The organism is Merdibacter massiliensis (assembly GCF_900155395.1).
In the GTDB taxonomy this organism is placed as follows: Bacteria; Bacillota_I; Bacilli_A; order Erysipelotrichales; family Erysipelotrichaceae; genus Merdibacter; species Merdibacter massiliensis.
Window position 1 is genome coordinate 83742 of record NZ_LT699725.1, and the last position, 57671, is coordinate 141412.

The window sequence follows — 57671 nt, forward strand, 5'->3', positions numbered from 1 at the left end:
AGAAAAATATCTGAACGCCATGCACGAGCTTTACTGGCATTGCCAAAAGAAAAACAGGAAGCAGCAATGGAGACGATCGTAAAAAAAGGAATGACGGTTGCTCAAAGCGAAAAGATGATCCAAAAAGAAAAAGAGGAAAAAACTGTAAAGCATAAAAAAGTGTTGAAAGGATTGACTCGCAATATCAAGATTGGTTTGAACACAATTGAACAGGCTGTGTCTATGATCGAAAAAAGCGGGATCGAGATTCATCATGAGGTAATTGAAAAGGAAGAGGAAGTTATTGTTACGCTTCATTTTCCAAAATAGTTAGAAGGACGTGAAGAAATGGGAAAAATCATTGCGATTTCAAACCAAAAAGGTGGAGTTGGAAAAACGACAACAGCTATCAATTTAGCTGCTGGTTTAGGATACTTGCGAAATAAGGTATTATTGGTCGATTTTGACCCGCAGGGAAATGCTTCACAGGGAGTTGGAGCTGCAAAGGCTGAAAATCAGCTGACTGTATACAACATGCTGATGGAAGATTATACACCGGATGCTGTGATCGAACATTTGCGTAAACCGCCGATCGATATCATTCCGGCTAATATTTCTTTAGCTGGTGCGGATCTGGAGATGGTGCAATTTGAAGCTGGAAAAGAAGAATTATTAAAAAAGAAATTAGAGCTGGTAAGAGATCGATATGATTATATTATCATTGATTGTCCGCCGTCTCTTGGTTTATTGAATACAAACGCACTGACTGCAGCTGACTCTGTCATCATTCCTGTACAATGCGAATATTATGCATTGGAAGGTGTAACTCAGCTGTTGTTGACGATTCGTTTGGTGCAGCAGTTGTTTAATCCGCATTTGATGATCGAAGGCGTATTATTAACGATGTTTGATGCACGAACGAAGCTTTCCGTTGAGGTACAACAGGAAGTGCGCCAGCATTTTAAAGACCGTGTATATCATCATTACATTCCGCGGAATGTCAAACTGAGTGAATCACCTTCCCGTGGAAAATCTATATTTGAATATGATGTACGGTGTGAAGGGGCGAAGGCATACGCTGGATTAGCGAATGAAGTAGTCAAACAGAATAAGAAGTAGGGAGGTGGCAGCATGGCAAAAAAAAGTGAGGCACGTCTGGGGAAAGGACTTGCAGCAATTTTTGGTGAAGATGTCAGTGAAGTGTTGGAAGATATTCAACAAGGCAAATCAGATACACATGTCAGCGGACGTTTTGAAGTAGCAGTAGATCAAGTGCGTCCCAATCCTTATCAGCCGCGGAAGAGCTTTGATGAGGCGCGTTTAAAAGAACTGGCACAATCCATTCAGCAACATGGTGTTTTTACTCCGATCTTGGTAAAAAAATCAGTAGGCGGCTATGAATTGATTGCTGGTGAACGCCGTTTGCGTGCCAGTAAGATGGCCGGCTTGGAGAAGATCCCTGCTATAGAAATGGAATTTAATGATCAGCAGATGATGGAGATTGCCTTGTTGGAAAATATCCAGCGTGAAGATCTGAACGTAATCGAAGAAGCACAGGCATATGAAAAGATGATTCAGCGTTTAGGTTATACACAAGAAGAACTGGCATCTCATATCGGAAAATCGCGTGAACATGTAACAAATACTTTACGCTTGTTGAAGCTTCCTGTTAATTTGCAAGGATATGTGATCAATCATCAGCTTAGCATGGGACATGCTCGGGCATTGTTATCAATCAGTGATCCTCAGAAGATGGAAACACTGGCAAAAAAGATCATTCAGGAACAATTAAGCGTAAGAGCAGTTGAAAAATTAGTAAAAGAATTACAAAAGCCGAAAGAAAAGAAAAAAGAAAAAGAACGCGATATTCATATGGAAGCTGTCTGTCATCGATTGGAGGATCGTTTTCAGACAAATGTTACGATTGACAAACATCATATATCGATACGTTATGAGGATGTCAATGATCTCAATCGAATACTGGAAATACTGGGCGGACTGGAAGAGTAATATCATGAAAAACAAAGTCAGATTTTACAATTTGACTTTTTTCTTTTGCGGATATTGTATAGTATGATATTCTAAAATGGGTGATAGGATGAAACGATGGTATTTATGGATCCTGTTTTCTAGTCTGCTGGTTATTTCTTTGACGCTTTTGGATTTATTTGGAACATGGCAAGTAAGCAAGAGTGCGGCAGATTTTGGAATAGAGGAGTATCACAGCAGTCAAGACAAGAATAATAACGGCATCGATGATGTACATGACTTTGTTCTCGGGGCAAGAGCCTATATTCAAACAAATCCGCGATATGGGAGCCGTTATTATGCAGGAGGAACTCCCAATGACGGGTATGGTGTTTGTACCGATGTGATCAGCTATGCATTTGCTGCAGCTGGTTATTCTTTAAAAGATATGGTGAATGATGATATCATACAAAACCAGGAATTGTATGGAATTGATATTCCGGATGCCAATATTGATTATCGACGTGTGGATAATTTGCAAATTTATTTTCAACGTCATGCAACAGAATTGTCGTCCCTTTGTGAAGATCCCAAAGAATGGCAGCCAGGAGACATTGTCGTTTATCGACAGCATATCGGGATTTGCAGTGACCGCCGTAATTCACAAGGTTATCCTTTGTTGATTCATTTTGACGCATGGGGTCCCAGAGAAAGAGATGAACTGCATAATTCTACCATCATTGCACATTATCGCTGGCAATAAAAAAAGCGCCTTATGCGCTCAAGTATTTTTTAATATATCTTTGCGTATGTGCTGAATCGTGTCAGAAAGGCCATGTTCGCTTAAATATGTGAGCATGTGCAAGATAAGCTTATCCGTGTTGGGATGGATCATGATATGTCCTCTGCCGTTTAAATAATAGTTTAGAGCACTTTGATCAGTATATTGATCTTTCATATAAATTTGTGAAGCAGCAACACGGTCGCAGAACATCTCAACGACATAATTCGTAGGCATTTCCAAAGCCTGTACGCCATTTTTTCCGTTGTCTAGCCAGTATTCCCAATGATGTTTGTTTCTTCCTTTGTGGTGTAACCATCCTAAAGAATATCCCTTTACTTCTTTTTCGCGGTCAATTGGACTGCGATTTCCTTGAAAATAGCGAACACCGGCACAAAATTCAACAGGAGAATATTTGGAAAGATCATGTTTGATTCCTTGCGAATAGAGGCCGCATCGAAAACACAACCGCGTTACTTTTATTTTATGTTTTGTAATTGTCGTTAGATGACCTAAGAATCGATTCATATTTCCTCCTTGTATCGTCCTCATTTTATCACAAATATGGATCGATCCATCATTTTATTCTCATGAAAATAATATTTCTTGAAAAATCCGGTTGCGTATTTACGAATGCCTTGCTATAATATATAAGCACTTACTTTGGACCCACCTGAGGTCTAAGGCGGAAGGAGAGTATGAAAATGAAACAAGGCATTCATCCAGAGTACCATCGTGTTGTGGTAAAATGTACTTCCTGCGGTGCTGAATTTGAAACCGGATCAACAAAGAAGGAATTGCGTGTTGATACTTGCTCAAACTGCCATCCATTCTTTACTGGTCGTCAGCGTTTTGCTGCAGCACAGGGACGTATCGAGAAGTTCAATAAAAAATACGGACTTAAATAAAAAAATGGCGAATACTTCGCTGTTTTTTTTATGCCGAATAGGGAGTTTTTCTATTTAAAAATTGAGTTTGTGCTATAATGGGTGAGAAAAAAGGAGAATTGTTATGTATCAGCAATATCATGAAGGTTGGATCGAAGTTATTTGCGGATGCATGTTTGCAGGAAAAAGTGAAGAATTGATTCGCCGCATTCATGTATTGAGTTATGCAAAAAAGAAGATTCAAGTATTTAAACCGCGTATGGATGATCGTTATGCAATAGATGCTGTCGCCTCCCATAATGGTACAAGAATTCCCTGTCACGCAGTGAGAGATACAAATGAATTGGCTTCATTAGTAGAAAAAGACAGTGATGTCATTGCCATTGATGAAGTACAGTTTTTTGATGAAGCAATCGTCGGATTATGCGAACGCTATGCGAATGAAGGAAAGCGGGTAATGGTTGCAGGGCTTGATCTGGATTTTCGCGGAGAACCATTCGGCATCATGGGAGAATTATTAGCCAAAAGTGAATTTGTGACCAAATTAACGGCTGTATGTACTTGCTGCGGTGCACCGGCGACACGTTCGCAGCGATTGATCAATGGACATCCTGCTGCTTATGATGAAAAGGTTGTTCTGGTAGGAGCTAAGGAATGCTATGAAGCTCGTTGCCGGCATCACCATGTCGTAATACAGACGAGTCAAAAAAGAGAAGGGTAGGTAATGATGAATGAAACGTGCAAAACGAATGGAGTGTTTTCATCCTTCTATTTTTACAAAATTAGATGAAGAGAAGCAAAAACAGCAGGCAATGGGCAGGCAGATGCTTGATTTTTCAATTGGTTCACCGGATATTGCACCTGCAGAACATATCATTGCTGCATTGACAAAAGAAGTGGCCAAACCGGAAAATTATCGTTATGCCATTCATGATCTGCCGGCGCTGCAGGAAGCAATTGCCGCATGGTACCAACGGCGTTATGGCGTACAGTTAGATACGAACGGTGAAATTCTGACTTTGCAAGGTTCACAAGAAGCTTTGGCCAACATTGCATTAACCATCTGTGATCCAGGCGATTATGTACTGGTGCCGGATCCTTATTATCCGATCTTTGCGGATGGACCACGATTGGCAGGTGCCAATATTTGGTTCATGCCTATGCGTGAAGAAAACGATTATCTGATTCAATTTGATGACATCCCAGAAGAAATAGCTGAAAAAGCAACTTTGATGATCGTTTCTTATCCGAATAATCCGACCGGAGCAACGGCAAATGATGATTTTTACAATCAATTGATTGCTTTTGCAAAACGCTGGGGAATTGCTGTTTTACATGATAATGCATATAGCGAACTTGTTTTTGACGGAACATTAGGGAAAAGCTTTCTGTCATATGAAGGGGCAAAGGATGTTGGGGTCGAACTGAATTCTTTTTCCAAGACATATGGCATGGCTGGGGCGCGTTTAGGCGTTCTTGTGGGGAATGCACAAATCATCGATGGATATAAGATACTAAAATCGAATATGGATTATGGCATCTTCTTGCCTGTTCAAAAAGCAGGGATCGTTGCTTTGAATGCAAACCAGAATTGCGTAGCAGTTACACGAGATGCATATGAGCATCGAAGGAACCTGATGGTCAAGTGTTTTAGAGAAGCCGGCTGGATGTTGAATCCAAGCAAAGCTACCATGTTTGAGTGGGCAAGGATCCCGCAAGAATTTGAGGATAGTGAAACTTTTGCAGTTGAGCTTTTGAAACAATGCGGGATCATCGTTACACCAGGAACAGCATTCGGTCCTGAAGGAAAACGCTATGTGCGTTTGGCTTTGGTAGTGGAGGATGATCAAATTATTGAGGCAGGAAAACGATTAAAAGATTGTACATTCTTTCAGAGAAACCATGTACAATGAGAAGGAGCAGATGCATTTTGCTATATAGAATGCTATAATGCAAGAGTGAATAAAAATAGGCTGCTATTTTTAGAGAGGATGTAAGGTATGGAAATTCTAGTTAGTGGTGGAACGGGTTTTATTGGTTCGCATACATGCGTGGAGCTGTTAAATGCAGGTTATGAAGTTGTGATCATCGATAATCTATACAATTCACAGCGGGATGTCATCGATAAAATTGAGAGCATAACAAATAAAAAAGTTACTTTTTATGAAAAAGATTGTAAAGATGAAGATGCGTTAGAAGCGATTTTTGATAAACATGATATTGCGGCAGTTATTCACTTTGCTGGATATAAGGCAGTGGGAGAATCTGTTGCCAAACCATTGATGTACTATGAGAATAATATCATGACGACATTGGCGCTTTGCAAAGCAATGCGCAAGCATAATTGTAAATGTTTGGTTTTTTCTTCCAGTGCTACTGTCTACGGAGATCCGCAGCGAATTCCGATCGATGAAGAATGTCGACTGGGGCCTACGACAAATCCTTATGGAACGACTAAATTGATGATCGAACAGATTTTACGCGATCTTTACCGTTCAGATGATGAATGGAATATTGCATTGTTGCGTTATTTTAATCCAATCGGAGCACATAAAAGCGGTCTTTTAGGAGAAAGCCCAAATGATATTCCGAATAATTTGATGCCTTATATCGTAAAAGTGGCAAATAAAGAGCTGCCGTTGTTGCATGTGTTTGGAAATGATTATGATACACCAGACGGTACCGGAGTACGTGATTATATCCACGTAGTGGATCTTGCCAAGGGACATGTAAATGCAGTACATAAGCTCTTGCATGAACATATAGGTGTAGATGCCTATAATCTGGGGACAGGAAAGGGATACAGTGTATTGGACGTCGTTCACGCATTTGCGAAAGTAAATGAGGTAGATGTTCCATATCAAATTGATCCCCGCCGTCCTGGGGATATTGCAACCTGCTATGCTCAACCGGATAAAGCATGGAAAGAACTTGGCTGGAAAGCAGAGATGGGACTGGAAGAAATGTGCAGAGATGCATGGAATTTTGTCAAAAAAGCATAGATAATGAAAAGCTATCTAATCCTGAAATTAGATAGCTTTTTCATTGTTAGATCAAACATTGTGATGGTTGATCTTTTCAGTTCTGGAAGGCGCAGTTATCGTGCTGATGTTTATTGTGTGAGAACAGCGGATATAAGCGGGTTGAATTTCGGAGGTAAATAAAGATCCTAAAGTGAGAATCATCTGAAAAATATAAATGAAACCGCAGAAAAAAGTGATAAAAAGAACAGCAGGCTGAATGCTTATCTGCAAGATCATTTGTGAGTAGACGATATAGATCATGCCAGCCATTAAAACAGGCGGCAATAAACAATAAGTGATCGCAAAGAGAGAAGATCGAATCAATAATTGCATGAAAGATGGAGCATGATTCTTATCATTCATTAATTGCAGATGTACGAGCAGTTTTCCGATTGTCTTTCCTTTCGTTATCCAAGGAATGATCAGGAAGAATAAGCAATAGGTGATCGCACAGTATAAGATGCCCCAACGGATACGAAATGCTAGAATCCCATAGTGACTGCATACTTTCGCTATTAAGAAAGCACAGAAGAAAGTGAATGCAAGATCAATACCAGTTGCAATTCCTCTTCGCAATGGGGAAACCTGTCTTCCTCTGTGATAGGCTACTTCATCCAATCGTTCTCTTTTTGGCAAGAAAAAAGTGAATAAGGGTGTCAATAAAAAGCCCAATAAGCCGCCGGTAGTATTCCAAATCAGATCATCTACTTCAAAAAGACGGTAAGGACGAGGATAAATTCCAAATAAAGCACTTCTCTGTATCAACTCAAAAGACAAAGATAACAAGAAAGAGAGAAGGATGGTTTGCCACCAGCTTCTTTTAAAATAGTAATGCAGATAGACACCAAAAGGGAATACGAGTAGGATATTGAAAAAGACCTGAAGAAAATTAGGAGAGAACAATGTGGCAAGATAAGTAGATGGATCACTGATGATGAGCGGACTTTCATGCAAGATCAGCCCAATACTGTGAAATGGACGTAATTCATAAATTGGCTGGGTGCTGTTTAGCACTTCTTCGAAAGTAGGCAAAGGCAAGATGGTTAAAAAATAAGCGCACATGAGATAAAAGATGAAAGAATAGATGATCAGTGTACGCAGAATGAGGATAGCACCATATTTATGATATTCCCAGATCATATATGGTATGGTCAATAATAAAGCGATAACAGGAAACAGCAGGATGGCTGTTCGTATTGTTTGTATGTAAATCATTTAAAATCACCCCTATAAAGTGATACAAGCGTATCACTTTTTCTATAGAAATGGCAAGTAGGAATAATTAAAAATTTAGAGCACACGAGTTAGCGAAAAAGCAGATAAATACGTATAGAAATATTGAAAGGAGAAGATATGAAACAAGTCATGTGTTGTCAGCGTTGTGGTAACACAAATAAAGAGCTTTTTTTCAATGATCGTGGCATTTGGTATTGCCGCCGTTGTATTGCTTTCGGAAGGATCAATGTAAATGAGAGGCCGGTTTCACTAAAATGGAAAGCGAAAACAATAGCATGTTCTTATCAGCTGCCTTATGAATTGACAAATTTGCAGAAACAAGTGGTTCAGCAAGTATGTCATTATTTAGAGAATAAAGAGAACGTATTGATTTATGCAGCAACAGGTGCAGGGAAAACGGAACTTACAATGGAAGCAATTTGCCGCTATATTCAAGAAGGAAAGAAGGTGGGATTTGCCATATCGCGCAGACAGGTCGTGTTAGAGATTGCACAAAGAATGCAAGAAGCATTTCCTATGTTAAATGTAATTGCTGTCTGTGAAGGATATACTTCTGTTATCCAAGGAGATCTGATCGTATGCACAATGCATCAATTGTATCGTTATTATGGAGTGTTTGATTTATTGATCATGGATGAAGTGGATGCATTTCCTTACAGAGGCAATGCTTTGTTAAAAACGATAGCAATGAATGCTTGTATCGGGGAGATCCTTTATTTGACTGCAACACCGGATCAAGAAATGATCGAAGAAGTAAAAGAAGGTAAATTAAAAGAAGTAACTTTATTTGAGAGGCCGCATGCCCATCCGTTAGTGATTCCGAAGCTGCTGCATGCACCAACGGGGATCCTTCACCTTTTTCTAATTCAGTTTTTGTTTGATAATCATCATAAACAGAAACAAACGATTGTTTTTGTGCCTACCATTCGTATGTCCCTTTGGCTGTCATTTGTATATCGTCTTTTATTTTCCTGTGCTTCGCTTTCTTCCAAAAGCAAAGATAGAGATACCATATTGGAAATGTTTAGAGAAAGAAAAGTGGAAATTCTTTTCGCAACGACTGTATTGGAAAGAGGAATTACGATTCCCGATGTACAGATTGTGGTGTTTCATAGCGAACACCCTGTTTTCTCGACAGCAAGTTTGATCCAAATGATTGGCAGAGCAGGCAGGAAGAAAGAATATCCGGATGGGAAAGGATTATTTTTATGTACCTATATCACAGAAGCTCAAACAAAGTGCATATCGGAACTAAAACGAATGAATGCTTCTTTGGAAAAAAGGGTGAATGAAATCGGATGAAATACTGTTTGATATGTTTATGCGAGCTGCAAGATCATCAAACGTTACAGCAGTGGTTATTCATGGAGGATCCTTTATGCAAAGAATGCAGAGCACAATTTTGCCCAGTCAACAGAAAAGTGCAGATCAACGGATTAAATATATTTGCTTTTTATCTGTATGATTCATTTATGGAAGCCTTGTTGTTTCAAATGAAAGAAGGGAGAGATATTGCATTAGCACCTCTATTCTTTCTGCCGTTTTCCAGATGGTTTCACCAGCATCGGCATCTAAAATGGATTTTGATGCCAAGCAGTGAGCATAAATTCATAGAAAGAGGTTTTTCACCATTAAGGGAGATGCTGAAAAATATTCCAGGATTGCTTTATGAGCCATTATACAAAAAAACAGATTTCAAACAATCCAAACGTTCAAAAGTAGAAAGAGCACAAGTATCGCAAGAAATCTTTTTAAAAGAAGAATATCCGATTCCACAGGGTCATCTGTTATTAATAGATGATGTCTGTACGACAGGAGCTACGTTGCAGCGTGCATATCAGTTGTTAAAAACGCATAATAATGAGATAGAGGCAGTCGTACTTTGTATACATCCATTGTTGTTGGAACAAAATAAGAAACGGTCTCGATGAAAAAGGAGGGGAGATTTTGGAAGGTAAAGTAAAATGGTTTAATTCAGAAAAAGGCTATGGTTTCATTAGTAATCAGGATAACCAGGATGTGTTTGTTCATTACACACAAATACAGATGGAAGGTTTTAAAGTATTAGAAGAAGGAGATATCGTTTGTTTTGAAATATTTGACAGTCCGAAGGGGCCACAGGCACAAAATGTTAGAAAAATAGGATGCGAGAAATAGAAAACTCGCATTTTTTATATAGTGTAAACCCACTGCTTATGATAGAATATGTATATCTCTTAAGGAGGTTTTTAGATGAAAAAGGAAGAGCAAAATAAGCAGATGCAAGATACATCTGATCAGGAGTTAGATGCTTTGTTAAAAGATTTTCATGAACAGGATGATCTTCATGAGAAAATCCAGCAGTTTAAAAAGAAAAAAGCAGCGGCAAATATTCGACAGGAAACAGAAATGTATCAACGACCAGAAACCGAGATAGAATCTGTTCAACATACTTCCACATCGGCATTGGATCAACTGAAGTCAATAAAAAATGAGGAGTCATTAGAAAAAACTACAGTAATATCTGTTGCGGAAGAACAGCCGGAAGAGCAGACAAAAGAGTTAGAAGTTGAAAGTGAAGATACAAACGCAACCGTGATCATCAGCGAAGATGATATGCGTCATCTTGTAGAAGAAGAGGAAAGAAAAAAACAACAGAAGAAAAATGATAAGCAAGCAAATGCAAAAAAATATAATACAGATAACAGTTCATTGCGTTCTGTGAAAGAGGATGAAGAAAAAGATCATCGTCTGAACAAGATCATTACATATATTGTAATTGGAATCATTTCTATTGCAATTTTAGTTGGGATCTTTTTTGCTGTAAGAGCAATTATTGGTTCAGATGCAAAACCAACACAAGATCAACAACAGGAAAGCGAGTCTACAACGGATAGCGAACAGGATTCTTCCATCAGTGATAGCCAGATCGAAACAAATCATGATAAAGAAATATCAGAGATCAATGGACAGATCCAATCATATCAAGATGAAATTTCTTATTACCAGTCATTGATCAGCGATGAAAATACAAAGTTGGAAAATGCGAAAAGTACCTTATCGAAAGCCGAAACAGCTTATCAAAATGCAAAGGCAAAATTAAATTCTTCTGAATTTACGAATGCAGAATCAGAATTAGCACGTTTGAAAGCACAGCAAGAGAGTGAAACAGACGAATCAAAACGAGCAGAGCTGCAAACACAGATCGATGCAGTTAATAAGCAAATTGAAAGCATCAATAGTGAGTATCAGCAAGCAGGCATTACCTATGAGAGCGCACAAAGAGAATATGAGTCTTTACAAGGTACGACAAGTGCCAATATAGAAGATTACAATTCTAAGATTTCAGACTTAAATAATAAGATCACGGATCTACAAAATCAATTAGCAAAACTGCAGTAAGAATGACTGAACCACAGTCATTCTTTTTTTATGAAAAGAAAGTGCGTAGTGAACAAATAATATAATGAGAAAAAAGAACGAGATATGGAAAAAATAGGTTTTTTTTCATTCTACATTGGATTTTACCGGAGTTTACCTTTTTTTTGCCTATATTTTTTGTTAAAATATACAATGAGATGATAATGGAGGTAATAGAAATGCGTTCAGCAATCGTACTTGCCGCAGGCAAGGGAACTAGAATGAAATCTTCTCTGAACAAAGTCATGCACCCCATATCCAATAAACCGATGATCGGACATATCGTATCCAGCTTAAAAAAAGCAGGAGTAGAGAACATTGTCGTTGTTGTCGGTCATGGGGCAGAGAGTGTAAAAGACTATCTAGGAGAGAGCGTTCAGTATGCTTTGCAAGAGCCTCAGCTTGGAACAGGGCATGCCGTTATGCAGGCACAAAGTTTAAAAGATGTGGATGGAGATACATTGATCCTATGTGGGGATGGACCATGTATTCAAAGCGAGACGATCGAGGCTGCATTTGCGGCAAATGAAAATAGTGAAATGACCGTATTGACTGCACTGCTTCCAAATGGGGAACATTATGGACGAATCGTACGCGGAAACGATGGAAGTGTAGAAAAAATTGTAGAAGCGAAAGACTGTACGAAAGAACAGTTGGAGATCAAAGAAATCAATACGGGTATTTTTTGTTTCAAGAATAAATTATTATTTGAAAATCTAAAAGAAATTGGAAACGAGAATGTACAGAATGAATATTATTTGACAGATTTGGTTGAGATATTCAATCGTAAACAATTGCGTGTCAATGCAATGATCGTAAAAGACCCGCAAGAAACGATGGGAGTAAATGATCGAATTGACCTGGCAAAGGCACAGAAATGGATGACACGGCATGAATGTGAAAAACATATGCGCAATGGGGTGACGATCATTGATCCGGATACTACATATATCGATGTAGATGTAGAAATTGGACAAGACAGCATCATCTACCCAAATGTGATCATTCAAGGTGAAACAAAAATCGGGGCAAATGTAACAATATTATCTAATTCGTTCTTGCGCAATGCTGTTATTGCAGATAATGTGACTATTGATTCTAGCAAGATCGTTGAAAGCAGTGTAGGTGCACATACAACGATCGGACCAATGAGCCATTTGCGCAACCACACAGAAATTGGTGAAAATTGCCGTATCGGTAATTTTGTCGAATTTAAGAATTCTCATTTTGGCAATGGAAGTAAATGTGCACATTTAACTTATGTTGGAGACGCTGATGTAGGCAGCGGTGTGAATTTTGGTTGTGGTGTCGTTACTGTAAATTATGATGGCAAACATAAATATCGCACGACGATCAAAGACGGTGCATTCATTGGAAGCAATTGTAATTTGATTGCGCCAGTAACAATTGGAGAGAATGCACTTTTGGCAGCAGGCTCAACAATAACGGATTCTGTAAACGATGGAGATATGGGCATTGCCCGCAGCCGTCAACAAATTAAAGTTGGTTATGGAACAAAATATAAAAATAAATAAAGAGAGGATCGTAAAAAATGGAGAAAACACTGGTATTTGCATTAAGTTCAAGTGTCGAATTGGCAAATGAAATCGTAGCTGAATTAGGGTTACCTTTGGCTAAATGTGAAGTAAAACATTTTGCGGATGGAGAAATCATGGTAGAACTTGGACAGTCTGTTCGTGGAAAACACGTTTACATCGTTCAATCTACTTGTAATCCGGTTTCTACGAATTTGATGGAAGTTCTGATTGCAATTGATGCATGCAAGCGGGCAAGTGCAGCACACATTACGGTGATCATGCCGTATTTTGGATATGCACGTCAGGATCGTAAAGCGAGACCGCGTCAGCCAATTACATCTAAATTAGTTGCTTCTTTATTGGAAACAGCAGGAGCAAATCGCGTGATTACAATGGAACTGCATGCAACACAGATTCAAGGATTCTTCGATATTCCCGCAGATGATATCAGTGCCATGAGCATCATTGGCAACTATTTCCGTTCTATCAATCTGGATAATGTGGTTGTTGTATCTCCGGATCATGGAGGTGTCACACGTGCACGCAGACTTGCAGAGATGTTGCATGCACCTTTAGCTATCATTGATAAACGACGTCCAAAACCAAATGTTGCAGAAGCAATGAACCTGATTGGTGATGTCGATGGGAAAACAGCCATCCTTGTAGATGATATTGTGGATACTGCAGGAACTTTGGTATCTGGAATCCAGATGCTTCGTGATAAGGGAGCAAAAGCAATTTACGCAAGTTGTGTACATGCTGTATTGAGCGAGCCTGCAATCGAACGCTTGCAAGCTGCTGACCTTGCCGGATTTGTTTGTACGAATACAATCGATCAGAGCGAGAAAGTAAAACGATATGACCGTATGAAGGTCCTGTCTGTTGGACCAGTGCTTGGCGGAGTGATCCGTGCGATGGAACACGATCGTCCAGTTAGTGAAGTACTCTCTGTCTTTGCTAAATAAATCAGTTTATTCATACCTGACTTTATTTACATAAGGAATATTATGAAAAAGCCATTCATCTTCACATCGAATGGCTTTTTATATGTGTGCCGGGCATGGCACGAATTCAGTTGGAGATAAGCCAACCACAGGTAGTTACCGCCAAGTGTAGCGAACCACAAGTCGTTAACAGTGATGTTGAGGATGGAGGAAGTGGTGTAGCGATTCTTTCGAGCGTACGAACAGAAACCGGATATAAGGCTAAATGGTGGATAAGGTTGCATATCAAACCGAAGTCCAAAAGGTAAACGTAAAACCAAGACAGTAAATCAGGACGTTGTGAAAGAAACAGGATTCGTGAATTACCCCGGGAGGTCTTGTGGACGATGAAATCCAATATCTTTAAAATCAGTGATGGTAACATCGGTCGAAAAAGGTTTACCACAAGAAGTCAGCTGAGGTCGTAGTAGGTAGAGACATCTATACCCAAGGACCTAATGTTTATATGGTGCAGCTCACCATGCGCAATGTTTGGATAGTTCGAAATCGAGGATAGTTCCATAAGTGGGAATCGTAATCCCATGGGAATGAAGGTAGAGGGAATGGTTCCAAATATATTTACAAAAGGAAGGAGAAGCAACAACATGAAATTGATCGAAGTGATCTTAAGAGATGAAAATCTCGAAGAGGCAATCAAAAGAGTCAAAAGTAATAAAGGTGTACCTGGCATTGATAAGATGACAGTGGATGAAATTGACGAGTATTTCAAGGCCTATAGGGAACAGATAAAGAAACAGATACTGGCGAAGAAATACAAACCTCAACCTGTAAGAAGAGTCTATATTCCTAAATCAAATGGAAAGAAAAGACCCCTGGGAATTCCAACAGTAGTAGACAGGGTCATCCAACAGGCGATAGCTCAAGTGTTATCAGATATTTATGATAGTAAATTCAGTGAGAATAGTTTTGGATTTCGACCAAACAGGAGTGCACATGATGCCATCCTGCGAACACTGGACTACTTAAATGAAGGATACGAATGGGTCATCGATTTAGATATAGAAGCATACTTCGATACAGTAAATCACGATAAATTAATTTCAATACTTAGAGAGCATGTGAATGATTCGACAACATTGCATTTGATTCGTAAATTCCTGCAGGCAGGAATCATGGAAAATGGTTTTGTCAAAGCAAATGCCATAGGAATGCCACAAGGAGGACCTCTAAGTCCAATTCTATCAAATATTTACTTAGATAAATTTGATAAGGAACTGGAAGAAAGGGGACTATGCTTTGTGAGATATGCAGATGACAGTAATATCTTCGTTAAAAGCGAGATGGCAGCAAATCGAGTGATGAAGTCCGTCACATCATGGCTGGAGAGAAAATTATTCCTAAAAGTCAGTGCAACCAAAACAAAGGTAGTACGACCAACGAATAGTAATTTTCTAGGTTTTACATACTGGAAGAACTCATCAAAATGGGAATGTATTCCTACAAAGAAGAGTAAGAAAAGCCTGTATGATAAATGTCGAAAGGAACTCATTCGAAAGAAATGTGTAGCACAGACCAACGCTAAAACATTCACCAGGACAAACCAAATCGTCAAAGGATGGATAAACTACTTTCGAATCGGAAGGATGAAGAACTTCATCGATGAATTTGGACAATGGTTAAGGCACAAAATAAGGGTCATCATCTTAAAACAGTGGAAAGTACCACCGAGGATATATAAAAATCTACAAAAGTTGAATGAGAAATTGCCATATCACTTCAGTGATGAACAACTCTACTCGGTAGCGAATACAAGGCTTGGCCTATATAAACAAGCAAATGGGAATGTAATTAATTTCTTACTTAATGCGGATATTCTAGCCATAAGAAAAGAGGAAAGACCTGGATTGGTCAATCCTCTAGCATACTATCTAAGATAGGTTGTATTAACATATAAATGTAGCGCCGTATACGAGACCCGTACGTACGGTGCAATGAGAGGGGCGAAGATTAATTTCTTCCCTCTACTCTATTGTTTATCTGCTTGTTGCATCTTATACAGGCAATGCAAAGATGGTTTCTATCCATTGTGACCAGCCTTCTTGATAGAGACGATGTAAACCGTCTTTTCCATGTTCCCGATAAATGTCATCAATGTAGAATAAAGCGGAAATGGTGGTAAATTGATCCCAAAAAGAGAGCTTGGACAAAGAGTGAAGAATCGTTTGCTGGATGTTTGGGGAATCTATAAAATAAGTTTCGTACAAAGTTCCAAATGCCTTTTCTCTAGCCTGATCATAGTGGTCAGTATAAAGATGATAATCATCTGCTTGTTCGTTCCATGATAAATAAGTAGCAAATCCTTCAATAAAAGAATGATAATTTAAGAAAGCCTTATAAGATGGTGCATGAAAAGGGTGAACGTGTTTTAAATAAGAACAAGTCGTTTCATAATGCAGGGTATGTAAGATCAAATACATCATTTGCGACACGATTGAGGTCATATTAGCACATTGGATCAGATCTATCACATAATATTGTTTTTGGTCCATTACAAATTTACTAAAAAAATGTTTGGATCCTACAAGCAGGATAATCCTAGTATTTTCCAAATATTTGGATAATGCAGGAAACAATGTTGTATAAAGATCTTTATTAAAATTAGGAAAATCAGTTAAGGATCGTTTTGTTCTGTTTTTTAATTCCAGTACGACTTCTTTACGATGAGGATCAAGAGGACATCGGTCGATAGGGAAAGGAAAGCTTTCCAGATTCAAAGGCTTATCTGTTAGATATTGGTCAATGATATGGGTATCTATTTGCATAAAATCACCTAACACTTATTATACGTTGCCTATTCTAAAAAGAAAAGCGATAGGAACTGCAATACATAAAAATGATGTAGCAGGGCAGATTATGTTTGAGGTGAAACTGTGAAAATAACGACAAAAAAATATATCTCTATTGGAATGGCAGGCGTGTTGATCTTGGCATGCTGGATGGGAATGAAAACAAAAGAAGAAACAGTTTATCTGGAAGCGCAGCCTGTATTGGCGCAAGAAGACGAAGGAAAAAAGATCATCTATTTGACTTTTGATGATGGTCCTAGTCAAAACACAGAAGCAGTATTACAAATGTTAGCAGAAGCTGATGCAAAAGCTACTTTTTTTGTTACAAATGAATTTCCCGCATATATCAATTTGATTCGTGAAGAAGAACAACAAGGGCATACAATCGGTATCCACACGTATTCTCATAAATATGAAGAGATCTATCAAAACAGTGATGCTTATTTTAGTGATATTGAAAAAATGCAAGAGATCCTATATGAACAAACGGGGAAAAAGAGCAAGGTACTGCGTTTCCCCGGGGGAAGCAGCAATACGATATCAAGAAATTATTGCAATGGCATCATGAGCCAGCTGACAAAAGAGGTCATGGAAAAAGGTTATGCTTATTATGATTGGAATGCAACAAATGGAGATGGGGACACAAGTTTAGATGCATCTGCATTGATAGAAAAAGCAAAAAAAGAGATTGGATCACAGGATGTTGTCATGTTATTAATGCATGATGGTGCAGGCAATGAGGAAACAGTAAAAGCCTTGCCCCAAATTTTGCAGTATTGCAAAGAGCAAGGCTATGAATTTCGTGCAATAGATGAGACGACTCCTGTATTCCATCACCATGTTAATAATTAAAGGAACACTCAGGTGTTCCTTGATCATTTTATTGCTTTTTCCACTCGAATGTGTTTCTTTTTGATCGTTTGGGTTTGAAAGGCTTGCAAGACATGTTCGCCTTTTCCATTTAAGATTTCTACATACGAGTTGTGTTCCTGTACCTTTATGACTCCGATATCTTCACTTGTCACACCATCGATGGCGCATATTGCGCCAACAAGATCTCCAGGGCGGATCTTTTTGCTTTTGCCGGCAAAAATACAAAGCTTCATGACATCTTGATAGATGAGATCTTCTTTTTGTACTTTTGGTTTAATAGGGCTCCGCAGCTGATCAAACGAAAATTGTCTGTTCAGCTCAAGGGATTGAATGGAAAAATACGGATAGATTTCTTGCAGCTGTTGAAAAATTGACAAAGAGGATGGTCCTACCAAAGAAACAGCTAATCCTGCTTTTTTCATACGTGCGCTTCGTCCTACACGATGAATATAAGATTGTGCTGTAAGCGGGAAGTCATAGTTGATAATGAGGGAAATATCATCAATATCTAGACCGCGGGCGGCTACATTGCTTGCAATCAATATACGTGTCTGACCATCACGAAAAGCCTGCAAAGAAGCAAAACGATCTTCTTGTGTCTGTTTGCCATGCAATGTAGAGATAAGCAGATCCAGTTTGGACAGCTGCATGCTCAGCTGTTGTGCGGCTTCGATCGTATTCATGAATATGATACAGCGTGTAATGGAAAAAGATTGCAGTATGTCTAGTAAACCAGAAAACTTTTCTTCATCTTTGATTGCATAAAACAACTGTGTTAATTGTCTGGGAAATATATCGGCATCTTCTTGGATCCAGTTGGCGGATGTAATATGCTTTTGGATAAACTGTCGAATTTCATCTGGAAATGTAGCTGAGAAACAGGCGGTCTGTTTCTGCTTAGGCAAATAAGAGATGATTTTTTCTAAGATAGGACGAAAACCTAAATGAAACATTTCATCTGCTTCATCGCTGATCAACATAGAAATATTATGGAGATCTACTGTTTTTTCTTGTATATGTTGGTAAAGTCTTCCAGGAGTAGCGACAATCACATGTGTGCGCTGTTTCATATCTTCTTTTTGATCATGAAACGATTGTTTGCCAACTAGCATTTGATGATGTGTGTGCAGATACAAACCGACTGCGTCCAGTGTCCGTTTTACTTGTTGTGCTAATTCTCTGGTTGGAACAAGGATCAATGCCTGCGGAAAAAAAGAATCAAAAGAAATACACTGTAAGATGGGGATAACATAAGCCAGTGTCTTCCCGCTGCCAGTCATTGATTGAACGACCATATCTTCTTTTTCTAGCATCTTAGGAATTACTTTTTCTTGTATGGGTGTCAATGTTTCATAGTGCATCGAAGATAATGCTTTTTGTAAAGGCGCGGAAAGTTTCAACTGTTTAAATTCCATTTATATCCCTCCTGTGGTGGATAGTATATCACAAAATGACCTATGAAAAAAGAAAGAGAGAGTAGATTGTTCGCTACTTTTTCCTTGTTATGGTAAAATACGGGCAGAGGTGAATGAAATGACAATATTGATATGGTATCCGAAATGTTCTACATGCCAAAAAGCAAAGAAGAAATTAGAAGAGTTAAAAGTTCCTTTTACGCTTCGTCATATTGTGGATGAAACGCCCAGTATGAAGGAATTGCAAAATTGGATGAAACTAGGCGGATTGGAATTAAAACAATTGTATAATACATCAGGAAATCTTTACAAAGCATTGAATATGAAAGAAAAACGAAAAGAAATGAGTGAAGAAGAACAACTGCAATTATTAAGCGAGAATGGCATGCTGCTCAAAAGACCAATCCTGGTTGGAGAACACCAAGTGCTTGTTGGCTATCGCGAAAATGCGTATGAAGAATTTGCCAAAATAAATTAAGTATAAAAGGATGCTTTCAAATCGGGTGAAGGCATCCTTTTTCAGCTGTATATAACAATTCTTCTTATTTGTTTAGTATGGTATCGTTCATTTGAATGAAGTTCTGATAGTTTTCTTTTATTTGTTCGCTTAGTATTGCCGGATCGGTATTTCTGCATTCACAAATTTTTTCAAAGGTGTATCGTACATACATCGGTTCATTTTCTTTTCCCCGAAATGGAACAGGCGTGAGATAAGGGCTGTCTGTCTCTGTTAGAATCCGTTCAACAGGAACAGATTGTGCAACAGCTGGCAGATTTCTTGCGTTTTTAAAGGTCAGGGGACCTGCAAAAGAAATATAGCCGCCCAATCGTATGGCCTCCATGGCTGTTTCTATGCTGCCGCTGAAGCAATGCAACACGAAGGGTGTTTCAGCGTATTTCTTTATTAAGGTCATGCCATCTAGTGTAGCATCTCTCATATGTACGCTAAAAGGCAACTGATATTTAACGGCTAATTGTATTTGACGAATAAAGGCTTGTTGTTGAATTTCTTTTACTGTATCTTCATAGTGGTAATCTAGACCAATTTCACCGATGACATCGATCTTGTTTTGCTTACATAAATTTTCAAGGTCTTCATAATCCTGTTCCGTAAGTTCATAAGTGTCACATGGATAAAAACCATAGGCAATTTTTATAAAATCATATTGTTGTTTTAGTTGCCATGCACGGTCGAATTCTTCACGCTTGCAACAAACGACCAATAATTGAGAAACATGGTTCTGTCGGCAGTTTTGCAGGATTTCTTCCACTCTTCCATATAAGCGATCACAGGTGATATGGCAATGTGAATCTATGTATTGAATCATATAGCTACCTTCCTTATTTTCCTAAACAAAAGTTTGTAAATAGTGTATCAAGCAAATCTTCTCGATGTACTTCTCCTAAAATTTCTTTTAATGCAGTATACGCTTCTTGTAAATCAATGTCAGCTAGTTCGAGTTCAAGACCAGATTGCATAGCATCAATGGCATGCTGCATACAACTATAGGCTTTTCGCATGAGCGCAATTTGTCTTTCATTTGCTAAACTAGGTTCTTTTGCGGCAATGCGATGTTCATCAAACAAGCGGTGAATCTCATCTAGCAACGGCTGTATTTCCTGGTTCGCTGCACTGATCTGAATTCCTTCCAGATGTTTATCGGTAATATCGCTTTTATTATAAACAATGATTCTTGTTTTATTTTCACTATCTTTCAGAAGACGAAGATCTTCCTCTTGTAAAGGAGCGCTGCCGTCTAAAACTAAGATGACCAGTTGCGCATCTTCCATGATCTGATAACTTTTTTCTATTCCTTTTTGTTCGATGATATCCTGAGTATCGCGAATACCGGCTGTATCGATCAGATTGAGCTGTAATCCGCCTTCTAAACGAATGTGCCCTTCGACAATGTCGCGTGTAGTACCGGCAATATCTGTAACGATGGCTTTCTCTTCTTCCAGCAATGCGTTTAATAAAGAGCTTTTACCTACATTCGGTCTGCCGATGATCGCCGTCTTGATTCCTTCACGAATGATTTGACCGCTGTTTGCTTTTTTCAGGATGTTTTCTATTTCTAAAAGCCAGTGGTTTGCTTTTGGAAGCAGTTTTTCTTGGGTGATTTCTTCAATATCTTCATACTCCGGATAGTCAATATTCACTTCAATATTTGCAATCATATCAAGCAGTTCTTTGATGAGAGGATCCAATAATTTTTTGACGCTGCCGCGGATCCCATACATGGCTAAGCGCGCATTTTCTCTAGTATCGGCTTGAATCATATCATTTACAGCTTCTGCTTGCGTCAGATCGATCCTTCCATTAAGGAATGCACGCTGTGTAAATTCACCCGGTCTAGCCAAGCGTGCACCTTGGGATAGCACTAATTGCAAGATCAACCGTGTGATATATCTGCCTCCATGGCAGCTGATTTCTACGATATCTTCTTTTGTATATGTACGGGGAGCACGAAAAAGAGAAACAAGAACTTCGTCTACTCGTTCTTTTGTTATAGGGTCAAGTATATAACCATAAGTAACGGTATGGGAGTCCTTATCGTGTAAAGAACGGCTAAAAAGTTTTTCAGCAATCGAAATTGCTTCATCTCCGCTCATCCGCACGATAGAAATAGCACCATCCTGCGCTGCTGTAGAAATTGCTGCAATTGTATCTTGTAACATAGTGCATCCTCCTTTATATTCGTAATTATTATTTTATCACAATTCGTTGCAAAAGGCAGGTTATCTATTTTATCAAAAAAGAAATCAATTGAATAGCAAGAAGCAGAAGTCAGGAATCTTTCATTGTTCCTTTTTGAGATGCGTGCTATAGTAGAACAGTAAGCAGGAGGAGAATCGGGATATGACGATCATTTATGAGAAAGAACAATTAGCGGAAGTTGTAAAAGCAATTCAGCAAGGCAAAGTAATTGCATTTCCTACAGATACCGTCTATGGATTAGGAGTTCGTTATTTTGATGAAGCAGCTCTTGAACAGTTAAAAAAAGCAAAAGGACGACCAGAGAATAAACCAATTCCAACGATGGTGGCGAATCAAGAGCAATTAGAAATGGTTGCGGAAATGACACCTACTATTCAAAAAATCGCAAAAGCCTTTTTGCCGGGGGCTTTGACTTTAGTTATGAAGAAGAAAAAAGAAGTTCCATCTTATGTAACGAATGGGTTAGAAACGATTGGTGTCCGCATGCCGGATGATCCTTTTGTATTGAAATTGATCGAACAAAGCGGAGGACCTATGCTAGTCACCAGCGCAAACTTGAGCGGAGAGCCGACAGGAACGACATTTGAACAAGTAATGCAGCAGCTGGATGGCCGTATTGATGGCATTGTAAAAGGCAGCTGCGGTTGTTTAAGCGCAAGTACGATCATTGATGTAACTGCGGATACAGTCAAAGTTCTGAGAGAAGGCCCGATTTTAAAAGAAGAGATAGAAAAAGTAATTGCATAAGTGTTTTTAGTTGACAGAGTGCATGAAAAGAGATAGGATGTACATGAACAAAAAACTTCAGGGTAGGGTGCAATTCCCAATCGGCGGTAAAACTCCGCGAGCCGTTATTGGCAGGAACCGGTGTAATTCCGGTAGCGACAGTCATAGTCTGGATGGAAGAAGATTTTTGAATTTCTTTTTATCGTAGTATCCTGAGAGGTTTTGTGATGATCCTCTCTTTTTTATTGAAAAGAGAGCGCTGATGATAAGGAGGAAGAAATATGTCAGCAAACACAATGATCTCAACGAAAACATCTCGTGTACAGTGGATTGCCAAAGTATCCGTTCTTTCTGCAATTGCTTTTATTCTCATGATGTTTGAAATTCCATTGCCATTTGCACCATCCTTTTATAAATTAGGATTTGATGAAGTAATCGTTTTACTGGGCGGTTTTTCTTTAGGTCCGCTTGCAGGTGCCGCAATCGAAACGATGAAGATCATCCTAAATTTATTGTTTCAAGGCAGTGATACTGCTTTTGTAGGCGAAATTTCAAATTTACTGGTAGGATTGTCTCTTGTACTTCCAAGCGCATTTTTCTATAAAAATCATAAAACGATGAAAGGTGCTTTTATCTCTATGGGGGTTGGTGTCCTTTCTATGGCTTTCGTAGGATGTCTAGCAAACTACTTTATTGCATTACCGGCATATTCGTATTTTTATGGTCTTCAGATGTCGGTGATCGTAGGAATGGGAAGCGCAATCTTTCCTTTGGTAAAGGATACATTTACTTTTGTCATTTTTATGACATTGCCGTTCAATATCGTAAAAGGCCTCGTTGTTTCGTTTGTAACGGCTCTGCTCTATAAACGTGTATCGCCATTGTTGCATCGATAAGATAATATTTTCTTATTCAAATGCTTTTCCTATTAGGTAAATAGTTGACAAAACCTTTAAAAATCGGTAAAATTGTGTCGCAATAAATAAGAGATGTTGAAGGATATAGTAGCGGATGCAGAAGTGTAAAGAGAGTTTTCGATAGCTGAGAAGAAAGCCATGGAGCATTGTCAAGCAAATAAAAGGTCTGGAGTCAAAACGTGAAGCTCGCGGCATAAGAGCGACTATGTTATAGTCACTAAGATGGATAGAGCAATCTATTCATGAATTAGGGTGGTACCACGATGATACTCTCTCGTCCCTATCGGATGAGAGTTTTTTTATATTAGAAAAGGAGATATATATGGAAAAGTTGACCGAACAGGAAGTCATTCGCCGTCAGAAGATGGAAGAGTTACGTGCTCATGGAATTGATCCCTTTGGACATGCATATCAAAGAACCCATCGCTCTGGTGACATTCGCAAAGAATTTGGCGAATACACAAAAGAAGAATTAGAAGAAAAAAATGCGATCGTAAAAATTGCCGGCCGTATCATGACCAAACGCCGTCAGGGGAAAGCAGGATTCATGCATATTCAGGATCTGGATGGACGCATACAGATCTATGTACGCAAAGATGAAGTTGGTGAAGATGCATACGAATTATTTAAGAAAAGCGATATTGGGGATATCGTCGGTATTGAAGGTGTCGTCATGCGTACCAATCATGGTGAACTGACAGTACGTGCAAAAGTTTATACACATCTAACAAAAGCTTTGCGCCCGCTGCCTGAAAAGTTCCATGGATTAACAGATAAGGAAGAGCGTTTCCGTCGCCGCTATGTGGATTTGATCATGAATGAAGAGTCAAAGCGTATCGCATTAACTCGTCCAAAGATCATTCGCGCAATTCAGCGTTATTTAGACGGAAAAGGATTAATTGAAGTAGAAACACCTGTGTTGCAGCCAATTTTAGGCGGAGCAGCTGCACGTCCATTTATCACGCATCATAATACTTTAAATATGCCGTTTTATTTACGAATTGCGACAGAGCTGCCGTTAAAGAGACTGATTGTCGGTGGTTTGGAAGGCGTATACGAGATTGGTCGTTTGTTCCGTAATGAAGGAATGGATGCTACACATAATCCGGAATTTACTACCTTTGAAGCATATGTTGCCTATTCGGATCTTCATGGAATGATGGATCTGATCGAAGGATTGATGGAGTATGTTGCTACTGAAGTTTGTGGAACAACTGAAATTGAATATCAAGGGAAAAAGATCTCATTGAAAGCACCGTTCAAACGTCTGCATATGGTAGATGCAATCAAAGAAGCTTGCGGTGTTGATTTCTGGAAAGAAATGAGCTATGAGGAAGCTTGTGCGTTAGCAAAAGAACATGGAATTGAAGTAGAGAAGAAACATAACAGCGTCGGTCATATCATTAATTTGTTCTTCGAAAAGTATGTAGAAGAAACATTGATCCAGCCAACGTATTTATATGGACATCCGGTTTCTATTTCTCCTTTAGCTAAGAAAAATGCAGAGGATCCTCGTTTTGCAGATCGTTATGAATTATTTATCAATGGAAAAGAATATGCGAATGCTTTCTCTGAATTGAACGATCCAATTGATCAGCGCGAACGTTTTGAAAATCAGTTAAAGCTTCGTGATCTTGGTGATGATGAAGCCAATGAGATGGATGTAGACTATGTAGAAGCGTTGGAATATGGTCTTCCTCCTACAGGCGGTGTTGGTATGGGAGTCGACCGTTTAGTAATGCTGTTAACCAACCAGGATACTATCCGTGAAGTATTGTTATTCCCGCATATGAAGTTGATTGGGGGTTCCAAAGGTGCTCAAAAGGCAGTGAAAGCACAGGAAAATACACCAGTGGCATCTGCAAAAAAAATTGATTTTTCTAAAGTAGAAATTGAACCGCTATTCAAAGATATGGTTGATTTTGAGACGTTCTCCAAGTCCGATTTTAGAGCCGTAAAAGTTAAAGAATGCACAGCTGTAGAGAAGAGCAAAAAGCTGTTGAAATTTGTTCTGGATGATGGAACGGGAGAAGATCGTGTCATCTTAAGCGGTATCCATGAGTACTATGAGCCAGAGGAGTTAGTGGGCAAAACCCTGATAGCTATCGTGAATTTGCCGCCTCGCAAGATGATGGGCATCGATTCCTGCGGTATGATCATCTCTGCAGTTCATCAGGAAGATGGTCATGAAGGATTGAACCTGTTGATGGTTGATGATGCCATTCCGGCAGGTGCAAAGCTGTACTAAGATTGAAACAAGTAAGAGAGAAAATAATCTCTACAATTACTAAGAATAGATAAGAAAAAACGCTCAGAAATGCATGCATTTTTGGGCGTTTTTACTTATCAGGCAGGTATGGCAAAAAGGATAGAAAGAAGGCTGTAAGTACACCTTTTTCCGTGAAAATATAAAGGCAGATAACAAATTACGTAATGAAGTATCTTCGGTTCTATTTGCTTTTTTATAAATGGTTTTATAATGAGCGAATGTGACAAAAGAGTTAAAGAAAGGGAGTTAGTGAAGTGTGAAAACTATGTAAATCAGTTAAGCAGTTGATGGAATAAAAAATACGAATAGAATATAAATGAGGATAGGAAACAATTTTCTACTTCAAATATTATCCGCTAGCTGGTATGCGGGATATAAATGGCTAGCGCTTAAATGTTAACCGTTAATTCGTGTACGGGATATAAAAGACGAATGGTTAAAGAATGCTTCGCCGATAAAGTGGAGCATTTTTCATAGGTGATCAGAATAAATATAGACATAGGATATTTGTATTTTATTGATCATAAATTCCTTGGGTTGGTAGACAATAATATATTGAAAGAATAAAACTTCTGATCAAAAAGGATACCATAACAGACCGGCAATTAAGGTTTCTGAAGAAAAGGTAAGCTACGGATGAAGCAAATTCAATAAGATAAACATTCAAACTAGGTGGTTTGCTTCGGGATGTAGTTGCTTTTTCAGTTTCTGCACTTGCTGAAATAGGACGTAAAAAGCGTTCAAAATAGCTACATTTTAAACGCTTTTTATTTTTCCTATCTTCATATTTTTAGTACCGTTTTGCACACTAACACCTTAATACATAGTGCCTACGAACATCGACTCATTCTTTATGTGTCATCTGTCACGTATCGATTTATTCCTGTGTGACTATTCGTTTACATAATGAAATATCGAAAACAAGCACATTTTGACATGAAAAAGTAACTCCTTTTTTTGTGATTAGTATAGTAACAACAGGTAGCAAACTGCTTTTATTCAAAAGCAGTCCTTAAAGAAGATGTAAAAAGTACAATTATTTTTCCATTAAATGAAAAGATAGTTGCTATTCTATAATTTTTTGACTTTTTGTGACTTGTTGAGGTTTGATAAACTCGATGACTTGATTATTTGCATTTGTAATAATCAGCATAGTAGACATCTCATATGATTTCTTTAATTCTTTGATATTCACTTTGACGATTGGTTCTCCTGCCTTTACCCGATCTCCTTGTTTTTTTGAAAAAAGCGTAAATCCTTTTCCATTTGCATTAACTGTATTGACACCGATATGAACTAAGATTTCTACCCCATTATTCATCGTCAATCCAAAAGCATGTCCTGTTGGATATAATACGGATAATTCACCATTGCAAGGTGCGCAAAGTGTCACAATATCTTGATCATATATAAAAGCAACACTATCACCAAGCATTTTTTGAGCAAACATTTCATCCTGAACTTCTCTGACGTCAATTAATTTACCATCTGCCATAGCTACGATTTCATCATCACGAACAGTAATTGTTTCTAAGTGTTCTTCCTTTTTAAAAATATTAAATAAACGCATTATTTCCCCCATTCTAGATGCATTCCATTGCTTTTGATGACTTGACGATACCAATAGAAGCTCTCTTTTGGAATTCGATTAAATGTTCCATGGCCAAAATCATCTGCATCAACATAAATAAATCCGTAACGTTTTTTCATTTCACCAGTTCCTGCCGATACAATATCAATAGCGCTCCATGGGCAATAACCAATGATATCGCAACCATCCTGGATAGCCATTGTTAAGGCTTTGATGTGTTCACGTAAATAATCAATATGTCCTATATCTTTGATAGATGATCCATCCGCTTCTAAAACATCAATTTCTCCAATACCATTTTCTACGATCATCAAAGGTAACTCATAGCGTGAATATAAATCGTTACACAGCCATCTTAAACCTAAGGGGTCAATCGACCACCCCCAGTCGTTTTTTTTCAAAAGTGGATTTTCGGCACCATATGCCCAATCATTCGGATTTCCTTTAACAGTTGCACTTGAACAATCTGTTTTGTAATAGCTGAAAGAAATGAAATCAACCGTTCCCTTTCTTAAAATTTCGAGATCTCCGTCACAGATGTTTAAAGAAATGTTTCTTGAATCAAAATATCGTTTTACCCAATATGGGTACTTGCCCTTGCATTGAATATCTAAACAATAATACATCCAGATTTCCATATCCCTTTGTTGTGCTTCTGCATCCTCGGGAGCAGATGTTAACGGATAAAAAGTAAAGCCTGTCTGCATACATCCAATCTGCATATTTGGATCAATTTCATGTGCCAACTGTACTGCAATTGCACTTGCGAGCAATTCATGATGCAATGCTTGAAAACGACGATTGATGACTTCAGTAGAAGCATTGGGATCATCCATCACAACCTTTCCGCTTTCAGGCAATATCCCACTTGTTACACATTCTCCATAGGAAACTGTTGAAAAGTTTATTTCGTTAAAAGTTAACCATCGATTTACCAGACCATGATATTCAGTGAATAATGTTCGTGCATAGTTTGTGAAGAAATCAATAACCAAGCGATTGCTCCAGCCTCCATATTTTACACATAAATTCCAGGGAATATCATAATGAGTCATTGTGACCGTAGGTTCAATATGATACTTTTTCAAACATTGAAACAACTTACGATAATGATCTAACCCTGCCTGATTTGGTACAGCATCATCCCCATTAGGATAAATCCTTGCCCAATTGATGCTCATACGATAGGTCTTTAATCCCAATTGAGAAAATAGCTTGATATCTTCTTCAAATCGCTCATATTGTTTGCAACCCCAGTGCGAAGGATAGGTTACATCTGGTTGAATTTTATTTGTGATACGGCGAGGATGATCATGATCTCCATTAGTCATATGATCAAGAATGGTCTCTCCCTTACCATCTATATTCCAGGCTCCTTCACATTGGGAAGCTGCTGTTGACGCTCCCCACAAAAAATCAGCAGGAAAAATTTTTTGATTCATAATAGTACCTCTTCATTATTGATACAGGAACATTAAGCCGTCTCTTTTTCAAAATAACGTTTTCCAAGAATATAGGTTACGACAAAAGAAACTGCAACAGCCAAACCCATTACAAATAACATACCGAATAAGTTTCCCATAGAGCCATCCGGATTGATATATGCAGCAAATGAAATGAATCCTGGAGTTGACACCACATATTGTGTCCATCCAAATGCACCAGCAATTGCTCCGCCAAGGCCACCACCGATCATAGCAGCAATCAACGGATAACGTTTTGTAAATAATACACCATAAACACCTGGTTCAGTAATGCCACATAAAGCTGTAACACCAGCACCAACAGCGATTGATTTTTCTTCCGCTTTTTTCGCAATTAATGCAACAGCTAGACAAGCCCCACCTACAGCCACATTTGCTGGTGCCATACCAGTACAGATCAATGGATCCGAACCAACTTCTGCTAACAATGTAAATAAAATTGGATATGTTGCATTGTTCATGCCAAAGAATACTAACCAAGGTGTCGTTGCGCCAATGATCGCAACGGCAATAATCGGAGCACTTTGATAGATTGCATAAACACCATTTGACAGCCATGTACCAACCGTATTACCGATAGGCCCCAAGAACAACAAAGTAACAGGAACAGTTACCAGCATCGTAATTAAAGGAACAAAGATTGTTCGTAATGTAACTGGCATATGCTTCTGTAAGAATCTATAAATCACACTCATGAACAATACACCCAAAATAACAGGGAATACCGTTGAGTTATAAGCAATCGGCTGAACATCTAACCCTAAGAAATTTAAGGTAATCGGCTCTGCGATACCGCTGAAATTATTTGTAAAGAACAGCAATACAGCTGCTAAGAAGGCTCCCAGATATCCGTTGGATTTCAAACGCTGAGCAGATGAAAAGCCAATAAAGATAGGTAAGAACCAAAAAGTAGCCTGATTTAGACAATAAAATACTTGATATACGCCTGAATCCGTTCCTACTCCAGCAAAAGTTGTTAACAGGGTTAATACGGCTCCAGTCAAACCTCCTGCGACCAATACTGGAATTACTGGTGAGAAAGTACCGCCAATAAAGCTCATGATCGCTTCTAAGACATTCCGGGAATGTGACCAATCATGTGTAAGTAATATTCGACAGGTTTTGACCCGTGAAAGTCGAATGGTGTCACCTGACCTTTGTCCTCGTCCCTTAAGCCGGTATGATCATTGAGTTGATTTCATGCCGGCTTTTTTTCGTTTTTTATTACATATCATTCTTCACTGCTGTCCATGATCCTGAGCTGATTGATGATCAGGTCCCAGTTCCTGCACCTCTGTGTCCATCTGCTGCTCAGATTCTGAATAGCCAGATACAGCATCTTCCTCAAGCTGTCATCATTAGGGAATACATTCTTTGTCTTTGTCACTTTTCTGAATTGTCGGTTTAGTCCTTCGATCGCATTTGTCGTATAGATGATCTTTCGGATTTCCACGGGATAATCGAAATACGTGCTTAGTATGTCCCAATTTTCTTCCCAGCTATGCACCGCTGTTGGATATTGTTTCTCCCATTTTTCACTGAATGTCGCCAGCTGGCTCATGGCCTGTTCTTCTGTATTTGCCTGATATACCTGCTTGAGATCTTTCATAAATTCCTTGATGTGTTTATAGCTCACAAAACGTGTGCTGCTGCGGATCTGGTGAATGATGCATCTCTGTATCCTTGCTTTGGGATAAACAGCCGTGATTGCTTCTTTGAAGCCGGTAAGGCCGTCTACGCAGAACAAAGAAACGTTCTGTACCCCTCTGCTTTTCAGCTCATTCAATACGCCCATCCAGTATTTGGCCGATTCGCTGGCACCTACCCATAAGCCAAGGACCTCTTTGATTCCGTCCTCATTGATTCCCAGGATCACATAGGCAGCCTTTGTCACCACTTGATGATCTTCACGGATCTTGTAATGGATGGCATCCATGAATACGAAGGGATAGCAGGCTTCTAAAGGGCGATCCTGCCATTGTTTCACCTCAGGAAGGATACGCTCACTGATCTTGCTTACAAGTCCTTCCGATATCTCCACGTCATATAGACCTTTGATCTGCTCCTTGATCTCACGGGTAGACATGCCAGCAGCATAAAGGGACAGGATACGTTCCTCGATACCATCTGCATTGCGCTGATACTTTGAGATGATCTTTGGTTCGAATTCTCCGTTGCGGTCTCTGGGGACATTGACCTCCACTTCACCCAGCTGTGTTTTCATCGTCCTTTTAACGGAACCGTTGCGATAATTCTTTTTAGCATCATCATTTCTTCTTTCCGCATGTTCATAACCGAGATGCTGATCCATTTCAGCTTGTAATGTTTGTTCGAGGACATCGGCGAACATGCTCTTCATGCAGTCCATGATATCCTTGGTAGATGTAAACTTTTGTTCATTGATCAGATCCTTGATCTGTTGTGTCGAAATAAAAGATGTGTTCATGTCGAATTCCTCCTGATAAGATCGTTATTCATCTTCATTCTTACCTGTTTTCAACTATTTACACATCTTTTTCTACATTCTCGACATTCCCTTTCATTTTGCTGTCCTGTTTCAATGCTTCTGCATCTTCAACAGAACCTCCAGCTTTGATTCCTTCGATCTTGATGATTTCTTCATATGCACTAGGTACATCTTGACCAATCACAAATTGATATTCACCATTTTGTACAATAACATTGATCACTCCTGGAATCGTTTTTGCCTTTTCCATATCCAGTTTGGAACCATCGCTTAATTGCAGACGTAATCTTGTCATACAGTGACTGACATTCAATATATTTGTTGCACCGCCACTTACTTCAACAATTGATTTGGCGATATTTGCATAATCTTTTTTTGCCATTTTTCTCTCTCCTTCATTAATTATTATTTAGCGTCTTTGATATCTGAAGCAATTTGACTCACTTTAGAAAATTCTCTCCATTCGCTCATATCTTTACCCCATTCTTGACCATTGGACTTGATTAATTTACTGTACCAATAGAAACTATCTTTTTTATAACGCTTAAGATCTCTTACATCATCATCTGTTGTATTGACAAACACAAGCCCATATCGTTTTGCCATTCCATTTCCTGTAGACAACAGATCTGTAAAGCTCCAAGGGTTAAATCCTATTACTTCTACACCATCCTGAATTGCTAATCCTAAATTATAGATATAATCTCTTAAATAATCGATTCGATAATCATCATGGATTTCTCCATTTTCATCTAAGTCTTCGTGTGCACCAAATCCTGCTTCTGTTATAATCATAGGCAAATGATAATGATCCCACATATAACGCATCGTATATCTCATGCAGACACCATCGATATGCCAATCCCAATCGGTTGTTTCCACATATGGGTTACGATCAAGTGCATATTCACCTGGAATGTTCGTATAAATAAATTCGCCTTTGCGTCCATATTTATTCAAGCCAATTTCTTGCAAGAAGGTCGGATCAGGTGCCATACCAACATCACTCCTGTAGCAGTTAATGGCAAAGAAATCTATCTTCGCAGATTTGATTAATTCCATGTCTCCTGGTTCAATTTTTGGATCGATTGCATTTTCTTTCCAATAATTTTTGATAAATGTATTGTATTCTCCAAAATAATAGAGATCATCCCAAACTTTTTGGGTCAGTTCTTCTGCATTCATCGCTGCAATCTGATCTTCAGGTCTGCAACTTTTTGGATAGATCGGTACATATCCAGGAACAGGACCAATCTTACCACCTTCAACTAATTCATGGCAGGCAATGACAGCTTTTGCATGGCAAAGATTCATGATGTGATTAATCTGCCATTTTTCTTTATCCCAATCGGTACAACCTTTAGAGACTCCTAACCATTTTCCGTATACAATCTGCATATTTTGTTCGTTGATCGATAGCCAGTATTTCACTCGATCACCAAATGCATTCAAACATGTTCTTACGTAAAAATCAAATTCATCAATAATGGCACGATTACGCCATCCACCAAATTTTTCATCTACCCATACAGGCATATCGTAGTGATATAAAGTAACGATTGGAGTAATTCCGGCTGCTACTAATTCATTAATCAAGTTGTTATAAAATTCGATGCCTTTAGGATTTACTTTGCGGTCTGCATGCGGAATGATTCGTGACCATGATAAAGAAAAACGATAAGAAGTAAAACCGCATTCTTTCATTAATGCAACATCTTCTTTATAATGATGATAATGATCTGCTGTGATAGAGTTATCTGCAAAGGGTTTCTTCGTTTTTGAATTTAAATCAATAATTGCAGGTGTTCTTCCCCCTTCATCAACTCCTCCTTCCACTTGCCAAGCAGCACTGCTGGCTCCCCAAAGAAAACCTTTAGGAAAAGTCGGATTCTGTAAATGTTTCATAATAACCTCCTTATATTGTGTTGTACTTAAATTATAGAATGAAAGCACTTCCAAATTAGTTTCTATAAATGAACGAAACTAAAAAAACGGTATCTATAAATGATACCAAAAGTATGCTAAAATAAATTTATGAACAATGACAAGAACATTACATTCGTACAATTTAATATCTTATCTTCTCTTTTAGCTGTACTAAATCGCAATGAGTATAGCAGTACAGATTTTATCATTGCGAATTATTTACTTGAGAATATTCATGATTTAAATAAGTTGAGCATTTATAAAGTTGCTGAAGATTGCTTCATCTCAAGAAGTTCAATACAGCGTTTTATTAAAACTATCGGTTTCAACAGTTTTAAAGACTTAAAGGCAAATGCACAAGAAGTGATGGATCATCAAAAAGCCTTAATCGAATATACAGATTATACAAATTATGAAGAAACTTTATCCAAAAAAATCATGGATATGATTACTGCGATTAACAATAGTGTCAGCAAAAAGGAACTGGTTACCCTAGCACATCAGATTTATGACACAAAAAACGTGATTCTTCTTGCAGCTGAAGATAGCGTCGCTTCTCTTCGCTTATTGCAAAATTTACTAGCTACCTCTTATAAGCTGGTCAGAGTCGTTACAAGCAGTTCAATTGATGCCAGACTATTTGAACACTTGAACAATGATGATTTAATTATTACTTTTTCCATCAGCGGCAATTATGCTCTTGCAGCATTACCGCTGCTCCGCAAACTTACTGTTCGTAAAACGTTGATTACTTTAAATCGAACATCGTTATTTGAAACTACATTTGACAAAATTATCTATATTAGTCATGACACAACGCTAAACAATCGCGCAATCAAAAGATATCAAAATGTGTATACACGCTATGCCTTAAACTACTTTGTTGATTTACTATTTCACCAGTACTTTATTACTTTCATGAATCAAGAGAAACAAGAATGATTACAAAATTTTTATATATCTCTGGTAAACTGCCTGTTGTAATGTGGAGATTACAGACTATTAATAGTTGGCACATGATGGACAATCACTTGATGAAGAATAGAAACGAATGCAAAAGAAATAGTATCCACAATTAGCTAGAGTGTAAATATGACATGGTCTCTCTATTAAAAAGTAATGCAATGCTTCTAACGACTAGTATCTTTCTACAGCAATTCTTCTCTAAAAAGATATCAAATGAAGTCCTTAACATATAAAGTGAACCCAAAAGTTTAAACTTTGATACGAACCTGGTTTTTTGGCTACATTAAAATTTAATTTATGAAAATTATGTCATGGATGTTTCTCTGTATTTCACAGAAGACATCCATTTTGTTTTTTTGAATTCTTTCGTTCTTATAATAATTTATATAATCTTCAATGCTATTCTTTTTCATAATCGTAATATATCTCGTTTTTGATTCTGCCAAAGAATGTTTCCATTATACAATTGTCATAACAATTCCTATTCTAGACATTGATTGAATAATTTCGTGTTTTGATAGTTACACAAAAGCAAATGCGAAGGTTTATCATGATGAGAAAATTGATTATATGGTGGTGGATACACTTGGTTGCTATGAGACGATTTTATGAAATCTATGGCAATGATCACGACTTACTGAAGATGGTTGGCTTTGTAGAACAGTTAGTAGCTATACACTCAGATTAGTTTGAATCTCAGCTTTCAGCAGTAAGAACCATATTTTCTGGTATAGAAGTCAATCATTTAAGTATCGTAATTGAATGGGATAGGATGAACATAACTATTCGGGAAGGCAATATAGATGGAAACGCAAATATGTTTATCATTGTAAACAAAGGTTGGTAAACAAAGATGTATACACTACAATCATTGAACACAGCATGTAAAAAGTGTGTTTGTGAGTATAGTCTTGCAAAAAGAATATATTTTTTATATATTCTTTTGAAATAAATAATATGATGAACGTACAAGTGATTTTCTGTTAATTATGAATAAGTATGTCCATAAACTGTTCGAAAGTTTCTGTTTTCAACAGCATCAATGTTTTCTCAGTTGAAATAAATGATTCGACAATAACATCGAATACATCTCTGAACAATTGGGTTTCATCTTGAGCAAATCCCATCAGCAAGATGAAATTAACTCTTTTCTTGTCCCATAATACAGGTTTCTCGTTATGGATAACGCAGATAAAGGATCTTTTTGATGAGACAGACATGCTGTGAGGAATAGCAGCATAATCAGTAAAAGCTGTATTTGAAAAATTCTCTCTAGCAAGAACATCTTCAATAAATCTATCATCAACAAGATTGTACTGTTTACAATAGTTCCCTAAATAACGAATATATTCTTCACGGTCTTTTTTGTATACATTATGGAAAAACAAATTTTTAGAAAAGAGATAGTGTATGCTGTTTGTGATTTTTTGAAATTTCTTTTCTTTCTTTATTAACTCTATTTCATTATGTATGGTAATTATATTACTTTTAGTAATGATCGGATTGATTGTAACTACATGAGGATGGTGAAAATCATAATCTGTAGTGGAAATTATGAGATCTACAAATATATCATTTCTTTTATATTCAGATAATGTCAGCGTTTCTACTAGTGTTAATTCTTCACCGAATGAATAATGAAGTTCATGGAGCAATGCTTTGGATGATAGCCAATAATTTTCCACAATTAACACAAAAGGAACTTTATCTGCTTTTGTTCGATTGTTTTCCAAATAGGATCCAAAATGAAAAGCGATAAAACCTATTTCGTCTTCACTGATGCGGACATTGTATGATTTTGCAAAATTATGAGCAAAAGAAACAGCCATATCATAAATTGGAGCATATTCTTTTTTTATTTTTGAAGCTAAAGGATTAGGATAATTGATGTTATAAGAGGCTCGTTGATATAGATTAAAGGTATGCAACGTAAGTTGGCAAATAAATTCATTGCTGAAGTCAGGTAAATCGTATTTTTTCTTGAGATTAAGGATTATTTTAATGACCGTATTAAAAAAGTGATGATCAATAAAATTTGAAAAATCATTCAGATCTATATTACCTGCATGGAACTGTTCAATACTTAATGACAGTAAAAGAGTAATTTGGGTCAGATCACTTTTAGGTAAAGATTTACCTGTTAATGAGAAACAAAAATCTTTAATTTTATGTAAAAAGTCAGTAATTTGTTCTTTTTGAGCATGATTTTCCAATAATAAATCAACAGTAGCATATTCATTTTCATAATTGAGTTCATTATTTGTCTGTAACCGAATCAGAATAATAATTAGGTGAATAAGAAGATTATTTTTTGCATAACTATTGATGTAAAGATTTGAGTCTGTGCAAATTTCTGATAATGTGCTTGCAATATTTTCTACGTTAAGTGATCCTGATAAGTTTTGTAATACGGCCGTGGATGAAAAGAAACCATTAGCATTATGTGTAGCTAAAAAACCAATAAGACGACGCTTATTGATCTCAGATCCATTTAGATAATAAACAAAATCTTTTGATATGACTTCCAGATGATAGTTCGTAACCAATTCTTTTAGATACAAATTAATATCACTAATAATAGTACTTTCACTGACAGAAAAATCTTCTGCCAAATCAAAGATTGAAATGCCGTTTTTACTAGAAAGTAAACGATAAAGAATCATTCTAGAACGAGTGTGTGTCCAGGATGAATTGGAAAATGAAGGTTCTTGAATACTTTCTTTTTTACGTAATTTATAACCTTTTGAACTTCCTTCAATGAAATAACAGTCCTGCTTATTTATTTCGTTAACATAATTAATGATTGTTCTTTTGTTCACATTAAGCATTTTTCCTAATTCATTTGCTGAAATCCATACGCCTGATTCTTTAAGACATTTTAACAGCTTGTTTATATTTTCTGATTTCATATTATCACTCCAATGAATATGTATTATGGATTGCATAAATATTATAGCAGTAAAAAAAATGAAATTTGTTAGAAAAAATTCATTAAGAGGTGAAAAATATTTGTATGAGAGTGAAAAAGATAATTTGTATAGTAAAGGTGTAAAAAGTATCAGAAAAGATTGGAGGTTTGAATATGATACGAATTCTATTAGCTTGTGGTGTTGGAATGTCATCTGGATTCATGGCTTCCAGCATGAGAAAATCGGCAAAAAAGCAAAAGCTTGAAGTTACGGTGAAAGCAGTTAGCAAAGCTGAAGTGATGTCACATGAAGGAGAATTCGATATCCTTCTTTTAGGACCGCATTTTGCTAAGGAAGTTCCTGGATTTCAAAAAGCATTTCCGAATGTAAAGGTTTCTACGATTGATCCCGATTTGTACGCAACTTTAGATGGAGAAGGGATTTTAAAAGAAGCTTTACAGCTTTATGAATCATAAAAGGGGGGTTATGTAAGATTATGATGTCAAAAATGCAGGCATGGATAGAGGCAAGACTTGTGCCAGTTGTAAATAAAATTTCTAGTTTTTATTGGTTTAGTATTGTCGCAAATGCAGTATTGTTTTTAGTTCCATTTTCAATGGCAAATGCAGTTTCCGCATTATGGGGTGTTTTAAGGAAGTTTGTTCCATCATTGATTGATATATCAGTCATAGGAACATATTCCTTTGGATTAAGCGGATTGTTCATGGCATTTATCATTCCACATGATGCAATGGTAAAAGAAAACCGCCGTGATCGTTCAATAATTGCAGGTTTTACATCTATCGGCACGTATATGCTTTGTATGAAAGCTGTCGCAGTTGAGGGCGGTACATTATTCACAATCGAGCGATTTGGAGCAGCCGGTATGTTTACTGCAATGGCGGTCGGTCTGTTTGTCGGAATTGTGTATAAAAAACTTGCCCACTTTTCCTTCTTTAGCGAAGACTCTGTAATTCCAGATTTTGTAAAAAACTGGTTTGATAATATTTTTGCAATTATCTTCTGCTTGTTCATCGGATTCGTATTCTCTTATGGCTTTAACCTGGATCTATTCAGTGTAATCACTTTGGTGATGAGTCCAGTAAATTATTTTGCACAAAGCATTTTTGGAGTGATTTTTCTTAGTTTTGTAATGGATATTTTCTATTTCTTTGGAGTATCGGGATGGGTTTGGACACCAATTACTATGACGATTCAAAAGGCAGCCATTGCTGAGAATACAGCGAGAATGGCGATGGGAGAGGCAGCTCAAAATATTTACGCTTATGGATTCAGTCGCTACCAGCATATTGGTGGTGAAGGTGCCACACTACCTATTGCATTATATATGCTTAGAGCAAAAAGCAAAAAATTTAGATTGCTTGGTAAGGCAACAATTATTCCATCTATTTTTAATATCAATGAACCGCTTGTATATGGAATGATTGTATGTAATCCATTTATGCTAGTGCCGTGGATCCTAGTGTCAATAATTCATTCTGCAAATACTTATATTTGGATGAAGTATGGTTGGGCACAAATCCCTTATGTTAACTTTGATGTTAACAATTTACCAAATGTTATTTCAGCATATGTACAGTCTGGAGGACATATTGGAAATGTCTTGCTAGTTATCGTGAATTTTATTATTGCTGCAGTTATCTATTATCCTTTCTTTAAAGTTGCGGATGCTTATGAGTATAAGAAAGAGCTAGCAAAAGAAGCAAAAAAAGCACAAAAAGAGAGTGCGGTAGCACAGATGTCATAAAAGGAGCATGAAAAATGAATATTAATCAAGTAGCCATGAATGTGATTATGAATGCTTGTCAAGGTAGGGATAAAGTTGATGAAGCAATTGAAAAAATGGCAAAAAACAGATTTGAAGAGGCAAAAAATTTGTTGAAAGATGCTGAGGAATATATATTAAAAGCGCATGTAGCTCAAACACAGGTTATTCAAAGTCAGGCAGCAGGTGAAGATATGGAATACTCATTATTGTTTATTCATGCGCAGGATACAATCATGACTTCAAATTCTGAATTACGTATTGCGCAACATATATTACCAGTATTTGAAGCTCAATATAAGACAATACAAATAATGAAGGAGGAGAAAGAAAATGAGTTTAGTAAGTAATACACCATTCCCAAAAGGATTTTTGTGGGGAGGGGCTACAGCGGCAAATCAGATAGAAGGTGGTTGGAATGAAGGAGGAAGAGGACCAGCAGCAGGAGATTTTGCAATTCATCTGCCAAAAGAACTTCGCTCAAAAATTAATGGAGAAATGTATAAAGATGTGAATGTTCAACAGATTGAAAAAATCGAGGCACATCCAGAAGAATACAATTTAGCAAAAAGACGTGGTGTAGATTTTTATCATCGCTATAAAGAAGATATTGCTTTAATGGCAGAAATGGGATTTACAGTATTTCGAATGTCCATTAGCTGGAGCCGTATTTATCCTAATGGGGACGATGAATCTCCAAATGAAGAGGGATTGAAATTCTATGATGATGTTTTTGATACACTTCACTCCTATGGTATTGAGCCTTTAGTAACATTAGATCACTTTGATGTACCTTTAAATTTGATTAAAAAATACAGCGGGTTTAAAAGCAGAGAGACAATCGATTGTTTTGAAAAATATTGTGAAACTGTTTTTAAACGCTATAAAGGAAAAGTAAAGTACTGGCTGACATTTAATGAAATCAACTGCGTATTAACAAATCCATATGCATGCAGTGGAGTATTGCTGAATGATCAAAGTGAGAGAACTTATGATTTGGTATATAATGTATCGCATAACCAATTTGTTGCAAGTGCAAAAGCAGTAATTAAGGCCCATGAAATTGATCCTGAGATGAAAGTAGGTTGCATGTTATGCCGTTTAGAGAATTACGCTGCCAGCACAAAACCAGAAGATGTCTTACAGACAGTTTTTGAAGATCATTTTAATTTCTTTTATACAGATGTCCAGGCAAAAGGAGAATATCCATATTATATCCATCGATTCTTTAAAGAACATAATATCAGAATCAATAAAATGCCGGAAGATGATGAAATTTTAAAAAAAGGAAAAGTAGACTTTATTTCAATCAGTTATTATATGTCTTATGTTGCAGAATATAAGAACCAGGAAATTATTGAGCCAACTGGATCACTAGTTGCAGTAATCAAGAATCCAAACTTAAAAATGTCTGAAGCAGGATGGCCAATTGATCCTGTAGGATTTAGAATTGCGTTGAATCGTATCTATGATCGTTATCAACTACCAATCTTTATTGCAGAAAACGGTTTAGGAAGTACAGACCATCCGGATGCAGAAGGATACATTTGTGATGATGATCGAATTGAATATATGGCAGGACATGTTGCTCAAATGAGAGAGGCAATTGAAGATGGTGTAGATGTTTTTGGATACGCATGGTGGGGACCGATGGATTTGGTATCTTCAGGTACATCAGAAATAAGCAAACGCTATGGAATGATCGGAGTTGAGGCGGATGATTATGGGAATGGAACATATAATCGTTTTAAGAAAAAATCGTTCTATTATTATAAAAAACTAATTGCTTCTAATGGAGCAGATTTGAAAAATGATATTGGTGATGAGCCGTTGGATAAATGGAAATAATAGGATGAAAGTTTGTGATAATTTGTTAAAAGTTTTGCCTTCAGTTTGTTGGCAGACTATACATTTTAAAATCATCAAAAAATATATTATAAGTGTTGATGATAAATATTTTACAGGTAATCTTAAGCTAATAACAGCTTAAGATTACCTAATTTTAATATTAAAGAGGGAAAAGTTCGGTCAAAGAACTAATTTGTCAACGATCTGAGAGAGGATGATAGCTCTCTCTTTTTTTGTTATTCATAGAAATTTGAATAGGGAACTTCAGTGTTAAGATATAACTGTAGCACTGCTATTGTTAGTTATGTTCTTGGGAAAAAGAAAGCATTTTTGATATAGAACATGTTACCAGTTACAGATAAATATTATATATATGTTGATAAGAATATAGATTGATTTATTGAATTGTCAACGAAAGTAAAAAAATAGTTCACATGCGAAAGCAAACAGATACTTGTCATTATATAGGGGCCAAAGAATTAAGCTAATGTTTACAGATGTAGAAAAATACTTAATAAGACAAACATTTGTGATTAGGCACATGAATCTTAGTTGTGCAAAGGTACACCATTTTCGCTTGAAAATATAAAGGAAGATAACAAATTACGTAATGAAGTATCTTCCGTTCTATTTGCATTTTTATAAATGGTTTTATAATAAATAAGCGAAATAATGATAAAAATGAACCAGGCATTCTATGGACTAGAAAACTTTTTTTACATAACCGATTAATTATGTAGAGGTATTTAGAAATGAAACATTCTTATATTGTTTACAGATAACAGATAGAAAGTTGACTGCTTATTGGGTTTTGTACAAGAAACAGAGAAATTAGTTCTCGTTAAAATGTTAATAAAGCCCATTATAATTAGGCAAAGGGTAATCAATTTCATAATTTTTGCACAAATTGATAAAGAATTTTGCTGATGAGGTTAACATTTTGTTTTTGTGGTAGATGATTTGGAATTTTCTTTTGAATTCTAATCCTTTTATGTTGATTGCAATCACTAGTCCTTTTTCTAGAGGTCCTACAATCATTCGATGAGGTAAAATGGAGATCCCTAAACCATTGATCACAGCATTTACAAGAGCTGTCGTGCTCATAGCTTCCCAAGTAGGTTCAATAGAAAAGCCAGCTGCTTCAATAACATTTTCTATTGTTTCTCGGGTTCCGCTTCCATGCTCTCTCAACAGAATATTCTGTTTTTTAAATTCCTCTATAGAAATTTCTTGTGATTGCTTAAACGGTCCGTTAGGAGAACAAATGACAGTGAGGCAATCTTCCATATATTCTTCAGATATAAAATCATGATTATGGACAACTCCTTCAATTAGAGCAAAATCTAGTTCATTGTTCAATATCTTTTTTTCTAATTGATCTGAGGGACCAATTTGTACCTTTACATTTGTATTGGGATAAATGTTATAAAATTCCTTTACGTAATTTGGTAAAAACTGTGAGCCGATCGTAATGCTGGAACCTATTCTTATCAACCCAATTGAATCCCAGTTTTTCATACTTTTTTCCATGTCATCAAACAGTGTCAGGATATGAGATGCGTATTCCTTGAAGCGATTTCCTGCTTCAGTTATTTTAAGCCGATGGTTAATACGATCAAATAGTGTGATTCCATAATATTGTTCTAATTCTTTAATGGCGATACTAACAGCAGGTTGTGTCATAAGTAATTTTTCAGCAGTTTTACTTGTGTTAAAGTTATTCTCAATTAATGCGATAAATATTTTTAAATGTCTTAAGGTCATTTTGTTTCCTGATGAATAGAATCATCTTTTCCTTTCTGTTTCGATGAATAATTATAAATAAATACTAATATATTTTATAAAATTATATTATTTTATTTATAATTATTCAAGTGCTATACTTCAAGTTAAGGAGGAAATTGTATGGGGAAATATAAAAAATTATTCTTGTCAACTTTTGAATTGAGCGCATGTACATTTGGAGGAGGGTTTGTAATCATTCCCTTGATGAGAAAAAAATTTGTCGAAGATCTGCATTGGATCGATGAACAGGAAATGTTAGATATGACAGCAATAGCGCAATCTTCACCAGGAGCAATTGCTGTAAATGCATCTATTTTGATAGGATATCGTGTTGCTGGAGTGTTAGGAGCTTTGATAACGGTTATTGGGACAGTATTACCACCTTTAATTATTATCTCGATTGTTTCAATGTTTTACATTGCATTTCGTGACAATATTTTTGTGAGCATGGCGATGACTGGAATGCTTGCCGGAGTTGCTGCAGTTATTTGTGATGTTGTATTAAGCATGGGAAAAGATGTTTTTGCAAAAAAAAGAATTTTGCCTATTACGGTACTATTGTTGTCATTTATAGCTGTTTATTTTTTTAATGTAAATATTATATTGATAATTCTTTTATGTGGAATTGTTGGTGCTATTGATACAGTATATACAGAGAAAAGAATGAATGGGGAGAAAACATTATGATTTACTTGCAATTGTTGTGGAGCTTTTTCCAAATCGGATTATTTAGTATTGGCGGAGGTTATGCAGCTATGCCTCTGATTCAAAATCAGGTTGTAGATTTACATTCTTGGCTGACGATGTCTCAATTTGCAGATATAATGACAATAGCGGAAATGACACCAGGTCCAATTGCAATAAACTCAGCGACATTTGTTGGAATTCGAACAGCAGGATTATTAGGAGCTATTATTGCAACTATTGGTTGTGTACTTCCATCATGTGTTATAGTGATGACATTGGCATATGTTTATTATCGTTATCGAGGTCTTTCTATGATACAAGGGATTTTATCAGGACTAAGACCTGCTGTAATCGCAATGATTGCTTCGGCATGTTTATCATTGATGACTTTATCGTTTTATGGAAGCAGAACTTTACCACAAGATTTTAGCACAATTAATATATTGCCATTATTAATATTTTTGGTAGGTATTTTCATTCTTAGAAAATGGAAACCAAATCCAATTTATGTTATGTTGGGTTCTGGAGTTGCTGGTATTGTATTGTTATCTATTTTCTAATGGGAGAATTTTAAGAATATGAAATATGTAATGAAATCGGGAAGTTTGATGTCTAATGGACAACAACTGGTGTATATTACAGGAAGCTTAGTGCAAACAGATAAAAAGGTAGTTAACAAAGCTGGTACGGTCCTCTTAGAATTGGATATAGTAGATTTAGAAACAGAAAATTTGGAAGAAGAGTTAGATCATCAATATGTGATGTATAATAAAGAAAGAAAGGTCATATTATCAGCATTTCCAGCATATGCCGAAAATAATCGACCTTCAGAAGTGGGATGGCCAGTATGTAGGATGCCGAAAGTTGATCATGCAATTATCAAAGCTAAAAATAGTGAATATACACTTCAAATGTTAAATAATCAAAATTACTGCTTGTATGATATCAAGAAAGAAATAATGGTCCAGATATATCATCGAGGTATTGGTGGAGGATGGAATATTGAGACAAAGTGTCAGTTTGAACCAGAAATACTCTGCGGCTTGTTTGTTTTTTGTAAATATTTAGAAAAAGAAAATGAATTTCTTATTGTATAATCAAAACTTCAGAGATCGTAGTTAAGCACGAACCAATAAAAAGTTTCTTCGTATCTAAATAAACAGGTTGTTACTTTTTGTATAAAATCTAAAAAGTTTGTTCATGTTAATGGATACAGAAAAGATTCTTAATAGGTTAAAATATTTGTGCTTATATATATAAGTAAGGAAAGATTAAGAATTTTTTACATTAAAAACTCACTAAATTTCTGATTATCTTTTCATAAGCTGGTAAATGTCGGTATAGCCTGTATTTTAGGGCTTTATCGGCATTTTCCTTTGGGAAGATACTCTGCATAAGCTGGCATTTACCAGCATGAAAATGCAACCAAAAGTAGTAAATGAGTAGTACAATCACCGATTTAAGAAGCAAGAGCCAGTCTTTCAAGTTCTGCTTTCGCTGAATTGAAAGTACCGTGTGCGTAGTACCCTAATGTCATGGTGATGTTTGAATGTCCCATGATGTATTGTAGGGTGTTCGGGTTCATTCCTTTGTTTGCCATGTTCGTGCAGTAGGTATGTCTGAATGAGTGCGGTGTGATGTTTGGTAGCTGGTCTTTATGTGTCTTGTTGTATTTCTTCACAAGCCCACGCAACATACTTTCGTAGTTGCCAGCCACTTTAGGGAAGCCCTTTTGGTTTAGGAACAGGAAATTGCTGTAACCATTGATAACGATAGGCTCTGCCTTTCCTCTGTTCTGTAACACTCGCTTAAAGGCTTGATAGGCTCTTTCTGTCATTGGAAGCTGGCGTTCTCCTTTTTTGGTCTTAGGTGTTTCAATGTAGTAGCCGATTTCGCTGTCTTTCAATAGCTGATGGTCTACATTGATGATACGGTTCGCCATATCAATATGGACTGTCAGACCGCAAAATTCAGAGATACGAAGCCCCGTTTCCAGAAGAATAACCACTTCATCATAATACTTGCTGTACGTCTTGTCCTGTTCCATAAAGGCAAGCAATTTTTCTTCCTGCTCTGGCGTGAGAATGACTTTGGGTTCTGAATTATCTTCCAGAACGTCGCTCAATTTGAAGTTAAAAGGATTTTTTCTGATACAGTCGTCCTCAATCGCCATATAGAATGACGCTTTCAGAGAACGCTTGTAGTTGCTAATCGTCTTGTAGGAAAAGCCATTCTCATACATTCGCATAGCCCATTCCTTACCGTCCGATAGCTTCACCGTATCAATGCTCCTTGCACCCAGAGGGTCGTTTTCCAGAATTTTCATAAGATACTGGCGACCTTTTTCTGTGTTGCGTTTCACATTTTTTCTCTGGCTGTTCTTCTTTGCGTAGAGCTGGCAGACTGTCATTTTCCCACCTATGGTATTGATACCGTCGTCGAGGTCTTTCTTAATCTTTTTCTGCTTTTCCCTCAATGACAAATCTTCACGTTTCCCAGCGGGTGTCTTGTCTGTCGGAACAAGTTTCCAAGCATAGACAAACTGTGGTTGCCCGTACATATCGGTATATTTGTAAACGTATCTTCCGTCTTTTCTCTGGCTCTCTCCAAGTCGTAAATTGCGTCCCTTGCTGTCTTTTCTCTTTACATTAGACATAGTGCGAAGCTCCTTTCCGTCAAGGAATGAGCCGTTGATACGCTATACTTTATTATACCATACCTACGGCTCGCTGACATTAGATTTCGTCTAATGTATCAATGATTTTTTCAAACTGTTTTCGCTTAATCTGCACACGGTTTCCATTCACAATCACCCAGCCAGCGTCGAGGTTTTCCTCTGCCAGCTTACGCAATTTCTTTTCCCCGATACGGAAGTATTTTGACGCTTCCTCAATCGTCAGCGTGTACTTCTCCCAGATAGGCACATCAGTATTGTTCATAAGTATGCACCCCCTTTACTGTGTGTCTTATGGAAGCAGACAGACGGCTTTGGCAAGCTCCACTGGCATTTCAGCCATTCCCATTCCTGTGGGCAGAACCGCACCATGCGGATGTATCATTATTCTGTGAATACAGGTCGTGGCAAAGCGACTTTTCCAACGGTCACTCTCGGATCACTGCATGGGTCGCTCGCTTCCCCTTATGGAAAAGGTCGTGGCGTACAGTCCCCGTGGCTCGCTGTATCACAAACGTATCTGTCTGCTTTATTCACTTGTCAAAGAACAGTGGCGAAAGCCATAGGCTCTCATGTGTAAAAGCAGAGGGCAGGACAGGAAAGAGGGGATTTCAACAAATCATGCCCTGCCATAATTGCTTTATTCTTCTGTTGGAACAGTACCGATATCGAAGTCTAAAATCATTTTGATAATAGCTTCTCTGATACGCCCTTTAAGCTCCATATCTACTACGATATAAACATTACCGTATTCATCATATAGAGGACGCAAACAGCATTTTGATATGTACGGGTCATAAAATGCCAGTATTCTTTCAATAGACTGTTCATTTCCGTCCACAGCAGATGAAATAAGTCGATAGGGTGGAAGTTTGTACCCTTTTTTCATGTTTTATTCACGCTCCTTTGTCAGTGTTTTCTTCAAATTTTGTAAAGCTCTGTAACGGTTTTTAAAAACTCCTGCTCTGGAAATTTTCTGTGCTTTTGCAATTTCTGTATCGCTCATTTCCAGAAAGTAGTACATCAGAAGATTTTCACGGTTGCGTTCCGATAATTGCTTTAACGCTTCTGAAAGTTCTTCATCAAGCACTCGGATTTCAACGCCGCATACTTCAAACACGGTATAGTCACTCATGTACTCGTCCCATACAGCCAGCTTTTCAACAACGATTTCTGGAAGTTCACAGAAAGGAATTTCTTTATCTTTACGACGTTTTAATTCCTTTTTATAATTCCAGATAACGCCCTTAACAGTACGTTTGAGCTTACAGTCAAACTGACACTGGATTGTCTTTTGGAAGTCAGACGGTTTCATCATCTCACCCCCTCTCTGTCCAGACGTAAAAGGTATCTATCCCTCTTTCCGCCCCACATCGGTACAGGAGTGGGTGATTTGCTAACCTGTATAAGAAAGAAATTCAAAAAAATATTGAACTTCTCATAAATAACAAAAACAGTCAATCAGCACATGAATGTACCAACAGACTGTTTTTGCTATGTTTGCGATATGAATTTTTAACTCATGTTTAGGGTGTGCTGACTGGATAACCATTGTAAGGCGGTTATTCAGTTGTGAATACTGGCGTGTTCGCTGATACGCAATCATAGCACACCCCCCCTTATCCAGAGCTGTGCCGTGAGTGCAGAAGAAAAGGACAGCTCTGGTTATCCAAAACCGTCCTAATCAGATTGAAAGACATGGAAAAAGATATTACCTTAGAACGGTTTTTTTTATTTACCGTCAAGGTAATATTGATACGAATTACTAACGCATAATATATGCGCTTTTAACACATTCTAATCATGTGCCATGAAGTATAAACTCATGACAGGTGATTTGAAATGAGGAAAAAGAAAGACACGCACAGCTTTGATTTCCGTCCGTTAGGACTGGCAATCAGAGAAGCGAGAGAAAAAGCTGGGCTTTCCCGTAATGATTTAGGCGATAAGGTCTTTTACGGAGAACGTCATATCGCAGATATTGAGAATATAGGGAAACACCCCAGCTTCCAGTTATTTCATGATTTAGTGACAATGTTCCATATCTCTGTTGATGAATACTTCTATCCGCAGGAGAAAGCGGAAAAATCTACAATCCGCAGGCAGATAGACGTATCGCTTGATGAACTGACAGATGAAGAACTCAAAATCATTCAAGGAACAATCGACGGTATCATGAAATACAAGGGGACGGGAAGCAAATAGGCTTCTCGTTTTCTTTTTCCTCGCATAAGCTATCCTGCTGATCTGCTTTGCAGGAAGCAGGATAAGCACCTAAATCTTAGTTTTCTTTGTAATTGTGTAAATGTATTCTTCTGGTGTAGGTATCTTATTACCAAAATACTTTTTAAATCGTTTCTGTACCACTGGGTCTTGACTATTCATAGAGTTGTCAATATTCTCCTGTATTTCAGCCCTAAACTCTGGTAGCGACAATCCTCTGGCTTTTGCCCCAGCTTTTAAAATAGTTCTCATATCTCGTTTTTTAAGACCAATCATTTTGTCACCTCATTACCGATTAGATTAGAAAAGAATTTATAATCGCTATAACAGATTTATCAAATACGCTAACTTTATGCCTTGTTACTAAATTGACAGTATCGTTAATTGAAGTCAAGTTACCATTTTCCAAAAAAGCTAGGCAATTACATTCTAATGCAATGATAACTTTGTCTAATGTCCAGCAAGAGGATAAAGCTATCCTATGAAAGATTGCACATTCTTGTAGTTCACTTAAAATAATATCTTTATCAGCGTCCATATCTAAAATTGCAATATTCTCTAAAGAGCCGTTATTTATCGGGAGTAAATAATTCTGTATCTGTTGAAAAATCGCTAACCCTTGATAATCTGTAATATATTCAACGTTTAAATTTGTAAGAGAGAATACCTTAATCATTATTAGCCTTTCATTCTGCGTTTAAAGATAATAACAGACGGAATGATAAGTACCAGAGCGTATCCTAAAACCCATACAAGCTGTAATGGTATATCTGAAAAATTACCGTTTATTGCATAATTTACCGCATTTACTGCATGACTGAATGGTAGTAAATCGCAGACCGTTTTGAATGTACCACCAATCATATCCAATGATAAGACAGCACCACTTAAAAACACTGTTGCATTCACTAAGATTGTTCCAAATCCATTGACCGCATTATTTGTTGAAAGTACACTACCAATAAATAAGCCAAAACTGATAAATAATATCGCCACTGGAATTAAGGTCAAAATAGCTATAAAAATATTTATATTTAATTCTAATCCGAAGAACAGAGCTACACCAAAACAGCAAACAGCCTGTAAAATTGCAAGCGGAATTATAGGTATAGAATATCCTAAGATGTAATCAATTCCCTTCATAGGTGACGCAAATAATCGGGTTAGGAAAGAACTATTCCTATCGGTGGACATCAACGTACCTACAAAGGTACTTAGAAACGCCATTCCTAAAATCGTCATACTCGGTGCAAAATTTTGGACTTCAAATACATCAGCCATTCCACCGATACTTTCTTTCATCAAAGCTAACGCAATAATCAGCAAAACAGGAAATCCGAGACACATGAGAATACTCATGGGATCTCGCACAATTTCTTTAAAATTACGTCCTGTAAAAATAGTAAATCTCATAATTCAGTACCCCTTTCTGTATACATCAAAAATGCTTCTTCAAAATTTCTAGCACCAGATACCTTGATAATTTCATCAGCCGTACCAAGAACCTGCACAACACCCTTATCCATAATACAGATACGGTCAGCTAATTCCTCTGCTTCTTCAAGATAATGTGTTGTTAAAATCAAAGTTAATTTTCCTTTCAATTTTTCCATTGTTCCCCATAATTCTCGTCTTGCTCTTACGTCAAGCCCGATTGTCGGTTCATCAAGGAAAAGAATTTTAGGATTACTTATCAAAGCCATTGCGATACTTAATTTTCTCTGCCAGCCACCCGATAACTGTTTTGCTCTGTCATTTTTTCGGTCAGTTAGTTCAAAAGTTTCCATGATTTTGTCGGCTTTTTCCCTTGCTTCCTGTTTAGAACTACCATGTAAGCGGGCAATCATCATCAGATTTTCTTTAACTGTCAGCTTTGGTGCAACGGCTGTTTCCTGTGGAGAAAGGTTGATAATATCTTTTACTTTATCTGCCTGTTTTCTCAAACTGTTTCCTAACATAAGGGCATCACCACTTGTTGGCTCTGTCAGACAGCTCAACATTTTAATAGTTGTTGTTTTTCCTGCACCATTTGAACCAAGCATTGCGAAAAATTCTCCTTGTTTGATATTAAGCGAAAGAGAATTAACTGCTGTTAAATTTCCATATCGCTTTGTTAAATCTCTAATTTCTATTGCATTCATTCTTTGTCCTCCTTTTGAAATGCCATTTGAAACGCTTCGTTACAACCGTCCATTTTCTGTAAGGCAATTCCTTTGTCTTTATCAGCAAGTAACACTAATAGCTCGCCGATATGAATACCAAAGAAATCCCTTACCTCTTTTGGAATAAGAATTTGTCCTTTTGTTCCCACTTTTAAGGTGCCTAAATATCGTCCATTGTGGGAATAGTGTTCTGTAACATCTCTATTCACTATATCTCCTCCTTTTGGTATAACAAGTATTACTTGTTATACCAATATTAACACCAGCAGAGTAAAACGTCAATAGAAAAGTATTACTTTTCCTACTTTTTGCTAAAAGTTATAAAAAAGACGGTGCCATAAAAGCACCGTCTTAATAATTTAATTTATTCTGACTTCGTAGGTGATTGCCCAGAGTTAAACACTTGTTCAAAAAAATCTTTGTAAACCTCATATTTTTGAACAGCGATACCTTGTTTTGCGTCTGCTAATAAGACCAAAGTATCACCTGTACTGATATTTAGCATTTCTCTTGCTTCTTTGGGTATAACAATCTGTCCCTTGGGACCTACTTTCACAGAGCCGACAAATTTATCATTCTTTGTTTTTTTGTTTTCATCAGACATGAACTCGCTCCTCTCTAAAATCGTATAACATTTCCTACTTATTATACAACTCAAACAATAAAAAAACAAGTACTGGTTTTACTCTATTATCTTCCAGTTACTATCCTTATGAAGCGTCAACTCATACTGTGATACCTGTGTTGCCTTTGTCTGGTTATCAATGAACTTCACAGATACCTTGACATTCACATTATCTCCGTCCTTTGTAAATACTGGGTTTACTAGCTCGGAAAAGAGATAGTCCCCGTTTATCGGTTCAAGAGCGTTTCCCTCTACATAGTAGGCAAGCTCCTTATCCGTTGCGGTCGGGTACAGCTTAAAGAATGTTTCCAGAAACGCCGTAGCGTCATTTACCGTATCAGCGTCCACGCTGTTGTCTGCTTCCTGTGCCTTTGGTTCATAGCTGGATTTTTCCATAGCGGGGGCAAGGGTAGGGTTCTGTATGATAACCATATCCCCGTCAGCGTCCACATGAACGGTCACGGTATAGGTTTCTGATACGTTCCTTGTCTGGTCGCCCTCTTTTATCTGCTGATCTACTTCGTAGGTAACAGAAAAAGCGTTCTCCCCAAACTGTTCCACGTCCCAGATAAGTACATCCGTGACCGTGGAGCTGGTCGGTATATCCGTCCTTACCGTATCAACATTCAAATCCTGCAATTCCTGTGTCAGATAGGCACTGATAGCCTGTGTCCTTGCTTCGATTGCTTCCTTGCTGTTGCTCCATGTGTAGTAGGATTTACAGAAATTCTTCACGAAATTTTCTATCCCGTTGGTGTCATTCAAGCGGAGCTGTATGGTTTCTATCTCATGCGTGGTGTGCTGGTCGATAGCGGTAAAGTTCTTATACACACCAAAGCTCACGCTTGCGATAAGCACCACCCAGAGGGCAATGACGGATTTCTTATGCGTCCCCACTTTCATAGTGCGGACTTTCTTTTCCTTTATCGGTTTTTCTTTCTTCTTGAACATGATATTTCCATTCCTTTCTTTCTATTGCTTAATTCTGCCAGCCCCGATAAGGTGCTGTTGCCAGTAGGAGCTTGTAAGGTCGGTGTAACCTATCGGGTCGCCAGCGTGGTACATCTGATTGTTTCCTACATAGATACCGACGTGCGTTACATACGTTCCCGCATTGTAGGTACTGTGGAAGAACACCAAATCCCCAGCCTGTGCCTGTGAAAGCGGGATATGCTGGGTAGCGTCATACTGTGCCTGTGCCGTTCTCGGCAGACTGATACCAGCCTTTCCATAGCACCATTGAACCAGTCCCGAACAGTCAAAAGAAGTGTTAGGATTGCTCCCGCCGTACACATAGTCCCAGCCTTGATATTTCAGTGCTTCGTCCATGATTTTTTGAACGGTCGCATTATCGAATTTTGTAATCGTTAAATATTGGTTGACTATCTCTACATAGAACATATTCCCGTAGGCATATCGCCAGCCACCGTTGCGGGCGACAGCAATAGGGTTCGTGTAGGTGACTTTCTTCCCGCCAGACTTGTCACGGGCGAAATTCTCTGCCAGCGTGAAGCTGTGCTTTTTCCCATTGGAAGCCACATAGCCGATATAGCCACCGCCATAGTTATAGGACTGTATCACCACGTTTATATCCTCTATGCCTTGATTTTCTGCTGAAGAAAGCAGGGACGCAAAATATTTGCACCCCTGCTTGATTGAACTTTCCGTATCAAGGGAATTAGGCGGTAAGCCCATGCTCTCGGAACTCTGCATAACGTCCTCGGCTGTCCCGCCACTTTCCACCTGTATGATTGCCAGCAGATAGGGGACGTACTCGGATATGCCGTACTCTTTAGCGTATTTCTCTACCATAGGCTGATGTTTCAAGACCTCTGCGGACAGGTTCATGCCCGTTACCCATGAGGAAGAACCACCGCCCCCGTCGTCGTCCTCGGCACTGATAAGCACACCAAAGAAAAGCACTATCGCAAGAAGAAAGGGAAACAGACTGCCGATAAGGGCGATATGTCTTAGCTTCATTTCTTATGTCCTTTCTTTCCTGTCATGTTTAGGGTCGCTTTCTTGATGGTTCGCTCTTTTCTGGTGGTCTGCTGGTTCAGCTCTACACCATTGAGCCTTGTTCCGTGTTTCTGCAATACAGGTTCAGCAGATTTTGAAGCAAGCGGACGCTCCTTGACAGGTTGTGCTTTCGTCGGCTCGGTATGTACCTTGTCCGTAGTGACAGGACGCTTGATTTCCTGTGCTTTTCCTGTATCTGTCTTTGACGCAGGAGAAGCAGTCACAGGTCTGTCATGGGGACGGGTAGCTCCTGTTGTCGCTGATCCGTCCGTCGCTTTGCCAGACTGCTTTGCTTCCTGTGCCTTTTGAAGTTCTATACGCTTGTCAGCGATATTCTGTCTGTGTTGCTCACGCTTATCGGCACGCTGGCTCTGTCTAGTTTCCTGTCCCTGCACAATGCCACGCTTGAAGTCGGACACATTTTCCTTTGCCTTTTCCTTAGCGGAGTGCAGGGCATAGGCGGTCTGTGTCGGCATATCCTTGATATTCTCCTTGACAGCCGTTGCCTTGTCCTTGACCTTGTTTTTTGTATCAAGCACCGCACCTATGGCTGAACCCGCTCGGCTTCCAAAAGAAGTATTTTCTCGGCGTTCTTTTCTGCCCGTACCAGCTCTAGTAGATTTCCCAGAACCGTCATTCATGGTTGTTCCTGCTACTGTACCAGCCACCGCACCAGCAACGCTTCCAGCACCGACAGCCCTTGCGATACGGTGTTCCATACGCCTAGCCCTGTGTCGCATGAACATGTACGGGCGACGGAATATCCTGCGTCCCATGCTCTGGCTGTCCCCAGCGTTTAAGCTGAACATACTCATAAGGTCGCCCAGCTTCATGTAGATACCTGCAAAGCACACTATCTGTAAGAACGCAATCATAAAGAACGGGTAATCCGTGGAGATGTTGTAGAACATACTGGAAATAGAAAAAGCCACCGTGACAATAAGCGTTATCCCCGCCCTTGTCATAATCGTATTGAACACCCGCACGATTGCCTGTTTCGCCATGTTCTCATAGCTGGGTATCATGCTTAAAAGAAAACTGATAGGCAGGAACATAGCGAAGATGATAAAAAGTATCTGGGAAAATATCATCATGCCCGTAAGCAGGAAAACGAATATCGTTATCCCCAGATTGAAGATGAGCAGGAAGAACACCATTCCCAGACGGTTGATGACCTGCGGTATCGTCAGATTGTCGTTGTCGTTATCCTCGATTTCCGTTTTCACCACGTCCTCACGGGTCGCCCCGTCGTCGGCAGAGGGACTAACCGATACCAGAGCTTCCACACGGTCAGCCCCGATTTCCTCTATATCGCTGTTCCCAAACTGCAAAAGTAGCCACGGCTGTTGTACCTGTATGGAAAACAGGCTGTCCCTTATCAAGTCCACGCTGTCTTTTCCCGCACTGTCGCTGTCGGGAAGCATGATTTTTGTCCCCAAATCCAGCGAAGCCGTGGAAATGTCCGAAGAAAAGTCATTGATTTTCTTGATATAGTCGGGAGCGTAGGCAATAAAGGAAGCGGACAGCACGAACACCACAATGAAATTGATAACGGCGTGTAATGCCTTGCTGGTTTCTCGCTTTATCAGTCCCGTGTAGGCTACATAGATACCCACGATAAGGATAATGAGAAGCAGGAAGCCCACATAGAAGCCCGTACTTCCAAAGCCGTTTTCCGTCACGCCCGCTAGGGTCTGTATGCTCTTGCCGATACTGTCTGCCATGTCGTTGATGAAGTCCAGCTTATACGCCTGCTGGACGACGTACCCTGTGGCGTTACTTAGATACAGGCTGATAGTCCAGATAAAATTGGTGATACAGTAAAGCCCGTATTGTACGGATTTCCCGATACCGTCCAGCCAGTTCCACGGAAGCCAGCCCCAGCTATTGTCCACATAGAAATCAAGCTGGTAGTTTTCCAAAGGGTACTGCGAATACAGGTTGTCCGCATTGACGGTATCATCTACCAGCCCAGAAGCGTGTGCCACTGTCCCCAATAGGGAGAGCAGAGCAATGGTTGTCAGTACCACAATCACAGCTATCTTGAAAAAACGAAAGAGCTTCTTTTTTGTCAGAAGCCCCTTTATCCTATCTTTCATCACTCCACCTCGCTTTTCACGGGCGGTCTGGTATCAAAGGCGTGCAGTAATTCTTCAAAGACAGGGTGTATCTGCACCACGCCCACACGCCCGTACAAATCTTGAAGTAGGCATTGTCCGTTCTCCAAGTCACGAAGTCGTTTCTGGTTGTTCTCGTCGTCCTTGTCGATACCGAAAAATTCAAGGGTCTGCTTTATCTCATTGATGTCGGTACTTCTAAAGGCAAACTTCAAGCCGATATTGTTCTTTAGGCTCTCTTTGGACACGTCCCCAGAGGATTGCGTGACGAAGTACACGCCTGCCTGCATAGCACGTCCCGCACGCACCAGCTTGTTTGAGAGGGTTTCTCCCTGCGCCACATTGAGGAACGCCCACGCTTCATCTAAATCCACTATTTTAAAGATACTGCGGTCTGAATGAATGAAGTCTAAGGCAAAGGTACTAATGACAATCAGCATAGCCACGGACAGCAGTTCAATGGTGGTGTATTCCTCAAAGGTCGTGTCCTTGTCGGGCAGTACCAAATCTGCCACCTGTATGATATTGAGCTGGTTGTCCAAGCTGATAGCGTTAGATACCGAACCGTCAGAGAACAGCAGATGTGCAAAGTCATAGTCCGTAAAGCTGTCGATATGGTCGGCAATATTGCGGGCTATCGCCGTGTCCTCTCTGCGTAGCTCGTCTATCACATGGAGTAGTCCTCGCTGATCGCTCTGGGTCACGGCTCGCACCGCTTTTCTAAGGACAGGGAACTTCTCACCGTCCCTAGAGGAAATCCCCGTAAGGAATGTGAGAATATCTATCGCCAGACTTTCAGCGTCCTTTACATTCTTCATAATCACGAACGGGTCAAGAAGCCCAGCGTTTTCCTTATCGCTGGTAAGGTTGACGATATTGATTTCATGGGCTATCTCTGGGAGCGTTTCTTTCCAGTTGCCACGCTCTGATTTAGGGTCAAGGATAACCGCCTGTCCCCCAAAGAGAACAGAATAGTAAACGATAAGGTTATTGCAGAACGATTTTCCACCGCCCAGCGAACCGACAAAAGCAGAAGCCAGAGCGTTGGTGACTGTCCCTTTCACGCCTTGACTGGCAAGAGAGGGCTGTAAATAGACGTTTCTTCCTGTATCTACGGAATAGCCGATATAGATACCTGTATTCTCTCCAAGCTGTTGTGTCGCCCCGAAGCCAAGACCAGCCAAGAAGTCGGATTTCACATACTGCACATAGTCATTGATGTAACGCTTGCTGGCGGGAAGAAATTCAGAGTGAAGCCCCAGCATATCCCCAGCAGGTCGGACTAATTTTACATTGAGGTCGTCGTAAAAGTCCTTGACCTCATCACAGCGTCGTTTCAGCTCGTCAAGGTCTGGAGCTGATACACGGATAACGTAAGAAAGTTTATACATACTTTCCTTGCTCTGGTCGAGGTCGGTTTCCAGCTCGTCCACGCTGTCTAATGCGTCCACCACGTTTGAGCTTGTTTCGCTTCCAGACTGATAGGCGTGGTTGTCCAAGTCTTTCAGCTCTTTCTTTTTATTTCTCACCGTGGAAAGTGCCTTGCGGTTGCCGACGATTTCCACATTCATGCTCGTATCAACAGGAAACGTGAACTGCTGTTGCTGGAAATAGAAGATTTCCGACGACGGAAAATCCAGCTCGCCCACAATGGCGTTGACGGTAAAGTAGGACACGAAGCTCTCGCTGTCCTCATGTTCCAAACGCAAGTATCGCTGGCTTTCCTCTATTAGACAGCGGGTCGGACGGATAAGGTCGTACTGCTTGATAAGCGTTGCCTTTTTCAGCTTCTTCTTTGGAAGCGAATACTCGTAGTCCTCATACGCCACGCCGTCCCTGCCGTAGATATGCTCGATAAGATACCCGAAGTCGTTCTTGTCCAAGCGTCGGAACTTGAAACGGCGGGAGATTTTATTTTCCAGCAGTTTTTCCATTTTCATGTAGCGGTTGATTTCATCATCTGGCATGGAGATAAAGTCATTTATCAGTGTATGGTTGACCTCGTTCAAAAACTCTTTGAATGTCATAAACGCCGATTTCTTCATGCTGTCAAGGCTGACCTTTTCCTCTGTCACAATGAGCTTGAAGCCAATAAAAAAGCGGTAGTCCACTTGATTGTCCCCAATCATGCTTACTAACGCTTCTGTCTGTTCGTCTATCTTCTGTATCGCCACATCACGAAGTCGTCCCGTCACCAGCTTTTTTGACTGCTCCTGTATGCTTCTTATGGAGCTTTCCGTCGCTATCTGCAAGGCGTGTATCTTTCCCTCACGGGACTGTGCGATAAGCTGACGGAAGCTGTCATGGACGATAAACTTCTGCTCCGCTGACAGAAAAGAATAGTTATACGGTATCAGCTCATAGTAGGCGAATACCTCATTGTCCTTGTTCCAGACAAGGTTGTTGTCGATATATTTAATCGGGAACATACATCACACTCCTAACTGCCGTGACGGGTTCGCTGAACACTTCCTTTTCCAGCTTCACGGCTTTTCCTGCATAGGTCACTTTTGGTCGCAGGACAAACGTAATCTGCGATTTCAAGAAGCTGTAAGGCTTCTTGCCGTCAAAGGTCTTTTGGCTCATAAACCATGTGAGGGCAACAGGAATACCGAAGTATTTCAGAAATGCCCCCTCGATAAACGATAACGGCGGTAAGTCCCCTAAGATAATGACGGCAAACTCCGTGATGACAAACCACGTTATCTGGGTAAAGGTAACAGGAAACGGGAGAGTAAAGTCATTGATTGCATACAAGACCTTCTCCACGTTCCAGATACCTGTGTAGCTCTTAATCTTCTTCAATTCGTTTCAGCTCCTTTCATTGTTTTTGGCGTGTTCCTCACGGCATAGAGGTATCCCCTTGCGGGATTTCGTTGTAA

The 57671-nt window shown here is 38.5% G+C and carries 58 protein-coding genes, 1 pseudogene and 1 riboswitch (1 of these 60 only partly in view); of the genes and pseudogenes, 29 read left to right on the top strand and 30 right to left on the bottom strand.

Annotation, left to right across the window (positions count from 1 at the left end; genetic code table 11):
• The 4 genes from BQ9859_RS05980 to BQ9859_RS05995 form a co-directional block, all read left to right on the top strand.
• Positions 1–309: the end of a ParB/RepB/Spo0J family partition protein gene (locus BQ9859_RS05980; protein ID WP_075877338.1), read on the top strand. 456 nt of this gene lie to the left of the window's left edge; only the last 309 of its 765 coding nucleotides appear in the window; the start codon falls outside the window, past its left edge; it ends in the stop codon at positions 307–309.
• A gap of 18 nt (positions 310–327) precedes the next feature.
• Entirely contained in the window at positions 328–1098 is a 771-nt protein-coding gene (locus BQ9859_RS05985; protein ID WP_075877339.1) for a ParA family protein, read from the top strand.
• A gap of 12 nt (positions 1099–1110) precedes the next feature.
• Positions 1111–1989 (top strand): ParB/RepB/Spo0J family partition protein, encoded by an 879-nt coding sequence (locus BQ9859_RS05990; RefSeq protein ID WP_075877340.1) that lies wholly within the window; start codon positions 1111–1113, stop codon positions 1987–1989.
• A gap of 88 nt (positions 1990–2077) precedes the next feature.
• Positions 2078–2710, top strand: coding sequence for a DUF1287 domain-containing protein (locus BQ9859_RS05995; protein ID WP_075877341.1), 633 nt, complete (start codon positions 2078–2080; stop codon positions 2708–2710).
• An 18-nt stretch (positions 2711–2728) separates the two neighbouring features.
• Here the strand turns inward: BQ9859_RS05995 and BQ9859_RS06000 are convergent, their stop codons facing one another.
• Positions 2729–3256 carry a DUF5662 family protein gene (locus BQ9859_RS06000; protein ID WP_075877342.1) on the bottom strand — a complete coding sequence of 176 codons (528 nt, stop codon included), beginning with the start codon at positions 3254–3256 and terminating at the stop codon, positions 2729–2731.
• A 176-nt stretch (positions 3257–3432) separates the two neighbouring features.
• Between BQ9859_RS06000 and rpmE the strand changes: the two genes are divergently transcribed.
• The 4 genes from rpmE to galE all read left to right on the top strand — a co-directional run bounded on the left by rpmE (position 3433) and on the right by galE (position 6617).
• Positions 3433–3636, top strand: coding sequence for a 50S ribosomal protein L31 (gene rpmE, locus BQ9859_RS06005; RefSeq protein ID WP_075877343.1), 204 nt, complete (start codon positions 3433–3435; stop codon positions 3634–3636).
• A 103-nt stretch (positions 3637–3739) separates the two neighbouring features.
• Positions 3740–4336 carry a thymidine kinase gene (locus BQ9859_RS06010; protein ID WP_075877344.1) on the top strand — a complete coding sequence of 199 codons (597 nt, stop codon included), beginning with the start codon at positions 3740–3742 and terminating at the stop codon, positions 4334–4336.
• Between the two features lie 10 nt (positions 4337–4346).
• Positions 4347–5528, top strand: a complete 1182-nt coding sequence (locus BQ9859_RS06015) for an aminotransferase class I/II-fold pyridoxal phosphate-dependent enzyme (protein WP_075877345.1) — start codon at positions 4347–4349, stop codon at positions 5526–5528.
• A gap of 87 nt (positions 5529–5615) precedes the next feature.
• On the top strand, positions 5616–6617 hold the full coding sequence (galE, locus tag BQ9859_RS06020) for a UDP-glucose 4-epimerase GalE (protein ID WP_075877346.1): 1002 nt from the start codon (positions 5616–5618) through the stop codon (positions 6615–6617).
• 51 nt (positions 6618–6668) lie between these two features.
• Here the strand turns inward: galE and BQ9859_RS06025 are convergent, their stop codons facing one another.
• Entirely contained in the window at positions 6669–7853 is a 1185-nt protein-coding gene (locus BQ9859_RS06025; RefSeq protein ID WP_075877347.1) for a VanZ family protein, read from the bottom strand.
• A gap of 138 nt (positions 7854–7991) precedes the next feature.
• Here BQ9859_RS06025 and BQ9859_RS06030 point away from each other — a divergent pair, with 138 nt between their 5' ends.
• The 7 genes from BQ9859_RS06030 (at position 7992) to ltrA (ending at position 15692) form a co-directional block, all read left to right on the top strand.
• Positions 7992–9176, top strand: a complete 1185-nt coding sequence (locus tag BQ9859_RS06030; RefSeq protein WP_235846403.1) for a helicase-related protein — start codon at positions 7992–7994, stop codon at positions 9174–9176.
• Entirely contained in the window at positions 9173–9805 is a 633-nt protein-coding gene (locus BQ9859_RS06035) for a ComF family protein (RefSeq protein ID WP_083662708.1), read from the top strand. Before BQ9859_RS06030 ends, BQ9859_RS06035 begins: the two co-directional genes overlap by 4 nt.
• A 16-nt stretch (positions 9806–9821) precedes the next feature.
• Entirely contained in the window at positions 9822–10031 is a 210-nt protein-coding gene (locus BQ9859_RS06040; protein WP_407940088.1) for a cold-shock protein, read from the top strand.
• A 75-nt stretch (positions 10032–10106) separates the two neighbouring features.
• Positions 10107–11255: a hypothetical protein gene (locus BQ9859_RS06045; protein ID WP_075877349.1), complete on the top strand. Its 1149-nt coding sequence runs from the start codon at positions 10107–10109 to the stop codon at positions 11253–11255.
• Positions 11256–11452: 197 nt separating this feature from the next.
• Positions 11453–12808, top strand: a complete 1356-nt coding sequence (gene glmU / locus BQ9859_RS06050) for a bifunctional UDP-N-acetylglucosamine diphosphorylase/glucosamine-1-phosphate N-acetyltransferase GlmU (RefSeq protein ID WP_075877350.1) — start codon at positions 11453–11455, stop codon at positions 12806–12808.
• 17 nt (positions 12809–12825) lie between these two features.
• Positions 12826–13776, top strand: a complete 951-nt coding sequence (locus BQ9859_RS06055; protein WP_075877351.1) for a ribose-phosphate diphosphokinase — start codon at positions 12826–12828, stop codon at positions 13774–13776.
• Between the two features lie 623 nt (positions 13777–14399).
• Positions 14400–15692, top strand: a complete 1293-nt coding sequence (ltrA, locus tag BQ9859_RS06065) for a group II intron reverse transcriptase/maturase (protein WP_075877353.1) — start codon at positions 14400–14402, stop codon at positions 15690–15692.
• 114 nt (positions 15693–15806) lie between these two features.
• On the opposite strand, the gene BQ9859_RS06070 is transcribed toward ltrA, so the two are convergent.
• The gene (locus BQ9859_RS06070) at positions 15807–16577 is read right to left on the bottom strand and encodes a hypothetical protein (RefSeq protein WP_075877354.1); all 771 of its coding nucleotides are present in this window, start codon (positions 16575–16577) and stop codon (positions 15807–15809) included.
• Positions 16578–16685: 108 nt separating this feature from the next.
• Between BQ9859_RS06070 and BQ9859_RS06075 the strand changes: the two genes are divergently transcribed.
• Positions 16686–17453 (top strand): polysaccharide deacetylase family protein, encoded by a 768-nt coding sequence (locus BQ9859_RS06075; protein WP_075877355.1) that lies wholly within the window; start codon positions 16686–16688, stop codon positions 17451–17453.
• A 23-nt stretch (positions 17454–17476) separates the two neighbouring features.
• Here the strand turns inward: BQ9859_RS06075 and BQ9859_RS06080 are convergent, their stop codons facing one another.
• Positions 17477–18889, bottom strand: a complete 1413-nt coding sequence (locus BQ9859_RS06080; RefSeq protein WP_075877356.1) for a DEAD/DEAH box helicase — start codon at positions 18887–18889, stop codon at positions 17477–17479.
• Positions 18890–19007: 118 nt separating this feature from the next.
• Between BQ9859_RS06080 and BQ9859_RS06085 the strand changes: the two genes are divergently transcribed.
• On the top strand, positions 19008–19367 hold the full coding sequence (locus BQ9859_RS06085; protein ID WP_075877357.1) for a Spx/MgsR family RNA polymerase-binding regulatory protein: 360 nt from the start codon (positions 19008–19010) through the stop codon (positions 19365–19367).
• Positions 19368–19431: 64 nt separating this feature from the next.
• Here BQ9859_RS06085 and BQ9859_RS06090 read toward each other — a convergent pair whose 3' ends face one another.
• On the bottom strand, positions 19432–20217 hold the full coding sequence (locus tag BQ9859_RS06090) for a TatD family hydrolase (RefSeq protein ID WP_075877358.1): 786 nt from the start codon (positions 20215–20217) through the stop codon (positions 19432–19434).
• A gap of 13 nt (positions 20218–20230) precedes the next feature.
• Positions 20231–21568: a tRNA uridine-5-carboxymethylaminomethyl(34) synthesis GTPase MnmE gene (mnmE, locus tag BQ9859_RS06095; RefSeq protein ID WP_075877359.1), complete on the bottom strand. Its 1338-nt coding sequence runs from the start codon at positions 21566–21568 to the stop codon at positions 20231–20233.
• A 181-nt stretch (positions 21569–21749) separates the two neighbouring features.
• Here mnmE and BQ9859_RS06100 point away from each other — a divergent pair, with 181 nt between their 5' ends.
• The 3 genes from BQ9859_RS06100 to lysS all read left to right on the top strand — a co-directional run bounded on the left by BQ9859_RS06100 (position 21750) and on the right by lysS (position 25499).
• Positions 21750–22355 (top strand): L-threonylcarbamoyladenylate synthase, encoded by a 606-nt coding sequence (locus BQ9859_RS06100; RefSeq protein WP_075877360.1) that lies wholly within the window; start codon positions 21750–21752, stop codon positions 22353–22355.
• A 49-nt stretch (positions 22356–22404) separates the two neighbouring features.
• A riboswitch (FMN riboswitch) is annotated at positions 22405–22523 on the top strand.
• Between the two features lie 92 nt (positions 22524–22615).
• Positions 22616–23230: an ECF transporter S component gene (locus tag BQ9859_RS06105; RefSeq protein ID WP_075877361.1), complete on the top strand. Its 615-nt coding sequence runs from the start codon at positions 22616–22618 to the stop codon at positions 23228–23230.
• Between the two features lie 343 nt (positions 23231–23573).
• Positions 23574–25499, top strand: a complete 1926-nt coding sequence (lysS, locus tag BQ9859_RS06110) for a lysine--tRNA ligase (RefSeq protein ID WP_075877362.1) — start codon at positions 23574–23576, stop codon at positions 25497–25499.
• Positions 25500–26586: 1087 nt separating this feature from the next.
• On the opposite strand, the gene BQ9859_RS06115 is transcribed toward lysS, so the two are convergent.
• From BQ9859_RS06115 to BQ9859_RS06140, 6 genes are all read right to left on the bottom strand, one after another.
• Positions 26587–27090 (bottom strand): PTS sugar transporter subunit IIA, encoded by a 504-nt coding sequence (locus BQ9859_RS06115; RefSeq protein ID WP_075877363.1) that lies wholly within the window; start codon positions 27088–27090, stop codon positions 26587–26589.
• Complete coding sequence (locus tag BQ9859_RS06120) at positions 27090–28553, bottom strand: glycoside hydrolase family 1 protein (RefSeq protein ID WP_075877364.1); 1464 nt, start codon at positions 28551–28553, stop codon at positions 27090–27092. Before BQ9859_RS06120 ends, BQ9859_RS06115 begins: the two co-directional genes overlap by 1 nt.
• A gap of 32 nt (positions 28554–28585) precedes the next feature.
• Positions 28586–29656 carry a PTS transporter subunit EIIC gene (locus tag BQ9859_RS06125; RefSeq protein WP_083662710.1) on the bottom strand — a complete coding sequence of 357 codons (1071 nt, stop codon included), beginning with the start codon at positions 29654–29656 and terminating at the stop codon, positions 28586–28588.
• A 170-nt stretch (positions 29657–29826) separates the two neighbouring features.
• A complete protein-coding gene (locus BQ9859_RS06130; protein ID WP_075877063.1) occupies positions 29827–31041 on the bottom strand; it encodes an IS256 family transposase in 1215 nt (404 codons plus the stop codon).
• Between the two features lie 58 nt (positions 31042–31099).
• The gene (locus BQ9859_RS06135; RefSeq protein ID WP_075877365.1) at positions 31100–31444 is read right to left on the bottom strand and encodes a PTS transporter subunit EIIB; all 345 of its coding nucleotides are present in this window, start codon (positions 31442–31444) and stop codon (positions 31100–31102) included.
• A 23-nt stretch (positions 31445–31467) separates the two neighbouring features.
• Entirely contained in the window at positions 31468–32967 is a 1500-nt protein-coding gene (locus BQ9859_RS06140; protein WP_075877366.1) for a glycoside hydrolase family 1 protein, read from the bottom strand.
• A gap of 129 nt (positions 32968–33096) precedes the next feature.
• Between BQ9859_RS06140 and BQ9859_RS06145 the strand changes: the two genes are divergently transcribed.
• On the top strand, positions 33097–33930 hold the full coding sequence (locus tag BQ9859_RS06145; RefSeq protein ID WP_075877367.1) for a MurR/RpiR family transcriptional regulator: 834 nt from the start codon (positions 33097–33099) through the stop codon (positions 33928–33930).
• A 1007-nt stretch (positions 33931–34937) separates the two neighbouring features.
• Here the strand turns inward: BQ9859_RS06145 and BQ9859_RS06150 are convergent.
• Positions 34938–36863, bottom strand: coding sequence for a BglG family transcription antiterminator (locus BQ9859_RS06150; protein WP_075877368.1), 1926 nt, complete (start codon positions 36861–36863; stop codon positions 34938–34940).
• 173 nt (positions 36864–37036) lie between these two features.
• Here BQ9859_RS06150 and BQ9859_RS06155 point away from each other — a divergent pair, with 173 nt between their 5' ends.
• Genes BQ9859_RS06155 through BQ9859_RS06170 form a run of 4 tightly spaced genes read left to right on the top strand, consistent with a single transcriptional unit; the run spans position 37037 to position 40497 of the window.
• Positions 37037–37339, top strand: coding sequence for a PTS sugar transporter subunit IIB (locus BQ9859_RS06155; protein WP_075877369.1), 303 nt, complete (start codon positions 37037–37039; stop codon positions 37337–37339).
• Between the two features lie 20 nt (positions 37340–37359).
• Complete coding sequence (locus BQ9859_RS06160; RefSeq protein WP_075877370.1) at positions 37360–38631, top strand: PTS transporter subunit EIIC; 1272 nt, start codon at positions 37360–37362, stop codon at positions 38629–38631.
• Between the two features lie 14 nt (positions 38632–38645).
• A complete protein-coding gene (locus BQ9859_RS06165; RefSeq protein ID WP_075877371.1) occupies positions 38646–38999 on the top strand; it encodes a PTS sugar transporter subunit IIA in 354 nt (117 codons plus the stop codon).
• On the top strand, positions 38983–40497 hold the full coding sequence (locus tag BQ9859_RS06170; RefSeq protein WP_075877372.1) for a glycoside hydrolase family 1 protein: 1515 nt from the start codon (positions 38983–38985) through the stop codon (positions 40495–40497). Before BQ9859_RS06165 ends, BQ9859_RS06170 begins: the two co-directional genes overlap by 17 nt.
• A gap of 849 nt (positions 40498–41346) precedes the next feature.
• Here the strand turns inward: BQ9859_RS06170 and BQ9859_RS06175 are convergent.
• The gene (locus tag BQ9859_RS06175) at positions 41347–42261 is read right to left on the bottom strand and encodes a LysR family transcriptional regulator (RefSeq protein ID WP_075877373.1); all 915 of its coding nucleotides are present in this window, start codon (positions 42259–42261) and stop codon (positions 41347–41349) included.
• Positions 42262–42402: 141 nt separating this feature from the next.
• Between BQ9859_RS06175 and BQ9859_RS06180 the strand changes: the two genes are divergently transcribed.
• The 3 genes from BQ9859_RS06180 to BQ9859_RS12610 are packed head-to-tail and all read left to right on the top strand — an operon-like array spanning position 42403 to position 44066.
• Positions 42403–42969, top strand: coding sequence for a chromate transporter (locus tag BQ9859_RS06180; RefSeq protein ID WP_075877374.1), 567 nt, complete (start codon positions 42403–42405; stop codon positions 42967–42969).
• The gene (locus tag BQ9859_RS06185; RefSeq protein ID WP_075877375.1) at positions 42966–43529 is read left to right on the top strand and encodes a chromate transporter; all 564 of its coding nucleotides are present in this window, start codon (positions 42966–42968) and stop codon (positions 43527–43529) included. Before BQ9859_RS06180 ends, BQ9859_RS06185 begins: the two co-directional genes overlap by 4 nt.
• 18 nt (positions 43530–43547) lie before the next feature.
• On the top strand, positions 43548–44066 hold the full coding sequence (locus BQ9859_RS12610) for a hypothetical protein (protein ID WP_202613453.1): 519 nt from the start codon (positions 43548–43550) through the stop codon (positions 44064–44066).
• Between the two features lie 362 nt (positions 44067–44428).
• On the opposite strand, the gene BQ9859_RS06200 is transcribed toward BQ9859_RS12610, so the two are convergent.
• The 5 genes from BQ9859_RS06200 to BQ9859_RS12450 form a co-directional block, all read right to left on the bottom strand.
• Positions 44429–45625 (bottom strand): tyrosine-type recombinase/integrase, encoded by a 1197-nt coding sequence (locus tag BQ9859_RS06200; protein WP_075877376.1) that lies wholly within the window; start codon positions 45623–45625, stop codon positions 44429–44431.
• A 79-nt stretch (positions 45626–45704) separates the two neighbouring features.
• A complete protein-coding gene (locus BQ9859_RS06205; protein ID WP_021421702.1) occupies positions 45705–45908 on the bottom strand; it encodes an excisionase in 204 nt (67 codons plus the stop codon).
• Between the two features lie 375 nt (positions 45909–46283).
• Positions 46284–46532, bottom strand: coding sequence for a helix-turn-helix domain-containing protein (locus tag BQ9859_RS06220; RefSeq protein WP_021421703.1), 249 nt, complete (start codon positions 46530–46532; stop codon positions 46284–46286).
• A gap of 3 nt (positions 46533–46535) precedes the next feature.
• On the bottom strand, positions 46536–46961 hold the full coding sequence (locus BQ9859_RS06225) for an RNA polymerase sigma factor (RefSeq protein ID WP_428979183.1): 426 nt from the start codon (positions 46959–46961) through the stop codon (positions 46536–46538).
• 120 nt (positions 46962–47081) lie between these two features.
• Positions 47082–47249: a hypothetical protein gene (locus BQ9859_RS12450; RefSeq protein ID WP_154666059.1), complete on the bottom strand. Its 168-nt coding sequence runs from the start codon at positions 47247–47249 to the stop codon at positions 47082–47084.
• Positions 47250–47485: 236 nt separating this feature from the next.
• Between BQ9859_RS12450 and BQ9859_RS06230 the strand changes: the two genes are divergently transcribed.
• Positions 47486–47848: a helix-turn-helix transcriptional regulator gene (locus tag BQ9859_RS06230; protein WP_032509185.1), complete on the top strand. Its 363-nt coding sequence runs from the start codon at positions 47486–47488 to the stop codon at positions 47846–47848.
• Between the two features lie 69 nt (positions 47849–47917).
• Here BQ9859_RS06230 and BQ9859_RS06235 read toward each other — a convergent pair whose 3' ends face one another.
• The 11 genes and pseudogenes from BQ9859_RS06235 to BQ9859_RS06285 form a co-directional block, all read right to left on the bottom strand.
• Positions 47918–48142 carry a hypothetical protein gene (locus tag BQ9859_RS06235; protein ID WP_074141164.1) on the bottom strand — a complete coding sequence of 75 codons (225 nt, stop codon included), beginning with the start codon at positions 48140–48142 and terminating at the stop codon, positions 47918–47920.
• A gap of 19 nt (positions 48143–48161) precedes the next feature.
• Positions 48162–48542, bottom strand: a complete 381-nt coding sequence (locus BQ9859_RS06240) for a hypothetical protein (protein WP_075877377.1) — start codon at positions 48540–48542, stop codon at positions 48162–48164.
• Between the two features lie 2 nt (positions 48543–48544).
• Positions 48545–49279 carry an ABC transporter permease gene (locus BQ9859_RS06245; RefSeq protein ID WP_074141166.1) on the bottom strand — a complete coding sequence of 245 codons (735 nt, stop codon included), beginning with the start codon at positions 49277–49279 and terminating at the stop codon, positions 48545–48547.
• Positions 49276–50007: an ABC transporter ATP-binding protein gene (locus BQ9859_RS06250; RefSeq protein WP_074141167.1), complete on the bottom strand. Its 732-nt coding sequence runs from the start codon at positions 50005–50007 to the stop codon at positions 49276–49278. The genes BQ9859_RS06245 and BQ9859_RS06250 overlap by 4 nt, the downstream gene beginning before the upstream one ends.
• Positions 50004–50237 carry an AbrB/MazE/SpoVT family DNA-binding domain-containing protein gene (locus BQ9859_RS06255; protein ID WP_074141168.1) on the bottom strand — a complete coding sequence of 78 codons (234 nt, stop codon included), beginning with the start codon at positions 50235–50237 and terminating at the stop codon, positions 50004–50006. The genes BQ9859_RS06250 and BQ9859_RS06255 overlap by 4 nt, the downstream gene beginning before the upstream one ends.
• A 155-nt stretch (positions 50238–50392) precedes the next feature.
• Entirely contained in the window at positions 50393–50632 is a 240-nt protein-coding gene (locus BQ9859_RS06260; RefSeq protein WP_074141169.1) for an AbrB/MazE/SpoVT family DNA-binding domain-containing protein, read from the bottom strand.
• Between the two features lie 78 nt (positions 50633–50710).
• Positions 50711–51604 carry a conjugal transfer protein gene (locus BQ9859_RS06265; RefSeq protein ID WP_075877378.1) on the bottom strand — a complete coding sequence of 298 codons (894 nt, stop codon included), beginning with the start codon at positions 51602–51604 and terminating at the stop codon, positions 50711–50713.
• A gap of 21 nt (positions 51605–51625) precedes the next feature.
• Positions 51626–52633 (bottom strand): bifunctional lytic transglycosylase/C40 family peptidase, encoded by a 1008-nt coding sequence (locus BQ9859_RS06270; protein ID WP_075877379.1) that lies wholly within the window; start codon positions 52631–52633, stop codon positions 51626–51628.
• 134 nt (positions 52634–52767) lie between these two features.
• Positions 52768–54771 (bottom strand): annotated as a pseudogene (locus BQ9859_RS06275) (CD3337/EF1877 family mobilome membrane protein); the annotation flags it as partial.
• Positions 54771–57218 carry a conjugal transfer ATPase TcpF gene (tcpF, locus tag BQ9859_RS06280; RefSeq protein ID WP_075877381.1) on the bottom strand — a complete coding sequence of 816 codons (2448 nt, stop codon included), beginning with the start codon at positions 57216–57218 and terminating at the stop codon, positions 54771–54773. The pseudogene BQ9859_RS06275 and the gene tcpF, both read right to left, overlap by 1 nt.
• The gene (locus tag BQ9859_RS06285; protein WP_075877382.1) at positions 57205–57594 is read right to left on the bottom strand and encodes a conjugal transfer protein; all 390 of its coding nucleotides are present in this window, start codon (positions 57592–57594) and stop codon (positions 57205–57207) included. Before BQ9859_RS06285 ends, tcpF begins: the two co-directional genes overlap by 14 nt.
• Positions 57595–57671: the final 77 nt, after the last annotated feature.

Coding starts and splice junctions, on each gene's coding strand:
- BQ9859_RS06155 (WP_075877369.1), top strand. CDS start 37,037: ATGATACGAATTCTATTAGCTTGTGGTGTTGGAATGTCATCTGGATTC.
- BQ9859_RS06220 (WP_021421703.1), bottom strand. CDS start 46,532: ATGAAAAAAGGGTACAAACTTCCACCCTATCGACTTATTTCATCTGCT.
- galE (WP_075877346.1), top strand. CDS start 5,616: ATGGAAATTCTAGTTAGTGGTGGAACGGGTTTTATTGGTTCGCATACA.
- glmU (WP_075877350.1), top strand. CDS start 11,453: ATGCGTTCAGCAATCGTACTTGCCGCAGGCAAGGGAACTAGAATGAAA.
- BQ9859_RS06025 (WP_075877347.1), bottom strand. CDS start 7,853: ATGATTTACATACAAACAATACGAACAGCCATCCTGCTGTTTCCTGTT.
- BQ9859_RS06085 (WP_075877357.1), top strand. CDS start 19,008: ATGACAATATTGATATGGTATCCGAAATGTTCTACATGCCAAAAAGCA.
- BQ9859_RS06230 (WP_032509185.1), top strand. CDS start 47,486: ATGAGGAAAAAGAAAGACACGCACAGCTTTGATTTCCGTCCGTTAGGA.
- mnmE (WP_075877359.1), bottom strand. CDS start 21,568: ATGTTACAAGATACAATTGCAGCAATTTCTACAGCAGCGCAGGATGGT.
- BQ9859_RS06120 (WP_075877364.1), bottom strand. CDS start 28,553: ATGAATCAAAAAATTTTTCCTGCTGATTTTTTGTGGGGAGCGTCAACA.
- BQ9859_RS06200 (WP_075877376.1), bottom strand. CDS start 45,625: ATGTCTAATGTAAAGAGAAAAGACAGCAAGGGACGCAATTTACGACTT.
- BQ9859_RS06015 (WP_075877345.1), top strand. CDS start 4,347: ATGAAACGTGCAAAACGAATGGAGTGTTTTCATCCTTCTATTTTTACA.
- BQ9859_RS06030 (WP_235846403.1), top strand. CDS start 7,992: ATGAAACAAGTCATGTGTTGTCAGCGTTGTGGTAACACAAATAAAGAG.
- BQ9859_RS06035 (WP_083662708.1), top strand. CDS start 9,173: ATGAAATACTGTTTGATATGTTTATGCGAGCTGCAAGATCATCAAACG.
- BQ9859_RS06080 (WP_075877356.1), bottom strand. CDS start 18,889: ATGGAATTTAAACAGTTGAAACTTTCCGCGCCTTTACAAAAAGCATTA.
- BQ9859_RS05995 (WP_075877341.1), top strand. CDS start 2,078: ATGAAACGATGGTATTTATGGATCCTGTTTTCTAGTCTGCTGGTTATT.
- BQ9859_RS12450 (WP_154666059.1), bottom strand. CDS start 47,249: ATGATTGCGTATCAGCGAACACGCCAGTATTCACAACTGAATAACCGC.
- BQ9859_RS06125 (WP_083662710.1), bottom strand. CDS start 29,656: ATGAGCTTTATTGGCGGTACTTTCTCACCAGTAATTCCAGTATTGGTC.
- BQ9859_RS05985 (WP_075877339.1), top strand. CDS start 328: ATGGGAAAAATCATTGCGATTTCAAACCAAAAAGGTGGAGTTGGAAAA.
- BQ9859_RS06145 (WP_075877367.1), top strand. CDS start 33,097: ATGAACAATGACAAGAACATTACATTCGTACAATTTAATATCTTATCT.
- rpmE (WP_075877343.1), top strand. CDS start 3,433: ATGAAACAAGGCATTCATCCAGAGTACCATCGTGTTGTGGTAAAATGT.
- BQ9859_RS06105 (WP_075877361.1), top strand. CDS start 22,616: ATGTCAGCAAACACAATGATCTCAACGAAAACATCTCGTGTACAGTGG.
- BQ9859_RS06185 (WP_075877375.1), top strand. CDS start 42,966: ATGATTTACTTGCAATTGTTGTGGAGCTTTTTCCAAATCGGATTATTT.
- BQ9859_RS06130 (WP_075877063.1), bottom strand. CDS start 31,041: ATGAACACATCTTTTATTTCGACACAACAGATCAAGGATCTGATCAAT.
- BQ9859_RS06225 (WP_428979183.1), bottom strand. CDS start 46,961: ATGATGAAACCGTCTGACTTCCAAAAGACAATCCAGTGTCAGTTTGAC.
- tcpF (WP_075877381.1), bottom strand. CDS start 57,218: ATGTTCCCGATTAAATATATCGACAACAACCTTGTCTGGAACAAGGAC.
- BQ9859_RS06150 (WP_075877368.1), bottom strand. CDS start 36,863: ATGAAATCAGAAAATATAAACAAGCTGTTAAAATGTCTTAAAGAATCA.
- BQ9859_RS06265 (WP_075877378.1), bottom strand. CDS start 51,604: ATGTTCAAGAAGAAAGAAAAACCGATAAAGGAAAAGAAAGTCCGCACT.
- BQ9859_RS06175 (WP_075877373.1), bottom strand. CDS start 42,261: ATGACCTTAAGACATTTAAAAATATTTATCGCATTAATTGAGAATAAC.
- BQ9859_RS06250 (WP_074141167.1), bottom strand. CDS start 50,007: ATGAATGCAATAGAAATTAGAGATTTAACAAAGCGATATGGAAATTTA.
- BQ9859_RS06180 (WP_075877374.1), top strand. CDS start 42,403: ATGGGGAAATATAAAAAATTATTCTTGTCAACTTTTGAATTGAGCGCA.
- BQ9859_RS06055 (WP_075877351.1), top strand. CDS start 12,826: ATGGAGAAAACACTGGTATTTGCATTAAGTTCAAGTGTCGAATTGGCA.
- BQ9859_RS05990 (WP_075877340.1), top strand. CDS start 1,111: ATGGCAAAAAAAAGTGAGGCACGTCTGGGGAAAGGACTTGCAGCAATT.
- BQ9859_RS06245 (WP_074141166.1), bottom strand. CDS start 49,279: ATGAGATTTACTATTTTTACAGGACGTAATTTTAAAGAAATTGTGCGA.
- BQ9859_RS06205 (WP_021421702.1), bottom strand. CDS start 45,908: ATGAACAATACTGATGTGCCTATCTGGGAGAAGTACACGCTGACGATT.
- BQ9859_RS06235 (WP_074141164.1), bottom strand. CDS start 48,142: ATGATTGGTCTTAAAAAACGAGATATGAGAACTATTTTAAAAGCTGGG.
- BQ9859_RS06090 (WP_075877358.1), bottom strand. CDS start 20,217: ATGATTCAATACATAGATTCACATTGCCATATCACCTGTGATCGCTTA.
- BQ9859_RS06260 (WP_074141169.1), bottom strand. CDS start 50,632: ATGTCTGATGAAAACAAAAAAACAAAGAATGATAAATTTGTCGGCTCT.
- BQ9859_RS06000 (WP_075877342.1), bottom strand. CDS start 3,256: ATGAATCGATTCTTAGGTCATCTAACGACAATTACAAAACATAAAATA.
- BQ9859_RS12610 (WP_202613453.1), top strand. CDS start 43,548: ATGAAATATGTAATGAAATCGGGAAGTTTGATGTCTAATGGACAACAA.
- BQ9859_RS06100 (WP_075877360.1), top strand. CDS start 21,750: ATGACGATCATTTATGAGAAAGAACAATTAGCGGAAGTTGTAAAAGCA.
- BQ9859_RS06135 (WP_075877365.1), bottom strand. CDS start 31,444: ATGGCAAAAAAAGATTATGCAAATATCGCCAAATCAATTGTTGAAGTA.
- BQ9859_RS06165 (WP_075877371.1), top strand. CDS start 38,646: ATGAATATTAATCAAGTAGCCATGAATGTGATTATGAATGCTTGTCAA.
- BQ9859_RS06140 (WP_075877366.1), bottom strand. CDS start 32,967: ATGAAACATTTACAGAATCCGACTTTTCCTAAAGGTTTTCTTTGGGGA.
- BQ9859_RS06240 (WP_075877377.1), bottom strand. CDS start 48,542: ATGATTAAGGTATTCTCTCTTACAAATTTAAACGTTGAATATATTACA.
- ltrA (WP_075877353.1), top strand. CDS start 14,400: ATGAAATTGATCGAAGTGATCTTAAGAGATGAAAATCTCGAAGAGGCA.
- BQ9859_RS06115 (WP_075877363.1), bottom strand. CDS start 27,090: ATGCGTTTATTTAATATTTTTAAAAAGGAAGAACACTTAGAAACAATT.
- BQ9859_RS06070 (WP_075877354.1), bottom strand. CDS start 16,577: ATGCAAATAGATACCCATATCATTGACCAATATCTAACAGATAAGCCT.
- BQ9859_RS06160 (WP_075877370.1), top strand. CDS start 37,360: ATGATGTCAAAAATGCAGGCATGGATAGAGGCAAGACTTGTGCCAGTT.
- BQ9859_RS06270 (WP_075877379.1), bottom strand. CDS start 52,633: ATGAAGCTAAGACATATCGCCCTTATCGGCAGTCTGTTTCCCTTTCTT.
- BQ9859_RS06010 (WP_075877344.1), top strand. CDS start 3,740: ATGTATCAGCAATATCATGAAGGTTGGATCGAAGTTATTTGCGGATGC.
- BQ9859_RS06045 (WP_075877349.1), top strand. CDS start 10,107: ATGAAAAAGGAAGAGCAAAATAAGCAGATGCAAGATACATCTGATCAG.
- lysS (WP_075877362.1), top strand. CDS start 23,574: ATGGAAAAGTTGACCGAACAGGAAGTCATTCGCCGTCAGAAGATGGAA.
- BQ9859_RS06170 (WP_075877372.1), top strand. CDS start 38,983: ATGAGTTTAGTAAGTAATACACCATTCCCAAAAGGATTTTTGTGGGGA.